The organism is Psychrobacter sp. Pi2-52 (assembly GCF_904846705.1).
Classification (GTDB): Bacteria; Pseudomonadota; Gammaproteobacteria; order Pseudomonadales; family Moraxellaceae; genus Psychrobacter.
The window spans coordinates 1-56,406 of the sequence record NZ_CAJHBS010000023.1; the positions used below are offsets into that span (position 1 = coordinate 1).

42 protein-coding genes and 4 tRNA genes are annotated in these 56,406 nt (G+C 44.0%); 22 read left to right on the forward strand and 24 right to left on the reverse strand.

The window, feature by feature from the left end; all coding sequences use genetic code 11:
- Window positions 1-146 precede the first annotated feature (146 nt).
- Both JMY00_RS11380 and purL read right to left on the reverse strand, forming a co-directional pair.
- Window positions 147-545, reverse strand: a complete 399-nt coding sequence (locus JMY00_RS11380) for an ACT domain-containing protein (RefSeq protein WP_201580229.1) — start codon at window positions 543-545, stop codon at window positions 147-149.
- Window positions 546-834: 289 nt separating this feature from the next.
- Window positions 835-4,845, reverse strand: coding sequence for a phosphoribosylformylglycinamidine synthase (purL, locus tag JMY00_RS11385; protein ID WP_201580230.1), 4,011 nt, complete (start codon window positions 4,843-4,845; stop codon window positions 835-837).
- A gap of 482 nt (window positions 4,846-5,327) precedes the next feature.
- Here purL and JMY00_RS11390 point away from each other — a divergent pair, with 482 nt between their 5' ends.
- Complete coding sequence (locus JMY00_RS11390; RefSeq protein WP_201580231.1) at window positions 5,328-5,822, forward strand: pyridoxamine 5'-phosphate oxidase family protein; 495 nt, start codon at window positions 5,328-5,330, stop codon at window positions 5,820-5,822.
- 101 nt (window positions 5,823-5,923) lie between these two features.
- Here JMY00_RS11390 and pgsA read toward each other — a convergent pair whose 3' ends face one another.
- From pgsA to acs, 3 genes are all read right to left on the reverse strand, one after another.
- A complete protein-coding gene (gene pgsA, locus JMY00_RS11395) occupies window positions 5,924-6,607 on the reverse strand; it encodes a CDP-diacylglycerol--glycerol-3-phosphate 3-phosphatidyltransferase (RefSeq protein ID WP_201580232.1) in 684 nt (227 codons plus the stop codon).
- Between the two features lie 610 nt (window positions 6,608-7,217).
- A complete protein-coding gene (locus JMY00_RS11400) occupies window positions 7,218-8,423 on the reverse strand; it encodes an NAD(P)-binding protein (RefSeq protein ID WP_201580233.1) in 1,206 nt (401 codons plus the stop codon).
- Window positions 8,424-8,704: 281 nt separating this feature from the next.
- Complete coding sequence (gene acs / locus JMY00_RS11405; RefSeq protein WP_102094649.1) at window positions 8,705-10,666, reverse strand: acetate--CoA ligase; 1,962 nt, start codon at window positions 10,664-10,666, stop codon at window positions 8,705-8,707.
- A gap of 451 nt (window positions 10,667-11,117) precedes the next feature.
- On the opposite strand from acs, the gene JMY00_RS11410 reads away from it, so the two are divergent.
- Together JMY00_RS11410 and JMY00_RS11415 are read left to right on the forward strand one after the other, a co-directional pair.
- Window positions 11,118-12,401 carry an NAD(P)/FAD-dependent oxidoreductase gene (locus tag JMY00_RS11410; protein ID WP_201580234.1) on the forward strand — a complete coding sequence of 428 codons (1,284 nt, stop codon included), beginning with the start codon at window positions 11,118-11,120 and terminating at the stop codon, window positions 12,399-12,401.
- Window positions 12,402-12,566: 165 nt separating this feature from the next.
- Entirely contained in the window at window positions 12,567-13,532 is a 966-nt protein-coding gene (locus tag JMY00_RS11415) for a pirin family protein (RefSeq protein ID WP_201580235.1), read from the forward strand.
- A 106-nt stretch (window positions 13,533-13,638) separates the two neighbouring features.
- Here JMY00_RS11415 and JMY00_RS11420 read toward each other — a convergent pair whose 3' ends face one another.
- Together JMY00_RS11420 and JMY00_RS11425 are read right to left on the reverse strand one after the other, a co-directional pair.
- Complete coding sequence (locus tag JMY00_RS11420) at window positions 13,639-14,742, reverse strand: alkene reductase (protein WP_058024390.1); 1,104 nt, start codon at window positions 14,740-14,742, stop codon at window positions 13,639-13,641.
- Between the two features lie 241 nt (window positions 14,743-14,983).
- A complete protein-coding gene (locus JMY00_RS11425) occupies window positions 14,984-15,913 on the reverse strand; it encodes a DMT family transporter (protein ID WP_101205127.1) in 930 nt (309 codons plus the stop codon).
- Window positions 15,914-16,518: 605 nt separating this feature from the next.
- On the opposite strand from JMY00_RS11425, the gene JMY00_RS11430 reads away from it, so the two are divergent.
- The 3 genes from JMY00_RS11430 to JMY00_RS11440 all read left to right on the forward strand — a co-directional run bounded on the left by JMY00_RS11430 (window position 16,519) and on the right by JMY00_RS11440 (window position 19,329).
- Window positions 16,519-16,932, forward strand: a complete 414-nt coding sequence (locus tag JMY00_RS11430) for a hypothetical protein (protein WP_102090860.1) — start codon at window positions 16,519-16,521, stop codon at window positions 16,930-16,932.
- A 288-nt stretch (window positions 16,933-17,220) separates the two neighbouring features.
- Window positions 17,221-18,225 (forward strand): lipoate--protein ligase, encoded by a 1,005-nt coding sequence (locus tag JMY00_RS11435; protein WP_201580236.1) that lies wholly within the window; start codon window positions 17,221-17,223, stop codon window positions 18,223-18,225.
- Window positions 18,226-18,309: 84 nt separating this feature from the next.
- Window positions 18,310-19,329, forward strand: a complete 1,020-nt coding sequence (locus JMY00_RS11440; protein WP_201580237.1) for a hypothetical protein — start codon at window positions 18,310-18,312, stop codon at window positions 19,327-19,329.
- Window positions 19,330-19,423: 94 nt separating this feature from the next.
- On the opposite strand, the gene JMY00_RS11445 is transcribed toward JMY00_RS11440, so the two are convergent.
- Complete coding sequence (locus JMY00_RS11445) at window positions 19,424-21,559, reverse strand: NADPH-dependent 2,4-dienoyl-CoA reductase (RefSeq protein ID WP_201580238.1); 2,136 nt, start codon at window positions 21,557-21,559, stop codon at window positions 19,424-19,426.
- A gap of 403 nt (window positions 21,560-21,962) precedes the next feature.
- Here JMY00_RS11445 and JMY00_RS11450 point away from each other — a divergent pair, with 403 nt between their 5' ends.
- Complete coding sequence (locus tag JMY00_RS11450; protein WP_201580239.1) at window positions 21,963-23,627, forward strand: AMP-binding protein; 1,665 nt, start codon at window positions 21,963-21,965, stop codon at window positions 23,625-23,627.
- Window positions 23,628-23,831: 204 nt separating this feature from the next.
- On the opposite strand, the gene JMY00_RS11455 is transcribed toward JMY00_RS11450, so the two are convergent.
- The 4 genes from JMY00_RS11455 to hemA all read right to left on the reverse strand — a co-directional run bounded on the left by JMY00_RS11455 (window position 23,832) and on the right by hemA (window position 27,926).
- Window positions 23,832-24,251, reverse strand: coding sequence for a DUF6691 family protein (locus tag JMY00_RS11455; protein WP_102078611.1), 420 nt, complete (start codon window positions 24,249-24,251; stop codon window positions 23,832-23,834).
- Between the two features lie 98 nt (window positions 24,252-24,349).
- Window positions 24,350-24,787 (reverse strand): YeeE/YedE family protein, encoded by a 438-nt coding sequence (locus JMY00_RS11460; protein WP_201580240.1) that lies wholly within the window; start codon window positions 24,785-24,787, stop codon window positions 24,350-24,352.
- 234 nt (window positions 24,788-25,021) lie between these two features.
- Window positions 25,022-26,158, reverse strand: coding sequence for an aminotransferase class V-fold PLP-dependent enzyme (locus JMY00_RS11465; RefSeq protein WP_201580241.1), 1,137 nt, complete (start codon window positions 26,156-26,158; stop codon window positions 25,022-25,024).
- Window positions 26,159-26,513: 355 nt separating this feature from the next.
- Window positions 26,514-27,926, reverse strand: a complete 1,413-nt coding sequence (hemA, locus tag JMY00_RS11470; RefSeq protein ID WP_201580242.1) for a glutamyl-tRNA reductase — start codon at window positions 27,924-27,926, stop codon at window positions 26,514-26,516.
- Window positions 27,927-28,615: 689 nt separating this feature from the next.
- Between hemA and JMY00_RS11475 the strand changes: the two genes are divergently transcribed.
- From JMY00_RS11475 to JMY00_RS11520, 10 genes are all read left to right on the forward strand, one after another.
- A complete protein-coding gene (locus JMY00_RS11475) occupies window positions 28,616-30,433 on the forward strand; it encodes a tetratricopeptide repeat protein (RefSeq protein ID WP_240990739.1) in 1,818 nt (605 codons plus the stop codon).
- A 190-nt stretch (window positions 30,434-30,623) separates the two neighbouring features.
- The gene (gene lolB / locus JMY00_RS11480; RefSeq protein WP_201580244.1) at window positions 30,624-31,256 is read left to right on the forward strand and encodes a lipoprotein insertase outer membrane protein LolB; all 633 of its coding nucleotides are present in this window, start codon (window positions 30,624-30,626) and stop codon (window positions 31,254-31,256) included.
- Window positions 31,257-31,346: 90 nt separating this feature from the next.
- Complete coding sequence (gene ispE / locus JMY00_RS11485) at window positions 31,347-32,312, forward strand: 4-(cytidine 5'-diphospho)-2-C-methyl-D-erythritol kinase (protein WP_201580245.1); 966 nt, start codon at window positions 31,347-31,349, stop codon at window positions 32,310-32,312.
- Window positions 32,313-32,479: 167 nt separating this feature from the next.
- Window positions 32,480-32,555 (forward strand) — tRNA-Gln (locus JMY00_RS11490).
- 240 nt (window positions 32,556-32,795) lie between these two features.
- Window positions 32,796-32,871 (forward strand) — tRNA-Gln (locus JMY00_RS11495).
- A 109-nt stretch (window positions 32,872-32,980) separates the two neighbouring features.
- Window positions 32,981-33,928, forward strand: coding sequence for a ribose-phosphate pyrophosphokinase (locus JMY00_RS11500; protein ID WP_057758042.1), 948 nt, complete (start codon window positions 32,981-32,983; stop codon window positions 33,926-33,928).
- A 421-nt stretch (window positions 33,929-34,349) separates the two neighbouring features.
- Complete coding sequence (locus tag JMY00_RS11505) at window positions 34,350-35,036, forward strand: 50S ribosomal protein L25/general stress protein Ctc (RefSeq protein ID WP_201580246.1); 687 nt, start codon at window positions 34,350-34,352, stop codon at window positions 35,034-35,036.
- Between the two features lie 182 nt (window positions 35,037-35,218).
- Complete coding sequence (gene pth, locus JMY00_RS11510) at window positions 35,219-35,800, forward strand: aminoacyl-tRNA hydrolase (protein WP_101205142.1); 582 nt, start codon at window positions 35,219-35,221, stop codon at window positions 35,798-35,800.
- Window positions 35,801-35,900: 100 nt separating this feature from the next.
- Window positions 35,901-36,281 (forward strand): aspartate 1-decarboxylase, encoded by a 381-nt coding sequence (gene panD / locus JMY00_RS11515; RefSeq protein ID WP_010196068.1) that lies wholly within the window; start codon window positions 35,901-35,903, stop codon window positions 36,279-36,281.
- 188 nt (window positions 36,282-36,469) lie between these two features.
- A complete protein-coding gene (locus JMY00_RS11520) occupies window positions 36,470-37,495 on the forward strand; it encodes a calcium/sodium antiporter (protein WP_201580247.1) in 1,026 nt (341 codons plus the stop codon).
- Window positions 37,496-37,763: 268 nt separating this feature from the next.
- On the opposite strand, the gene JMY00_RS11525 is transcribed toward JMY00_RS11520, so the two are convergent.
- The 3 genes from JMY00_RS11525 to JMY00_RS11535 all read right to left on the reverse strand — a co-directional run bounded on the left by JMY00_RS11525 (window position 37,764) and on the right by JMY00_RS11535 (window position 39,079).
- Complete coding sequence (locus JMY00_RS11525) at window positions 37,764-38,426, reverse strand: RDD family protein (RefSeq protein WP_165597760.1); 663 nt, start codon at window positions 38,424-38,426, stop codon at window positions 37,764-37,766.
- Between the two features lie 305 nt (window positions 38,427-38,731).
- Window positions 38,732-38,808 (reverse strand) — tRNA-Arg (locus tag JMY00_RS11530).
- Between the two features lie 181 nt (window positions 38,809-38,989).
- A tRNA-Ser gene (locus tag JMY00_RS11535) sits at window positions 38,990-39,079 on the reverse strand.
- 351 nt (window positions 39,080-39,430) lie between these two features.
- Between JMY00_RS11535 and JMY00_RS11540 the strand changes: the two genes are divergently transcribed.
- Window positions 39,431-40,225 (forward strand): hydroxymethylpyrimidine/phosphomethylpyrimidine kinase, encoded by a 795-nt coding sequence (locus JMY00_RS11540; RefSeq protein WP_201580248.1) that lies wholly within the window; start codon window positions 39,431-39,433, stop codon window positions 40,223-40,225.
- A gap of 103 nt (window positions 40,226-40,328) precedes the next feature.
- On the opposite strand, the gene JMY00_RS11545 is transcribed toward JMY00_RS11540, so the two are convergent.
- The 5 genes from JMY00_RS11545 to ppx form a co-directional block, all read right to left on the reverse strand.
- Complete coding sequence (locus JMY00_RS11545) at window positions 40,329-40,889, reverse strand: YggT family protein (protein ID WP_224737825.1); 561 nt, start codon at window positions 40,887-40,889, stop codon at window positions 40,329-40,331.
- 128 nt (window positions 40,890-41,017) lie between these two features.
- On the reverse strand, window positions 41,018-41,851 hold the full coding sequence (gene proC, locus JMY00_RS11550) for a pyrroline-5-carboxylate reductase (protein ID WP_201580249.1): 834 nt from the start codon (window positions 41,849-41,851) through the stop codon (window positions 41,018-41,020).
- A gap of 178 nt (window positions 41,852-42,029) precedes the next feature.
- The gene (gene tilS / locus JMY00_RS11555) at window positions 42,030-43,589 is read right to left on the reverse strand and encodes a tRNA lysidine(34) synthetase TilS (protein ID WP_201580250.1); all 1,560 of its coding nucleotides are present in this window, start codon (window positions 43,587-43,589) and stop codon (window positions 42,030-42,032) included.
- Window positions 43,590-43,755: 166 nt separating this feature from the next.
- Window positions 43,756-44,559 carry an acetyl-CoA carboxylase carboxyltransferase subunit alpha gene (locus JMY00_RS11560; RefSeq protein ID WP_201580251.1) on the reverse strand — a complete coding sequence of 268 codons (804 nt, stop codon included), beginning with the start codon at window positions 44,557-44,559 and terminating at the stop codon, window positions 43,756-43,758.
- Window positions 44,560-44,748: 189 nt separating this feature from the next.
- The gene (ppx, locus tag JMY00_RS11565; protein ID WP_201580252.1) at window positions 44,749-46,362 is read right to left on the reverse strand and encodes an exopolyphosphatase; all 1,614 of its coding nucleotides are present in this window, start codon (window positions 46,360-46,362) and stop codon (window positions 44,749-44,751) included.
- A 460-nt stretch (window positions 46,363-46,822) separates the two neighbouring features.
- Here ppx and JMY00_RS11570 point away from each other — a divergent pair, with 460 nt between their 5' ends.
- Complete coding sequence (locus JMY00_RS11570; protein ID WP_240990740.1) at window positions 46,823-47,158, forward strand: DUF962 domain-containing protein; 336 nt, start codon at window positions 46,823-46,825, stop codon at window positions 47,156-47,158.
- Window positions 47,159-47,409: 251 nt separating this feature from the next.
- Here the strand turns inward: JMY00_RS11570 and hemL are convergent, their stop codons facing one another.
- Window positions 47,410-48,711 carry a glutamate-1-semialdehyde 2,1-aminomutase gene (gene hemL / locus JMY00_RS11575; protein ID WP_201580254.1) on the reverse strand — a complete coding sequence of 434 codons (1,302 nt, stop codon included), beginning with the start codon at window positions 48,709-48,711 and terminating at the stop codon, window positions 47,410-47,412.
- A gap of 103 nt (window positions 48,712-48,814) precedes the next feature.
- Window positions 48,815-49,168 carry a zinc ribbon domain-containing protein YjdM gene (locus JMY00_RS11580; protein ID WP_277350421.1) on the reverse strand — a complete coding sequence of 118 codons (354 nt, stop codon included), beginning with the start codon at window positions 49,166-49,168 and terminating at the stop codon, window positions 48,815-48,817.
- 468 nt (window positions 49,169-49,636) lie between these two features.
- On the opposite strand from JMY00_RS11580, the gene JMY00_RS11585 reads away from it, so the two are divergent.
- A complete protein-coding gene (locus JMY00_RS11585; protein ID WP_201580255.1) occupies window positions 49,637-50,389 on the forward strand; it encodes a folate-binding Fe/S cluster repair protein in 753 nt (250 codons plus the stop codon).
- A gap of 91 nt (window positions 50,390-50,480) precedes the next feature.
- Window positions 50,481-51,806 (forward strand): D-amino acid dehydrogenase, encoded by a 1,326-nt coding sequence (locus JMY00_RS11590; RefSeq protein WP_201580256.1) that lies wholly within the window; start codon window positions 50,481-50,483, stop codon window positions 51,804-51,806.
- A gap of 92 nt (window positions 51,807-51,898) precedes the next feature.
- On the opposite strand, the gene JMY00_RS11595 is transcribed toward JMY00_RS11590, so the two are convergent.
- Window positions 51,899-54,097 carry a molybdopterin oxidoreductase family protein gene (locus JMY00_RS11595; protein ID WP_201580257.1) on the reverse strand — a complete coding sequence of 733 codons (2,199 nt, stop codon included), beginning with the start codon at window positions 54,095-54,097 and terminating at the stop codon, window positions 51,899-51,901.
- Between the two features lie 63 nt (window positions 54,098-54,160).
- Window positions 54,161-54,859 (reverse strand): TetR/AcrR family transcriptional regulator, encoded by a 699-nt coding sequence (locus JMY00_RS11600; RefSeq protein ID WP_201580258.1) that lies wholly within the window; start codon window positions 54,857-54,859, stop codon window positions 54,161-54,163.
- A 207-nt stretch (window positions 54,860-55,066) separates the two neighbouring features.
- On the opposite strand from JMY00_RS11600, the gene JMY00_RS11605 reads away from it, so the two are divergent.
- The gene (locus JMY00_RS11605; RefSeq protein ID WP_201580259.1) at window positions 55,067-56,308 is read left to right on the forward strand and encodes an NADH:flavin oxidoreductase/NADH oxidase family protein; all 1,242 of its coding nucleotides are present in this window, start codon (window positions 55,067-55,069) and stop codon (window positions 56,306-56,308) included.
- The last annotated feature ends 98 nt before the right edge of the window (window positions 56,309-56,406 follow it).

The following is a 56,406-nucleotide window of genomic DNA, read 5'->3' on the forward strand; positions in this document are numbered from 1 at the left end:
TTTTATGATTATGTTTGATGACCGTATCAGTAAGCATTTAATCTAAATGGCAGTTACACAGAATCTGGGATGGTCTCGTTATATAGAACAGTATTTCAAACTAGCTCAGTTAATCTTAACGAAGCAACTTGAGACGCCAAAACACCCTATATATCACTCAGCTCGTTTAACGCAGATAGCGCCTGCTCCGCCTTATCATCCGATACAAATATATGGTCATGATAATAGGCAGCGATCACATTGGCACTGATACCCTTTGAGGTCAGTTTGGTTGACACGGCTGCGGTTAGACCTACTGCTTCTAGACTTGAATGCACCGTCAAAGTGATTTGGCGAAACACACTTTCATAATGCAAACCTGCTTTATCAGCCTTGTCTTTTGTTAAAACCAGAGTCAGCCCCTCTGTCTCTACAAACGTCGCAATTGGCGCTAAGTTTACGTATTCTGCTAGTTGACCTTTTACGGTACAAAACACAAATAACTCATCAACCAGTGCTGGCTGCATCGAACTCAATAGCTCATTGATATCTGTAATTCCTGACATTTTATTCTTCCTTATTTGGCTTATCTTAATCTTTGTTGACCGCAATTTTAGCATGGGTGTCATTACCTATTCTCGTGAAAACACGGTATAAACGCTAGCCTTTATTTCCAAACACTCAACTCTTAAACACAAAAAAGGTGAGCCTAAGCCCACCTTTTTACTTCAAAAACAGCTATCTAAAACTATAAGCAATTGCTAGAGGTTTGAGTAGCGAGGAAAACATGCGCAAGCACTACATGTCGTAGGCTCAGCAAGTTTGACGACGCTAATCAAGCATCTAGGTTTGCGACTAGCGTAACCAAGCGCGAGCGTTACGGAACATACGCATCCACGCGCCGTCTTCGTCCCATTCTTCTGGTTTCCAGCTGTGGTTATAGGCTTTTAGGTTACGCTCAGGATGCGGCATCATGATAGTGACGCGACCATCAGTGCTACACAGACCCGTGACACCGCCGACCGAACCGTTTGGATTGAGCGGATACGTCTCGGTTGGATGACCTTGGCTATCGACATAACGCATCGCAAGCTGACCGTGTTTTGCCATACCGTCGATTTCGTTGTTGTCTAGTGTGGCATAACCTTCACCATGTGCCACAGCGATTGGCAAGATACTGTCTTGCATGCCTTTGAACAGGATAGACTTGGTACGCTCAATTTTCACATTGACCGTACGCGCTTCAAAACGAGCCGATTGGTTGGCGATGAAGCGTGGGAAGTTATCTGCACCTGGGATGAGGTCTTTTAACTGAGCCATCATCTGACAACCGTTACAGACACCTAATGAGAAGGTATCAGGACGGGCAAAGAAGCGGACAAACTGCATGCGTAGCTCGTCATGGAACAAGATAGAGTTCGCCCAGCCAGAGCCTGCGCCCAGTACATCACCATAACTAAAGCCACCACAAGCGACCAGACCGTCGAACTCACGTAGATTTATGCGGCCACTGAGTAGATCACTCATGTGTACATCGACTGCTTCAAAGCCAGCTTGGGTAAAGCCTGCTGCCATCTCTGTCTGACCATTGACGCCTTGCTCACGCAAGATAGCGACTCTTGGCTTATTCTCGCGACTGGCTAAATATGGTTCTTCAACTTTTTGATTGAGATCAAAGTTCGGCGCAGCGATCAGGCCTTGATGGCTCGCGTCGCTAATCAAGTCATACTCTTGCTGTACGCACGCTGGGTTATCACGGCGACGCGCGATTTGATAGCTGACCTGCGTCCATGCTTGCTGTAACTCAGAACGCTTAAAGCGTAAGGTGTCGTCACCCATAAGCGTTGGCGTTTGGATCAGTAGGCTGTCTTCTTCAGAGCTTTGACCGACGAGGCTGAGCATATCGCTGACGTTAAATTCTTCTGCCAATTGCATGAGCGCCGCAACGTTTTCTGGCAATACTTGGATAACTGCACCTAGCTCTTCACTGAACAGTTGACCGAGTAAATTATCGTCATTTAATGACAGCTTGATACCCTGACGGCTAGTGAACTGCATCTCAGCGATGGTCGCAAGCAGACCGCCATCACCGATATCGTGATAGGCGCTGATGACGCCTTGCTCATTGCCTGCTTGGATAAAGTTAAAGAAGTCGACCAAATCGCTTGGCTGCGCTAAATCTGGGCAATCGTTACCCAACTGGCTCAGCGTTTGCGCAAGGATTGAACCGCCTAGACGCAGCTTGCCTTTAGACAAATCAATACGGTAGAACGCGCTATCGCCATTGATTAGCTCAGGGGTTAACGTTTTTGCCACATCAACCACAGGGGCAAAGGCAGTAATCACCAAGCTCATTGGTGACACGACTGATTTGTCTTGATTGTCGCCATTGTCGTTATCAGTCCAATTGGCACGCATGGATAGCGAGTCTTTACCAACTGGAATAGCGATACCCAGTGCTGGGCATAGCTCTTCGCCAACGGCATGTACGGCGTCGAACAATGCAGCATCTTCTACGTCATCACCACACGCGGCCATCCAGTTCGCTGACATCGTAATGTCAGACAATTGAGCGATACGCGCACCAGCGATGTTAGTAATCGCTTCACCAACTGCTAGACGCGCAGAGGCTTTTGGACTAATCAGGGCAACAGGCGTACGCTCGCCGACACTCATTGCTTCGCCAGTCATTGGCTGACCATCTAGCGCCACTAAGCCAGAAGCAGTCACCGCACAATCTGATACAGGCACTTGATAGCGACCCACATACTGATCACGCACGACCATACCCGTGATAGAACGGTCACCAATGCTAATCAAGAATGACTTGCTCGCCACGGTTGGATGACGCAATACATCGGTGATTGACTCGGCTAAATTCACATCACCAAGCTCTAATGCTGGCAAAGTGCTCTCGGTACGCTCAAAGCTGCGTTGCATTTTTGGTGTACCGCCGAGCAATACTTGCATCGGCATATCGACTGGTTGCTCGTCCAATAGCTCATCATCAACGATTAGCTGGCGAATATCCGTCGCCTCGCCCAAGATGGCATATGGGCAGCGCTCACGGGCACAGATGGCATCGAACTGATCTTTGCTCTCTGGGCGAATCGCGAGGACATAACGCTCTTGCGCTTCGTTTGACCAGATGGCCATTGGCGACATGCCAGCTTCTAACGATGGAATCTTACGCAAGTTCAGATGCGCGCCCATTTCATGATCATTGACCAGTTCTGGCATCGCATTAGATAGACCACCTGCCCCTACATCATGTAGTGAGACAATTGGGTTGCCGTCTTTACTGTTATTACTCACATCGGCATCATCACCCGCTAGTGCCCAGCAGCGATCAAGGACTTCTTGGCAACGACGCTCCATCTCAGCATTATCGCGCTGAACTGAAGCAAAGTCTAAGCCTTCATCAAGGTCACCACTATCGACCGACGATGCTGCACCGCCGCCCAGACCGATTTGCATCGCAGGGCCACCAAGGACGATGAGCAAATCGCCTTTTTGGATGGCATTTTTTTCAATCAGGTTGCGTTTGATATTGCCGTAACCACCTGCCAGCATGATTGGCTTGTGATAGCCGCGCATCTCGCTACCGTCTTTTGCCGCAGAGGTATCTAGCTGAAAACTACGGAAGTAACCGCATAGATTTGGACGACCAAACTCGTTTGAAAAGTTGGCTGAGCCTAGTGGCGCTTCGGTCATGATCTCAAGGCTGGTTGCCATACGATCTGGCGTACCATAATCCTGTGTGCTCAATTGACCTGACTGCTCCCACTTTTCGCTAAGCTCTGGGATATGCAGATGTGATACGTGGAATCCTGTTAGACCTGCTTTTGGCTTACCGCCACGACCAGTCGCGCCTTCATCACGAATCTCACCGCCCGCACCTGTTGCCGCACCCGAATAAGGGGCAATCGCTGTTGGGTGATTGTGCGTTTCAACTTTCATTAAGATATCGATGTTCTCTTGATGAAAGTCATAAGGATGGACTGATTTGGCATCCATCGCGTCAGTTGGGATAGGATAAAAACGCATGCCATCAGACCCTGCCATCACCGCAGCGTTGTCTTTATACGCTGACAAGATACCTTGTGGGTTCGACTGGTACGTGTTTTTAATCATTTGGAACAGTGACTTTGGTTGTACTTCACCATCAACTGTCCACTGAGCATTGAAAATCTTATGACGGCAATGCTCTGAGTTGGCCTGTGCAAACATCATCAGCTCAACGTCAGTTGGGTTGCGTTTCAACTCATTGACATAGGCATTCATCAGATAGTCGATATCTTCACTTGATAACGCAAAGCCGAACTCGGTATTAGCTGATTCTAGCGCTGCCTGACCTTGTCCGATCACGTCGATATGATTCAATGATGCTGGCGCTTGATCGTCAAACAATTTGCTGACATCGCTCAAGTCATAAACCAAGCTCTGCGTCATACGGTCAAACAACAATTGCTCAGCGTCTACTGGTAGTTTTTCGCCTGCGTCACCGTCTATTTTTTCATCGAGGGTTAACGTATAAACAACGACACGCTCAACACGATTGATCTCGATTTCACAGTTATTAAAGATATCTGTCGCTTTACTTGCCCATGGCGATATCGTACCAAAACGTGGCCCAACGATGACTTGTAGTTGGTTGTCTTGCGGCGCATTTAGCGTTGCTGACTGGTCAACCGCTAGTAGATCTAGCGCTTTTTTATGTTCATCACCAGATAGCTCTCGTGATAGCACATACACTTGCTGTGTACTTATTTGACTGACATTTAGCTCGGTTTTTTGCTGAAACTGACTGATGAGTTGCTGCGTCTGAAAATCGGTAAGAAACGGTTGTCCGGCGATGGTCATCATAAAGGCATAATCCGTAAGATCAAGGCATCTCTGCCATGCTAAGTAAATGGTCTGGGTATTATAACAAGAAGACCTGTAATAAGCAGGTCTAAACCGAGATAAATTGCCGATAAGTTGCATTCTATCGCGACTTACTATTTGCGAATCGATAATTCAAAAAAGTATCTTTTTAAGTCGTTTTTGAATTATCCATCGAAAAATAGAACGCTCAAATCTACGCTGTCACAATTTTTACCTAACCTTCATATTCCTTACAAACACTCACATCGCATTACTGGGAACCTATATAAATGTAGAGTCACAACTCGGTATTCTAGTCTCAGTTGTTAAGGCAACAATGACGTTTAACTCTTGAATTTATTTAATGGTTAGACATATCTAGCCTAAAGAAAAATTACTATAAATAATCAACTGTTCAATTCGGCGAATTAAAACAACGCTATATAAGCTCAATTAAAACACTATAAAAAAGGAAACTTACTATGAGTAGACAAGACCATATCGATAAAGTACAAGAACTGGTAAAAGAAGTGAAATTTGCCATGATGACCACTCGTACTCATGAAGGCCATTTACATGCCTGCCCAATGACCACCAGCGAGACGAGCATTGGCGCAAAAGAAATTTGGTTCATTGGTGATAAGACTACCGAAACCATCAAAGATATTGAAAAAGACCCACAAGTGAACTTGGCCTATGTCAGTCAAGATTCAAAAGACTACGTCTCAATTAACGGTAAAGCAGAATTGGTCGAAGACCAAGAGAAGTTAGATGAGCTATGGTCGCCAATTTACAATGCGTTTTATGAGCAAGGTAAAGAAGATCCAAATGTGCAATTAATCAAAATCGTCCCACATGGTGCAGAATATTGGCTAAGCGGTAGCTCAGTAGTTAATATGTTTAAGATGACCACTGCTGCAGTAATGGACGGCAAGAAAGCAACCAATTTAGGTGAAAATAACTCTGTGACGTTATAAGTTATCTAATCCATAAATAGTAGAAAAAAAACGCCAGTGGCTAATGCGACTGGCGTTTTTTATTGTTTAAATTTTATGCTAACTATTTTTGTCTTATGGAGTTAACCGCTTTGTTTTAAATAAGGCCAAGCAGCTTTTAGATAGATCATCATCGACCATAAGGTAAGTATCACAGCGGCGACCATTAATACATAACCGATGGTTTCAAGCGACTGCCAATTAAGCAGTAGTACGGTAATTGCTACCATCTGAAACGTGGTTTTTAGTTTGCCTACATAAGATACGGCGACGCTAGTGCTCTTACCTAGCTCTGCCATCCACTCACGTAACGCTGATACTGCGATTTCACGCGAGATAATGACGATAGCCGCTATCGCCATAATGATATTGGGATGCCACTGTACAAGGACAATGAGCGCTACAGCTACCATCAACTTATCAGCGACAGGGTCCAAAAAGCGACCAAAGGCTGACATAACATTAAGTCTACGAGCAAAATACCCATCGAGCCAATCGGTAATCGCAGCAATAATAAAGACGCCAGTCAATAATAAATGGCGCAACAAGCTATCACTAAACTCGCTCATCCCAACGCGCGCAATGACATTGTCTGAAATCGCAGGCATACCAATACCCATGGCTGGCGGCCAATAAGCAATCGCGACAAATAGCGGAATCATCAAGATACGCGCAATCGTAAGGTTGTTAGGCAAGTTAAAAATACTCTTGGTATTTTGCGAACTTGGCGGTTCTTCCTGCGTATGCAAATGCGTGCTGTCAGTCATGGCAAACCCAGTTTAATATGAACATAATAATGGCAGATAGCTTAGCATTTTTCGGACAAGGCGTCATGCCATCTCTGCAGCGATTGAGTTATCAAAGATATAAAGAAAGGTATCAAGAGTGACTAAATGACCTTCTATCGACATAAGCTATTGAAATTATTGGCAGCCTTTATTAATGATTTCACCATAAAGCTGCTCTACTTACTCTAAATATCAGTGCTTCATACCAGTCTTGGCGTCTTTTGGAATTTTACAACGTAATATACTGTAACCAAAACCGCCAGACAGCACTCAATTGCGCTATCATAGCGACTGTACCAGAACACTTGTACACTTAAATCAGTAAATATAAATAGCTAAGTAAATATCTCCACCTATTGTATTGATAATTATTACCCTTATAAATAACAGTAGAGAGCACCAATAATTACAACAACTCTTGACCACGGCCTGTGTAGCTCATACATGACCCGTTTTCCTCAGCCCACAGTACCTCCTCTGTGGGCCTTTTTTTGCTTACGTTTTGCTAAACCCAAATATCACTTAAACACTAGCTTTGAAATAAGCCTCAGTTCTAAACAATGTAAAATAATGAGCATGGATATCACGCTTACTGCGTTTGCATAATTGCCTTAACAGTTTGCTGCGCCATTCGATAGCAGCTCTCAATATTACCTTTCGCACACCAGTCACCACTGACGATCCATTGCTTGGTTGCATCGATTAAGATGCCTAGCTCTTCAGCATCTGTGTTCACTACAGTTGCCGCATAACGCCAACGATGGCAGTCTGTTTGGCTAGGTGCGCTAGCTTCGTTCCAATTTAATGCTTGTTTTGCCGCCTGTAATAATTGTTCTTCGACTGACTCCATATCGTCATCGACGTGGGCTTCTGACCAGTCATTACGTGCATGGATGGTGACACTTGGTAGTAGCTCATCACGAGCAGGTTTTTGATGCTCAATAAATATCCTATCGAGAACAGCGCTATTTAAATAAGCGACATCCCATTGCGGTGCAAGTTGGCCATTTAATGTCTCAGGTAGCTTTTGGACATCATCCCAACCAAGCATCAACGTATAGCAGGCTTGCATTTGCGGTTTAGTAATTTTGTCTTGCTGACTAAACTTACTATCTGCCATCAACTCTACCGCCTGACCATTTGGCGCTGTGCAAATAACCCAATCAAACCAGCCCAGACTGGCGCCAGTTTCGTCAAATAGCTCAGTTTGCTTGCTGTCTTGATTATGAGTCTGGTTCTGGATCTGATGCTGAGACTGCTGCGTGTTTTGATGGTGCAAATACTGAGCGAGCGGTGCGACACGGGTCTTAAATACTATGGTCGTATACTTGAGCGCGGCGGCCAATTCACGGCCCCAACTGGTCATTTTCGGTGTGCTGATATAGCGAGCATGCACTGCATCCCATTGTTCTTTGCTTTGGATATTAGACGACTGCTCATTGTCATCTGCCGGGGTTAACTCAACCACTTCGGCACACCATGGTTGTAGCAACCCTGTATCTAACCAAGGCGCGATAAACTGTTGAAAGTCAGCAGTTTTCGCAGTAAAAAACTGCGCTCCGAATGACCATTGCCAATTTTTATCAGTTTTACTATCGCTGCGATAGCGGGTCGCTAAACGGCCTACACTGCGTGATTTTTCAAAGATAGTGATTTGCAGGGTGTTAGATGACGAGCTTGATTGGTTTGACGCTCTCTCTAATAGTGTTGCGGTAAGCAATCCCGTTAGGCCACCACCGATGATGGCAATTTTTGGGGCAGATAGAACAGTTGAGCACAAAGCATGATCAGTCATAATGACAGTAGACCTTATAAAGTATTTATGAGTCGCTACTATATTAATTAGCTAGCCTAGTAAGTACCGAGTGGCTCGTCAATTAATCCTCAATTAAAATGGTAACGATGTTGTCTTGTTAGCATTATTGAACCTTCAAAATGAGCCAATATCAATATCGTCTACGTAAAAAAGCCATGCTATTCTCGATAACATGGCTTTTATTTAACTTCGATATATGAATATTAATGGCTAGTACTGAATAACTATCCTTAACAATACAGGGTCGTTAGCAGACTGACTTACTCTCCACGACCCGCTTTTACTTCTTCAACCAAGTCATTAATTACCGAGCTATCGGCAAGCGTAGATAGATCGCCCAGTCCCACATATTGCCCTGCTGCAAGGTTACGCAAGATACGGCGCATGATTTTTCCTGAGCGCGTTTTTGGTAGTGCATCAACCATATAGATGGCATCTAAAGTCGCAATTGGTCCAATCTCGGCACGCACATGGCGTTTTAATTCTGCTTTTAGATCGTCGGTCTTTTCTTCACCTGACTTTAGAATGATAAATGCACAGATACCTGTACCGCGTATCTCATGCGGCATACCGACAATCGCAGCTTCAGCAGTTGCAGGGTGCGCAACCACGGCGCTCTCGATCTCTGCTGTGCCCAAGCGATGCCCTGCCACGTTGAGTACATCGTCGACACGACCAGTAATCCAGTAATGCCCATCTTCATCACGCTGAGCGCCATCACCCGTGAAATAATGACCCGGATAATCGCTAAAGTAAGTCTTCAAAAAGCGTGGATGGTCATTGTAGATAGTACGCATCTGCCCTGGCCAACCGCTACTGATCACCAAATTGCCTTCTGCAGGGCCTTCTAAAATCGCACCATCACTATCGACGACTTCTGGTTTGACACCATATAGCGGTGTCATTGCCGCGCCCGGTTTGAGATCGACCGTGCCTGGTATTGGCGCCATTAAGATACCACCAGTCTCGGTCTGCCACCATGTATCGACGATAGGACATTTACCATCACCGACGACATTGTAGTACCAGTCCCACGCTTCTGGGTTGATCGGCTCACCGACCGACCCTAGCAGACGCAAACTAGAACGATCCGACTCACGAACAAAAGCATCGCCCTCTTTCATCATCGCGCGAATAGCTGTTGGGGCGGTATATAGGATAGTCACGTCATGCTTATCAATAATATGACCGATACGTGCCCATGTTGGATGTTCTGGCACACCTTCGAACATTACCGTCGTCGTACCATTGGCCAGTGGTGCATAGGTTGAGTACGTGTGGCCAGTAATCCAGCCCACATCTGCCGTACACCAATAGACGTCATCTTCTTTGATATCAAACACATCACGGAACGTTGAGATAGCATAGGTAATATAGCCGCCTGTAGTATGCACTACACCTTTTGGCTTACCTGTCGAACCAGAGGTATATAATAAGAATAGCGGGTCTTCGGCATTCATGACTTCAGGCTCGCAGATCTCTGATTGACCATCGACCAAATTGTGGTACCACACATCACGGCGCCCACTCATCGGTATAGAGTTACCCGTACGATGAACGACGATGACTTTTTCGACACTCTCAGTACCATCCATGTCGAGTGCGTGATCGACATTGGCTTTGAGTGGTGTGTGCTTACCGCCGCGTAAACCTTCGTCAGCTGTGATAACAACTTTTGAGCGACTATCTATCAAGCGATTGCCCAGACTCTCGGCAGAAAAACCACCAAATACCACTGAATGCACCGCACCAATACGCGCACATGCCAGCATCGCTACCATGGCTTCCGGTATCATCGGCATATACAAGGTGACACGATCACCTTTTACAACGCCAAGTTTGCGTAATGAATTACCTAAGCGGCAGACAGCTTCGTGCAACTCTTTAAAAGAGATGATTTTGTGCAGTGAAGGGTGATCACCTTCCCAGATGATAGCAGGCTTGTATGGGTTTTCTTCGAGGTGACGATCAAGACAGTTGACTGAAATATTCAGCTCACCATCCTCAAACCATTTGATGCTAAAATCGTCTAAGTCATAATTGACATTACTGACTTTGGTCGGTTTCTTTATCCAATCGATTAGCTCAGCGCGCTTCGCCCAAAAAGCATCACTTGCTTCTGTTGATTCGATGGATTGTCCGTAGTCTTTGAGGTACTGTTCAGGTGTGGTATTGGCAGCAGCCATAAACTCGGCTGAGATAGGAAATGATTTCTGAGTCATAGTATTTGGTCCCTTTTAATTATTATGACCTACATGGGTGTTCGTCTATGACGCGCCCCATGTAAGCAATAAGAGTCATCTTCCATAATGTGTGACGCTCATCGTTAGTTTGACAAATAAGCGTGACCGTTGCAAGACATCAAAAGCCAAACATAACAATTTCACTGTACATCTGTATGTTTAGATAATTATATTAGTACTTATACTGGTACGTATAATGCTATTTATAGGGGCAGCTATCATAACGATAGTACTAAAATGACAGCTGGTTGTGATCACACGGTAACAGCGTATGGCTTAGGGCATTTAATCCTTGTAACCTTTAGTGAAATATGGAAAATAGCTACACTAAACATACTGCTTCATTTAACAAAATGTCAGCCGCGTTTTTAATAAAAACAATGCTTGGCCTGGTTATACTTTTTTCACCCCATCGTTTTACGAGACCGCAATGACTAATCAACGCAATGCACAAAACCATACTCACTATGACGTCATTATCATCGGCGCTGGCGCTTCAGGATTGTATTGTGCGCTCACTGCTGGTCGCCGCGGCCGCCGTGTCTTGGTGTTGGATCATGCCAATAAAGCTGGCAAGAAGATTTTGATGTCGGGTGGTGGGCGCTGCAACTTCACCAATTACTTTGTAGAGCCTGAACATTTTATTGGTGCCAATCCCCACTTCTGCAAATCAGCACTGAGTCGTTATCCAAGTTGGGAGTTTATCGGCATGGTAGAGTCGCATAAGATTGCCTATCATGAACGCGAACACGGTCAGCTGTTCTGTGATAACTCGGCACAAGACATCTTATCTATGCTCCTAGATGAATGCACGACTGTAGGCGTACAAGTAAAGCTTAATGCTCAGATTGATCACGTTAAAACTGCTGCTCATGATAACGGTGAGCGCTTTTATCTAACGACGAGCAAAAAGCTTGGTAAAAAAGACATTGCGAACGTCACTCAATCTTCGCAGACAGGCTATAGCTGCGAGTCTTTAGTCATCGCCACTGGTGGACTATCTATCCCGACCATGGGCGCAAGCGGCTTGGGTTATGAAGTGGCGCAGCAGTTCGGGCATACTCTTGTGCCTACTGACGCTAGCCTTGTACCCTTTACCTTCACTGACAAAACAGGCGAGCTTATCCGTGCTTTGGCTGGTATCAGTCTGCCAGTTATTGCCAGTAATGAGCGTATCTCTTTTAAATTGCCCGTCCTATTTACCCATCGTGGTCTCTCTGGCCCTGCCATGCTACAGCTCTCCAACTATTGGCAGACTGGGGAAACCATCAGTATCAATCTGTTGCCTGAAATAGACGTCACTGAGCTTTTACTTGCTCGCAAAAAGTCACATCCACGCCAGCTTATTCGTACCGTATTGGCAGAAAACACAGATAATGCATTACCCAAGAAGCTATTAGCAGCACTACAGACGCATCTGTGGGAAGACATCAAAGATACCGAGCTTGCCAATATAAAAGACGAGCGCCTTACTGAATTGGGCGCGACAATCAATGGCTGGCGACTCAAACCCTCTGGTACTGAAGGCTACCGTACCGCTGAGGTCACACGCGGCGGCGTCAAAACTGATGAGGTTTCTTCAAAAACGATGCAAAGCAATTTACAAGACGGCTTATACTTTATCGGTGAGGTGCTCGATGTGACTGGCTGGCTTGGCGGCTATAACTTTCAATGGGCTTGGGCGAGTGGTTTTGTGAGTGGTGAGACCGTCTAATCATGGACACTTATAAGTGTTTAACATTTGCTTAATCGCTGCTGACAGCACTAGGAATGAAATAGTAATAAAAACTCATACAATCTACTCTTATATTCATAGTAGTATTACTTAATAATAGCTTTTCTATTGATAGTAATTCTAATTAGACTAATGAGGTGACCCATGCGTTCAATTAAACACATTCACGGTGAAAAAGAGTCGCACTGGGTAGGTGACGGCTTTTTTGTAAAAACTCTGATCAGTCATTTAGATGACAATCCAGACCTTAATTATAGCCATACTGATCCTTTCTTATTATTAGATTATGCCAAGCCAACAACGTTTTCACCCAATCCCTCTTATAAAATGCAGCCACATGGCGTTGGTCAACACCCACATAAAGGTTTTGAAACTGTCACCATTGCTTATGCAGGTGAGATTAGTCATGTAGATTCGACAGGTGGGCGCGGTGATATTTTAGAAGGTGATGTACAGTGGATGACTGCTGGTCGCGGTATTCTGCACGAAGAGTTCCACTCTGAAGCCTTTGGGCAACGTGGTGGTATATTTAGTATGGTGCAGTTATGGGTCAACTTGCCAAGGGCCCATAAACTGACCGACCCAAAATACCAATCTATCAAACGTGCTGATATGCCTATCGTTGATCTGATAGACAATAGCGACGAGCAAACTGTCATTGGCCAAGCTGCCATTATTGCCGGTGACTGGCATGGGATAGCGGGAGCAGCAACGACCTTTACGCCAGTCAATATGTGGGATATTGAGCTACATACAGCAGGTACAACCACGCTACAAGTACCGAAAACGCACAATACCCTACTCCTGGTACAAGAAGGTCAAATATTGGTCAACGGTACAGCCGTCAGCGCAGGCAGCCTAATTGAATTTTCAGCGCCTATTCGAAATCATGTAGGCACTCAATCTGAACATTCATCATTACCTGCTACTGATACTATCGAATTGACCTACCCTGCAACTACCACTGAGGCTACTCCTATCAAATTGCTACTGCTAAGCGGCGAGCCAATCGGAGAACCAGTCGCAGGTCATGGTCCTTTTGTCATGAACACCCAAGAAGAACTGCGTCAAACGTTCCGTGATTATCAAACAGGCAATTTTGGATATTAATCAAAATAAATGCGTAAAAAAAAGCCCTCTAACTATCGATAGTCAAAGGGCTTTTTTATAACGCGTTTGTCTGCCTATTCAGTGATACTGACGGATGGATAATTGCTTACACTTCATTCATAAACGGATAATCAGTGTAGCCAACCGTGCTGCCACCATAGAAGCTCTCTGGATGCTGCTCGTTGAGCGGTGCGCCCTCTTGAATACGTTCAGCGAGATCAGGGTTGGCAATATAATCACGACCGAATGCTACCGCATCGATATAGCCTGCTTTGATGTTCTTCTCAGCTTTGTCCGCATCATAGCCACCCGCCGCGATGATGGTCTGATCGAACGCATCACGGACACGCTGACGGAACTCATCGCTATACGGCGTACCACCTGCCCAATCTGGCTCTGACAGATGCAAATACATTAGACCACGCTTATTGATTTGTTCAATCAGCCAAATGTTATCGTCTTCTTCGTAGCCTCCCTCAACATTGTTGAATGTGCCCAGTGGCGAGATACGAATACCAATATGATCTGCATCCCAAGCATCCACACATGCATCGATAACATCTAAGGTCAGACGCGCGCGGTTTTCGCGGCTGCCACCGTATTCATCGTCACGCTGATTGGTATGCTCGGCCCAAAACTGATGCAGCAAATAACCATGCGCGCCATGAATCTCAATACCATCAAACCCCGCTTCCTGCGCGCACTTGGTTGCATGCGCAAAGTCAGTAACCACTTGCTGAATCTCATCAAGACTGGCTGGGCGCGGCGGCGTGGCATCCGCGCGAATGGCTTGGTTGTCACTATCACGCAATGAGGTACGGATACCTACATCGACATCTGAGGCTGAAATTGGCGCACGGCGTTCAGGTTGTACGCTTTCATGTGAGACAAGTCCTGTGTGCCATAGCTGGACGACGATCTTACCACCTTTGGCATGGACATTGTCAACGATGGCTTTCCATGCAGTGACTTGATCTTGAGTATGTAGCCCTGGTGCGCCTGCATAGCCTTTTGCTTGAAACGATACTTGCGTTGCCTCAGTGATGACAAGGCCCGCCCCTGCACGCTGCGAGTAGTACTCTGCTGCCCATGTGATAGGGACATCGCCTGGCTCAACGGCACGCAGACGTGTCAGTGGGGCCATCATAATGCGGTTTTTTAGCGTTTGTGTGCCCATTTTTACAGGCTCAAATAAAATATCGTGTGCCATAATCTGTCCTATTGGTTATTGTCGCTATTTATGATCTTTAGTTATAGCAACCATCATTCATACTGATTATTATCGAATGCTGTTTAGAAAAACTTATAATATCATTAGTAAATCTACGTTTAGCGCCTACCTTTATAGGGAACAGATTTCATTATTCCAAGCAATATTTACAAACAGATACAACAATATTCACCTATACAAATCTTCGTATCTGTTTACTACGAAGACTGTTTACTAAGCCTTAAATACTGTTCGTCTGGGTCTTGTCTTTTGGCTTTAGCATTTTCTTAATTGATAGCTCTAATGACAGATATGTGCCGATCAATATCACAATCGAACCAATGATAGCTTGTATATTTAGCGCCTCGCCAAGCAATAGATACCCTAAAATAATAGCAAAAATTGGGATGACTAAAGTAATACTGGTGGCGCGCGTCGGGCCAATATTTTTAATCAGCTGATTCATAAAGATAAGGGCAATGGCGGTCGAAAATACACCGATACAGATCACGGATACCCACGCCTTTATGCTGATATCTTTACCATAAGGGAACTCATTAAAAGCCACAGGCAGCATAATAATACTACCGATAATGAGCGAGCCTGCAGTGATAGCGACTGGCGATACTTCGTACAGGTAGTTCTTGGTGATGTTGGCCCCAAGCGCATAACCCACACAGGCCAGTAGTGCGTAACCCATTGGTAGTAGCCCTTCGACCAACCCTTTGCCTGGCTCGCCGCCACCAAACAAGCTTTCGCTCATCAGTATGATTACCCCGATCACCCCGATCACCAAACCTAGTGCTTGTTTTTTTGATAGCCTATCTTTAAAAAAGACTCTGGCGATAAAACCACTCATCATCGGCACAGAGGCATTTAGTACGGCTAGCACGCCTGCGTTCACTGACTGCGCGGAAAACGAGAACAACACAAAAGGCAGCGCTGCTGAAAACAAGCCAACGAGCGCTAGCATTTTCCAATGCTCCTTGATGCCTACTCTGTTTTTCTTATTGAGCAATACAAAGACCAACATGACCAATCCGGCGAATATCACACGCAAGCTGGCGAATGCCAATGAGCCAAACTCAGGCACGCCAATACGATAAAAAACGAAAGAGAGTGACCACATAAAAGAGAGCGTCACAAAGATGATGAGGTCACGGTTGGTCATTGGGTAATCCTATTAAGCGCTTAGACTGCGTTTACCAACTCGTGTCGGTCATAAGCGTCTGATGCGTTGTAAAAATTATCATGTGATTAAAAACTCATGATGATAACTTTTTAATTGTTTGATGGGTAATTTTTTATAAAATTTATAGTGAGTTTTTATCCACTTATTGATTTTTTTAGCACAGTTTTAAGGTTTTCACCTTTTTGATAATCTGTAAATTTGGACAAATCCCTTTTATTGAGCACCATACAGTAAGCAGCGCCTATCCTATATTTCTTATACTTTAGCCTATTCCAGCACCTTTCTATTCACATACTAAAGAACTCCAAAGTCATCCTTAAGTAAGTCATCCGTTCAATATCTACAAAAACAGATTCACGGTCATAGTAAATCCTACTTATAGCACTACTCTATAACAGCTACTCTTAATAATACTGTTGTTAAAAGTAGCTCTGATAAATCAATTCAAGTTTTACTTAAAATATATTAGTTGATATTTGTTTACTAATTTTCTAATATCTACAAGGTATTGGTTAGTATTTGGCAATACAAAAAATAGATGGCAAACATCATTAGTAGGATTTATAAATTATTGAGGAATGATTATGAAAAGGATAGCGTTATTTATCGGTATGATGTCAGTTGCAACGGCAGGTTTTTGCGGGGTTGGTCAGTTCTCAGATGAGACCACTTGCTATATTTATAAACAAGATAAACTGCAAAAAAAGCTGAACTGTCAGTATGAGGGCGCTGAGGGTGCAGCGATGAGTTATAGTTTTAGACAGGTCTCCTACAACCTGCCAGGATTTGGCAAAATGGCAACCTCTACCAGCGCAAACTATAACGACCGTAATGAAGTGACTGGATGGACGACCACCGTCAATGACGAGCCCGCGATCATCAGATATCGTCTGCCAACCAATCAGCGTATCGTCAGTGATGCTTATGCGCAGTCTGGTAAAGCAGTTATGCAATGTTATCTTAGTACAAAATCGCAGTGGGAGATTTGTGCTAAATAGAACAAAGTATTCTCAAAATTTATTGTTTTAAACTGTAATAAAGCTGAGCGTTTTGCTTGGCTTTTATTACCGCCCGCTAAAAACTGAAGCATCAACCTTAGCGCCCTTTTCTATGAAATTTTTTCACCGTTGTTTCTATATGCTCAACGTCTTCACCACTGTCAAAGCCACTGATAAAATCAACCTCCCTGTTAGACAGCCATTGAATTATAAGCTTGCATCAGTAAGAATGATGCTACCTACTCATAAAACCTGTTCACCAACCCAGTTTATTAAAGAGTCAAATACATGAAACTGCGCATTCTAAAATCTGCTGTGACCAATCCTTGGTTTAATCTTGCCACCGAGGATTGGATATTTAATACGCTCAATCCCGACTCGCATACCCTATTTTTATGGCGTAACTCTGAGACCGTGGTTATTGGACGCTCACAAAATCCATGGGTAGAGTGCAAAACCGACAAAATGGAAGCAGACGATGTGTTTTTAGCACGGCGTCAGAGCGGCGGCGGCGCAGTATTCCATGACTTGGGTAATACCAATTTTACTTTTTTATCGCCCAGTGATGCTTACGATCAAGAAGCAAACTTCACCGTCATCATCAATGCGCTTAAGAAACTCGGCATAGACGCCACGCTGTCTGGTCGTAACGATATGCAGGTCGGCGACCGCAAAATATCGGGTAGCGCATTTAGACATGCAGCCGATCGCAGCTTTCATCATGGCACATTGCTGGTCAATGCCAATATGCAAAAGCTTGGCGACTATCTGAACCCGCATCCGCTAAAGCTGAAAGCAAAAGGCATCAAATCTGTGCGCGCTCGCGTGGCAAACTTGGTAGATTTTAATGAGGCTATCAATCACGAGACCTTGTCTGATGCGATTATCGAAGCGTTCTGTGAATATCATGGAGAGACTGCACAGGTCGAGCAATTAGATGAAGCTAGCCTTGCTAAGCAGCCCACTCTAAACGCTTACTATCAGCAGATGGCAGACTGGGATTGGCGCTTTGGTAAAACGCCTGAGTTCACCCATCATATTGAGACGCGCTTTGATTGGGGCATGATGGATGTGCATATGGATGTGAAGCAAGCGATGATTACCGAAGTTGTCATCTTCTCTGATGCGCTAAATGTTGAGCTTATCGACCTGCTTAAGAATACATTGACTGGTGTTAAATATAATAAGCCTGAGATTAAAAACAAGCTCGATGACCTAACAAAAGCACAACCTGAGTTGGCAGCGCAAGTTAGTGATTTTGAGCAGTGGTTGGTTGGTGAGATGGAAGGTTAACTTTTAGTGTGTTGAGAAAATGAGATTTTCTGTAGGATGGCTGTCCTAGCCCAATTTGACAAACTTGATAGTTAAAGGAAAAACATGACAGCAATTTATTTTCCAAATAAGTGCGATGAAGCAGCAGTTTTTAGTTTTTGTAATGAAATAAATGCCTGCTCGGGGCAAGAGAAGATAGTAATAGATTTTTCAAGAATGGGCAGAGTGGAGCCTTTCACTATGATATATATAGTCAAATTCATTGGAGAATTTAATCGAGAAAATGAAAAAACAGTAATCCAGTGTTTTGGATATGAAAGCAAAGAATACGCAGCTAATATGGGGTTTTTTAAAGCATTTGGCTTAAACCATGGAAAAGCGCCAAGCTCTACTCAAGGTAATAGTAGGTTCATACCATTCACCATCATGTCGGTTCACACCATCAATGATGAAGCAGGCAAAAATTGGATGTCTGGACAAGACGTTATTGAAAAGCGCTCCAAGCAGTTAGCTGAAATTCTTTCTCAAGAAGAAGGTACAACCTTAGTTGATACACTAACTTATTCAATCCGAGAAATTATGCGTAATGTGTATGAACATAGTCACTCAGAGAAAATAGCATACTGTGCGCAATATTGGCCTACATATCATAAAGTAGAAATATCCATTGCTGACAAAGGAATAGGTTTAAGAAAGTCTTTGAAAAATAACCCTTTCATTGATATTGAAAGTGACTCAGATGCTATTCAACAAGCGTTAATGCCAGCAATTTCTAGCAAAAATTATGAGGGTAACAGTATAGATAAAGATGACCCTTGGCATAATTCTGGTTTTGGATTATATATGAGTAGTCGAATTTGTCGTTTAGGTGGCTCATTTCTAATATGTAGCGGTAGTCATGGAATCAAACTTACTACAGCAGAAAAAGAACATATGGAGTTGAATCATTTTTGCTCAGGAACCGTTGTTAGAATGGTTTTAGACACAAGCAAATTGACTGAGCTAACCTCTATGCTGACCATGTTTAGAGAAGATGGGTATGAAATAGCAAAAAATATAAAAGGCGTAGGTATGTACACTGCTTCCGCAGCCTCACAGATGCTATCTAGAGACTTCAAAAAGTAAACTTAATACAAAGCATATATAAATAACACCAACACCGCGAACAAAAAAACGGCGAGATAATCAATCTCGCCGCTTTGATATTTAACTTAAAACCTTAGATCGCTGCTGCAACCTCAGCCCCATCACGAATCGCACGTTTGGCATCTAGTTCAGCTGCTAGCTTAGCACCGCCAATTAGATGGTATTGCGCGTCTGGCGCATCACCAACGTTTGGCATCAACTCAACGACTGACTCTTGACCGGCACAGACAACGACGCTATCGACACGTAATAACTGGCTTTGACCTTGTGGGTTAGTCACCCAGATACCTTCGTTGGTGATTTTGTCATATTGCACGCCTGCGACTTGGATCACGCCGTGAGATTTGATATGTGCGCGATGTACCCAGCCTGAGGTTTTGTTCAGACCACTGCCTAGACGGCCTTTGCTACGCTGCATTAAATACACTTGGCGAATTGGTTTAATCGCTGCTGGTCTGACCAGACCACCATCACTTTGATAATCGGTATCATTGGTCACGCCCCATTCTTCGCGCCATTCGCTGATTGACTGCGGTTCAGGGCGATAGCTTGGGTCTTTTAGTCCATCAGGGCCGATCTCATCAAGTGACTGACCATGATTAGCGGTCAGATATTCACTGACATCAAATCCGATACCGCCCGCACCGATGACCGCGACTGTGTTACCCACTGCTTTTTCGCCAGACAGCAGCTCAGCATAGCTCATGACTTGTGGCAGCTCAGCACCTTCGAGCTTACCTTCTAGACTCCTCGGTACGACACCCGTTGCTACGATGACATGATGGAACTTGGCTTTTTCAAGCATCTCCTTATCGACTTTGGTATTCAGTTTAATCTCAACACCTAGATGCTCAAGCTCATTGATGTAGTAGCGAATAGTCTCAAAGAACTCTTCTTTACCAGGGATGACTTTGGCGTAGTTAAACTGCCCGCCAAGCACGTCTTTTGCTTCAAACAGAGTCACGTCATGACCACGTAAAGCGGCCACATGAGCCGCTGACATACCAGCGACACCGCCGCCAATGACGGCGACTTTTTTCGGTTTTTTGGTTTTCTTATAGACCAATTCAGTCTCATAACAAGCTTGTGGATTGACTAAGCAAGTCGAGCGTTTGTTTTCAAACGTATGGTCGAGGCAAGCTTGGTTACAAGCGATACAGGTGTTAATACGATCTGTCTGTCCGTTTTTGGCTTTATTGACCCAATGTGCATCAGCCAAGAATGGACGCGCCATCTGAATCATGTCAGCTTGACCAGTCGCGACGATTTCTTCAGCCGTTTCTGGCATATTGATACGGTTCGCTGCCATCATAGGAATGTTGATGTGCTTTTTAATTTCAGCAGTAAAATCAACAAAGGCGGCACGTGGTACGCTAGTGACGATAGTCGGCACACGCGCTTCATGCCAGCCGATACCAGTGTTCATGATAGTCACACCCGCTTCTTCTAGCGCTTTGGCCACGGTAATGACTTCATCCATGACGTTACCGTCTTTGACCAAGTCAATCACTGATAAACGGAATAGAATAATAAAGTCTTCGCCAGTCGCCTCGCGTACCGCTTTGACCACGTCGACAGCGAACTTCATACGTCCATAAATATCACCACCATAGATGTCTTTACGCTTATTCACATGGCTTGATAAAAACTGGTTGAGCAAATAGCCCTCAGAACCCATGATTTCGACGCCATCATAGCCTGCTTGCTTGGCAAGTTTGGCTGAGCGAGCGTAGTCTTTTACCGTCTGCTCGATATTTTTGATGCTCATCTTACGCGGCTTAAACGGTGAGATTGGAGATTTAATCGGGCTAGATGATACGGCAAATGGATGATAGCCATAGCGACCACTGTGCAATATCTGCATAATGATTTTGCTATCGTGCTTGTGCACAGCACGGGTTACACGCTGGTGGTTGATAACGTCAGCTTTAGTATTCATCGTTCCGCCAGCAGGCAACAACCAACCTTCGCGATTAGGCGAGATACCGCCAGTGATCATCATTGCCACGCCGCCCTTGGCACGTTCTGCAAAATACGCCGCCAGCTTGCCATAATTATAAAAACGGTCTTCAAGCCCAGTATGCATCGAGCCCATAACCAGACGGTTTTTTAGCGTAGTAAAGCCCAAATCTAGCGGCTCAAATAAATGCGGATAGTGTTCATTGGTGCTAGCGGTTTGGATCGTATTGGCACTATGGCTGGCAGACATATCATTTTCCTTATGAATAGTTTATGAGGCTACTTCTTAAAAACGGCTTTTTAGAATTGGTGGGTCTAAGGGGTTTAGCATCTTCGATATCGTAACACACCGCGATTGTTGTCAGCTATGCAGACAAGCGACTGATGAGTGAGCACTATATTAATTGCTATAACGAGCGGGACGGTGTATCAGGCGGTACTGTGGCATATGGTTAAGCAAACACCACAAAACCTAGCCAACTTTTGAGGTAGATTATATACCGTTAGCTTAATATCATTGAGAGATTAGACTAAGATATAAATCGATAAATATCGACTTATACCTATAACTTCTATGCTAGATTACTGTACTAAATAATATACTGACGTTAATGTACTGACGCATTATAGAAATACGATAAAGGACTATCATCATGACAGATTTCCATACAGGTCTTGGCAAGAACGCCGCCAACCATCAACCACTTACCCCTATTGATTTTATCATTCGCAGCGCTCAAGTTTATCCTAATAAGACTGCCATCATCTATGACGACCTAGAACACAATAACCTTACTCAGACATGGCAACAGACCTATACTCGCTGTCGTCAACTGGCTGATGGCCTGCGCAAGTTGGGTATCGATAAAAATGATACCGTAGCCGTGATGCTGCCAAACACGCCTGCGATGGTCGAATGCGCCTTTGGTGTGCCGATGTCAGGCGGTGTCCTCTGTACCCTCAACACCCGACTCGATATTAATGCGCTTACCTTTTGTTTGCAGCATTCCGAAGCAAAGGTTTTAATCTTAGATAGCGAATTTGCTGAGCATGCTGAGATTATCGATGAGACCTTCCCAAACCTCATTGTCATTCACGCGACCGATCATGCTATCGATGTCGAGCCGTTTGGACAGATGAGCTATGTAGCATTAGTTGCCAGTTCAGACAGCTTGGATAATTGGGAGATGCCGAAAGATGAATGGGATGCCATTGCGCTAAATTATACCTCTGGGACGACAGGCAAGCCTAAAGGCGTGGTCTATCATCATCGTGGTGCAACTCTCAATGCTATCTCTAATATTTTAGATTGGGACATGCCCAAGCACCCGATGTATCTGTGGACGCTGCCGCTGTTTCACTGTAACGGCTGGTGCTTTCCGTGGACCATCGCTGAACGTGCTGGGGTCAATGTATGCTTGAGAAAAATTGATGCTGATTTGATATTGCAGCTGATTGCCAAGCATCAAGTTAGCCATTATTGCTCTGCGCCAGTCGTGCACAATATGATTGCTGGCGGCAAACCAGAGTATAAAGAAGCTATCACCCATATGGTCAAAGGCTGGGTCGCTGGTGCACCGCCGTCCGAAACCATGCTGGCCGCAATGGAAGCAATGGGCTTTCATATCTCGCATGTCTACGGTCTCACTGAAGTATATGGGCCAGTGACGGTTTGTGCTGAGCAGGAAGAATGGAATGAGATTGATGTGGCTACCCGTGCCCAAAAGAAATCACGTCAAGGCGTAACGTCACACTTGATGGCAGGGTTTGAAGTATTTAAGCAAGGTACTACCGAGCCAGTCGCCGCTGACGGGGAAGAGATGGGCGAGCTGGCGCTACGTGGCAATATGGTAATGAAAGGCTATCTAAAAAGCCGCAAGGCTACCGAAGAAGCATTCGCTGATGGCTGGTTCCGCACGGGTGATTTGGGTGTTAAGTACCCTGATGGTTATATCAAAATCATGGACAGACTAAAAGATATCATCATTTCAGGCGGTGAGAACATCTCTAGTATCGAGGTAGAAAACGTCTTGTATAAACTACCTGCGATTGAGAGCTGTGCCGTCGTCGCCGCGCCACATGATAAATGGGGCGAAGTCCCCGTTGCCTTTATCGAGATTCACGCCGGTAGTACTCTGCAACGTGATACGGTGATGGAACATTGTAGTCAGCACCTAGCAGGTTTTAAAGTGCCAAAATATATTGTTTTTGCAGAAATACCTAAGACCAGTACCGGTAAAGTGCAAAAATTTGAGCTACGCCAAGCAGCAAAATCATTGGCACACGAAACGCCAAAAGTAACCGCTAGTGTGAAATAAAACGGCAACTTATTAAGTCATATCATCAATCAACACCCATTAAAAATGGTCAGCGATATATAGCTGACCTTTTTTCGAGTGCTAGCCTATTTATACTATAGTTGGTTCAATATAATTTGGAGACAAGGAAGCCAAGTGAAAGTACTACAAATAGTAGAGTAAACGAGGCTGACACCGTATCCAATTTATAGAGAACTAACTATATTAGCCAAGCTTAGGCTCAAGCCATTGATAAACTAGCATTCCTATAATCATGGCAGGAATAAACACATAGGCTTGCCATTGGCCAGTACCGAGCAATACAATTCCTGGTCCTGGACAGATACCAACCAGCCCCCAGCCGATACCGAACAACATCGCACCGATAAGCAATTTTTTATTAATGACAGTTTTGCTCGGCATATCAATTGGTGTGCCAATCCAACTGCTCTGTTGACGCTTTGCCAATCGTACACCGAAAAACGCCACTATCAGGCCACCGCCCATCACAAGAGCAAGGGAGATATCCCATGCGCCAAATACGTCCAAAAACCCTTGTACCTTTATAGGATCGGTCATACCTGACACCAGTAGTCCGAGTCCAAACAGCAGTCCTGCTAGCAATCCGATTATATTTTTTAGCATCGTCGTATCTCACTATTATTATCTTTTATTAACCATCGTATGTCGTTCGCATATGAGTCCGACCATCAGTCTTCATCTGGCAATATGCCATGAGTTCGCTATATCAAGCCTAATACATGACGACCGATATAAACGGTCACAATCCCAAACAGCATAAAGGTGACGGTCGCTGCCAATGACCGTGGAGACAGCCGTGCATTACCGCAGATGCCATGTCCACTCGTGCATCCAGAACCTAAACGCGTGCCAAAGCCGACCAGTAACCCTGCACCAATCAATAATGGCAAAGAGCTACTGATAGCTACCTCAGGTAGTGGTCTTGCCAACTGATATAGTAGTGGTGAGATGACTAAGCCCAGTATAAATAGCACCTGCCACATCTCTACACGCTTGGGTTTTAGTAAGCTTGAAAAAATACCACTGATACCTGCTATACGGCCAATACCTAGCAGTAAGATAACCGTCGCTATGCCTAGCATTAGACCTCCTACCAAGGAGATCGGCGTAAATGCTTGCCAGTCTATTTGTATGCTCATAACGGACTACCTAATTAAGTTTATTAAATGCGTGCTTAAATATTAATTTATAAAAATACATTATATTATAAAACATAATAAAAAGGTAAAAAAATACTGAACCTAGCATGACACTAATGGTTCAGTATTTTTTATAACTGTAAAGACTCTACTGTAAAGGCTTTAAAAAAGGCGGTGAAAAAACTTAATAAGCTATCATATTACTGTCTTTATCAGCCCTCTTAATTGGTATTTTTACTGACCCAGCACTTTATCAAGTGCCGTTTCAAAACGCGCTACTGTGCCATCGATATCAGTCAATTTATCCAAGCCAAACAGACCTAAACGGAAAGTCTTAAAGTTATCAGGCTCGCCCACTTTCAATGGTACGCCAGCCGCGATTTGCACTCCGATTTCAGCAAACGCACTACCTTTATGCATGTCATCACGATCAGTATAAGAGACGACAACGCCAGGTGCTTTAAAACCTTCAGCAGCGACGCTCTCAACGCCCTTGGCTTCTAATACTTCACGGATACGTTTGCCAAGTGTCCACTGCGCATCACACAATTTATCAAAACCGATTGCTTTGGCTTCATTCACGGCATCACGGAACTGACGTAAGCTGTCTGTCGGCATAGTCGCATGGTACGCATGACCGCCATTTTCGTAAGCACGCATGATGTTTAGCCATTGCTTTAGGTCGATACTAAAGCTATCAGATTCAGTACTGTCCACTTTTTTGACAGCAGCGTCGCTTAGCATGACCAAGCCAGCGCCCGGCGTACTGCTCCAGCCTTTTTGCGGTGCGCTAATCAGTACATCGATGCCCAATGCCTTCATATCTAGCCATACGCAGCCCGAAGCAATACAGTCAATGACTAACAATCCGCCGACGCTATGCACAGCTTCGCTCAACGCTTTGATATAGTCATCTGACAAGATGATACCCGATGAGGTTTCGACATGCGGGGCAAATACCACTGCTGGCTTTTCTTCTTTGATTTTGGCTACGGCAACGTCGATATCGACTGGAGCAAACGGCTTTGGCGACTCACTATCATCGCTACGATTGGCGGTGAGGACTGTAGATGATTTGGCGATTTTGCCTTTTTCTAAGATTTGCGTCCAACGATAGCTGAACCAGCCATTACGAATGATTAGGCAGTCTTCATCGTTTGCCAACTGACGAGCGACTGCTTCCATACCATAAGTACCAGAACCAGGAACGATCACCACGGCGTCCGCGTTATACACAGATTTTAGGTCACTAGATAGGTCGTTCATCACTTGCTGAAAGGCTTTTGACATATGGTTCAGCGCACGATCGGTGTAAACCACTGAATACTCTAATAAGCCGTTTGGATCGATATCTTGACGTAATGCAGGCATTGAACACTCCTAGTGTATGGTTAGATAATATGCGACATGGATTAGATAGCACTATAATCAAGTACTATTATTTGATGGTGAGGTCTTGCGCTGTCTAGAGATGCATTATTTTTAAACAAATAAAAAATAACGAACACTGATGAGGTCTACTAACGTGAAGCTAATATATTTATAGTCATATTACGAGCAAACACCAGCACATATCTTGACCTAAGCCATCCATGAGAGCTTGATATTAGCACTGATACTGAAGGTTGACAACGATACGCTCAGGCAACGATATGACTTGCGCTATCGAGCATTTATTGGTAGGTATTGGTTGATAAGTTTTGATTTAAAAGCCACGATAAAAACATCAATGCCCTCGATGAGCATCTTGTAGTCCTGACACCACGAAGTCTAGCAACTCACTATCGCCTTCACGTGCGGCTTTGCGCATCAGTTTCGATGGTGCATGGGTCAATGTTTGGGTCAAACGTCGTGACAGCTCAGTGATGATATCTTCTGGACTGACATCGTCCTGTTGCAGCTTAGCAATAGACTCATGCAGCAGCTTATCCACCTGACCTTGAGTACACGCGCGGTACTGCTGAATATCTTTACCAACTTGGCGAACCTGAAAGCGACGGTCTATCTCGACCACCAATTGACTGACTAACAGTTCAGCATCCACTGCGGCTTGGCGACGCTGCTCGATATTACCTGCAATCACATGCTGCAAATCATCGACAGAGTACAGATAAACATCATCAATGCGGCTAATAGTCGAATCGATATCGCGCGGTACGGCCAGATCTATCATAAGCATCGGCTGATAACGGCGACGTTTTAGCGCTTGTATGGTCATTGTCTTATCAATCAACAAATCCATACTGCCACTACAACTGCTAACGATATCGGCTTCCGCCAATACTTGCGGTAATTCTTGTAAGGGTCTAACGTCTACGCGGCGATTAGGGCCACGTAGCTCAGCCGCCAAGGCTTCGGCACGTTCGGAATTACGGTTACAGATAATGACTCGTCCGACCCCTAGCCCTGCGATATGTGTAGCAACTAAGCGATTCATCTCACCTGCGGCAACGACCAAAAGCGTGCGACTGGGTAAATCATCAAATATTTGTGTGACCAATTTGGCGGCGGCAAAGCTAAGCGATACAGCCTGCGCGCCAACCTGCGTCTCGTTACGCACTCGTTTGGCAGCAGCGAACACTTGATCGATGATCCAGCCGAGCTGATTACTGAGTACTTTTTGGTCTTGAGCCAGATGCACAGAGTTTTTGATTTGGCCGAGAATCTGCGGCTCGCCCAGTATCATAGAGTCCAGACCAGCAGCTACTCTTAACCAATGAGTCAGTGCATGAGTATCACGATGTACATAGAGATAAGGATCAATATCAACGAGTGGCAATTGCTTGAAGTCAGCCAGCCACGTTTTGATTTTGGTAATATGTGCACTAATCGCAGCAGATGAGATATTCATGCTACTACTAAAAGTATTGTTGGATGATGATTGGCCAGTAGCTTTGACATCTTGCACATTGGATGATTGTGAGTCAGATATTTGGCCGTTAGCATGATGCGACGTTGAAGTGTGCGGCACTAGCGCATAGATTTCGGTGCGGTTACAAGTAGAGACGATCACGCTACCATCAGTAAATGCTTCTATTTGTTTGAGTGCGACATTTACATCGTCACCCACAAGCGCCAAGCGCTCTCGCAGAGCGACTGGTGCAGTTTTGTGATTGACCCCAATGACCACTAATCTCATTATCGATAGACCATAAACATGACGCTCAGTTGCCCCTTACGCTATCTTATTATTTTTAAAAGACAGTTTTTGACGACAGCGCTAAAAAGGAAGACCCTAAAAACCGCCTATTATATCATTATTGCAGGCTTTAATTAACACTCACCCATCTATGATAACCATATCTCTGTATCTGGTCGCAAATGTAACAAATCAACTACTCATACGATTTATAAAATCAATAGCTGGGTTTTGACTTCTGGTCAATAATATAATTTTAAATCATTCGCTTACTCTATCTTAACTTGTTATATTTCTATAATATTCAGTTCGACAGACCTATCTATATTTAATTATCTTCAGTATCGTTCTTTGGTAACGTACTCGCTACTAGTAGCATATTCATACGGTCAGACATGCCACTATCTGAGTAACACGGATGCTATTGTTTATCTCATCGGTCTACTCTTATAATGTTTGTCATGGGTACATATTGCCAATATCTAACTTGAAATGATTAAAACAAACTTGCCTTATCTGTGTAGGTAAACCATGGGCGAATACGGCTATCTATGATTTTTTTTGGGTCATTACTTCGGTCACCACATCCCTATAGCGAATACTCTAGCTTCCGTGCTTTATTGCATGTCGCTATTGAGCGCCTGTGTCAACGGTATAAGCTAGCGTTGTCTCTAGCTGTGTGCCTATGTTTGGCAGCCCCTGTTCATGCTAGCCATCCCGATGTATTGCTAGAAGCAAAAATTTCTAAAGTATCCGTTGCTACCGATAATAAGGCAGCTGCCAATAAGCCAAATGGCAATAAAGTAAATGATAGTAGTGCTCCGATTGATACACCTTATAATGAAGATACGCTCACCATAGAAAACGTAAAAAACATTAATGGCCTAGCGCCAGCCAGCTTATGGCAGCCTGAGCTTAGTGAACCAAGCTTGTACGCTCTACTGGATGCCGAGTTTGCTGCTGATCGCGACGACAAACGACGTGCAGTCTCTATTTATAAGCAACAGTCTTTTAAAGAAGATGCAACAGCCGTGTTTGAGAGAGCGCTTAGCCTTTCTTTGCGTAACGAAAGGGTTGAAGACTCATTACAATTTGCCAAGACATGGCAAGACCAAAACCCTGACCACGTGCCTGCATGGTTTTATGTCGCGCATTTGGCCTTACGTGCCCACGACTACATATTAGCGGGTGAAACTTTAAACCGCATCTTGCGCTATGATCCACGCGCAGACTTAAGTGAAATTCTCATAGGTATTTACCCAAATAATGATGATGACAAACGTGAACTGCTTGCCGCGTTGCAGCCACTAGATAGCGAGCAAAATGCCTCATTGTCAGTATTAAAAGCGGGTTTACTCTATCAGTTTAACGAACCTGAAGTCGCTATTGTTCATATTAATCGAGCGCTAGAGCGTCAGCCAGACTACGTGCCTTTTATCACGTTAAAAGCGGATATATTGCGTAAAATTGTGACCGCAGAAACCGTCATCAATTATGTCAGTCAAGCTCGTCTACGCAACCCTGATAGCAAAAGCTTATATTTATATGAGATTCGCTATCTATTAGATTTAAAGCAAAGCGAACAAGCTTGGAAGTTACTACTTGAAGCGCATAGCCGTTTCAATGATGATTCTGAGATTACGCTGCTCGCAGCTTTAGTAAGCCTAGATATTGAAGAGTACGCTAGTGCCGATGAGCTACTCAATATGCTTGCTAAGAGTCCAGCTTATCTTGATCAAGCCTACTATTATCTAGGTATCAGTGCTGAGCGTCAGCAGTTGTTCGATCAAGCCAAATACTATCTCAATGGCGTCATGCAAGAGGATTTGGTATTAGAAGCACGTAGAAAGGTAGTGGCGTTTGAGTTACTCGATAATGACATCGATGGGGCAATCGCGACGTTAGAGAAGCTGCGCAAAGACTTCACAGTATTCGCGCCTGACACTTTTGTCATGCAAGCCGATATCTTATGGCAACAAAACGAGTCGGATGAAGCACTGCGCTTACTAACCCGCGCCGCTCGTAAATATCCTGATAATGAAATGCTACTCTTTGCACGGGCTCAGCTGTTAGATGATAAAGAAGACTATGTCGTTAAGCGTACTTTGCTGAATCACTTGCAGGCATTAGATCCTAGCAATTTATCCTATCAATTGAGCTATGCACAATTGTTATTAGCAAATGAGCGCAGCTCAGAGCAAGGCTTGGAACTGGCCACAGCTATTATCCAAATTCGTTATGATGACCCACGTTATGATAACGACCTACATCTGCAAGCCCTAAATGTATTGGCAGGCAATGCATTGGCCAAAGAGAACTATCAGCAGGTTATCGACTATCTACAGACACCTTATGATGTGCTACCAACTCTGCGCTCAGGCACGCTGTTATTGCGCGCCTATCAAGGCTTAGGTAACAATGACAAAGTTGAGGCATTACTCGCAGATTTGCAGCAGCGCTTCTCATTTGGACAGCACAATATCAATGACCGCATACAGCTGTATTAATAGCGCTGATTTTGGATATGCTTTTTGGGTTTTGCGATTACAGAGATATGATAATTGATAAGGTTTTTATAAAACCGAAGCATTTATAAATTACAAGGTCGTTATAAGAAGCTAACAGCCGTGCATAACCGAGCAACAAATAACGCTTAAGCTAATATCTTTGTTCATCTTTCCATTTTGAGAAACTATTATGTCAGCATTAATCACTTCTTATAAACCAAATAAATTGGCTCTGTTTACTGCTATGACTGCAGCAATGGTCATTACCTCTGGTTGTCAGTCATTAAAAACAGCCAACGCGACCAACCAACCGACAACGACGGTACAAGGTCAAAACGCTGAGCAACCAAAAAAGCTAGAGAGCTTTAATATCACCGGTAAAATTGGGGTGACGACGCCTGCGAATGATTCGACAGGTACTCAAGGTGGTAGTGCATTTTATGCATGGGGTCAGCAAAACGACCGATTTGCCATTGAGCTGATTGGCGCACTTGGTATTGGTAAAACCAACATTGAATACAATGGTCAGACCGCTACTCTAGTTAGCGAAAAGACAGGTACCTTGACCGCTGACGATCCTGAAACCTTGCTAAAGAAAGCCACTGGTTGGCAAGCACCAATTTCACAAATGCCTTATTGGATTTCTGGTCGCCCAGCACCTTCAGATAGTGCGCCACAAATGGATGAGCAGAATCGTTTAGTTAGCTCAGTCAATGGTGAGTGGACAGCCAGCTTTACTTATAAAGGTACGGATAAGCTACCTAGTAAAATTAGCGCAGTACAACCACAAGGCAACAAAGTTGTAATGACGATTAATCATTAATCCATCATTGATTAATGATATGAACTACGCTAAAAATCATTATTGCTAATTAAAATAGCTGTTTATAACTGCACCTTATGATAAAAAAATATGACTGAAAATATAGCTTCATCATTCGCTTCTAAAATTACTCGTTTATCACCTGCAAAACTCAATTTGTTTTTGCACATCACGGGTAAACGTGCCGACGGCTATCATAATTTGCAAACGGTATTTCGCCTGCTTGACTGGGGCGATTACTTGCATTTTTCGGTCAGCAACGATGCTGTTATTTCTACTATAGCTAGTGAATTAAGTGCTAATCAATTCTGTCATCAGCTACTGATACTAGATGGTGCAGAGGCTATCACTACCAGTATAGAAGACAATTTAATTTTCAAAGCGGCACGCGCATTGCTAGCATCTGCCATACAGTCAAACACTTTACCTGAGCAATTAGCAAAAGTGCATATCACTTTAGATAAGCATTTGCCAATGGGCGCAGGGTTGGGTGGTGGCTCATCTAATGCAGCAACGACTATGCTGGTGCTCAATGAGATTTGGCAGCTTAATTTTATCTGTGATGAGCTTATAAAGATTGGCGCAACTGTAGGTGCGGATGTACCTATATTTATCTTTGGCCAAGACGCTATTGCCATGGGTATTGGTGAAGAACTGACTACGATTGAGTTGCCTAACCAGCAGTATTTAGTACTGACGCCTAACGCTCATGTAAATACTGCTAAACTATTTGCACATCCCAAACTGCAGCGAGATATCGCTCCCCTATCGGTTGCAACTATCCAAACCCAATACGCTAATTATGTACAAACGCTCACTACGCCTTATCATAATGTCTTTACCCCAGTGGTCACAAGCCTTGCTCCTGCTGTTGCAGATGCCTTAAGTTATCTACAGGGGTTAAAAGCGCAAGCATTGAGCACAGCACGAATGACTGGCTCTGGTAGTGCCGTGTTTTTGCCTTTAGATGCGAGTATGGCTACTAATAAAAAACTTATGGCGAAGTGGATTGCAGATGCGCCTTGTACGGCATATATCGCTGGAAACTTAAAATAGCACATACAACCTTTAGATTTCTTATCATCTAAACAATGACAACGGTAGGATTGCCTATTTTAATTTGCTAAAATAGCGCCAGCAGTAACCTATGATGAATAAATACCAGAAAAAGCCGCAAATGACTTGCAAAATCTGAAAATTTACTTATAATAGGTCGCCACAATAGGGGTATAGCCAAGTTGGTAAGGCATCAGGTTTTGATCCTGACATCCGTTGGTTCGAGTCCAGCTACCCCTGCCATTTTTTAGTACGAAGCGTTAGAGATACATCGAGTATAAGCGGTTTATAGACAGCCACTTATCTTATTGTCATTGACAACGTTATCCCAGTTTCGGTATAGTTCGCAATGGACACCGCTAGGGAAAAGTTATGTTTTAAACGGTTTATCCGTTTTTTAGATAACTGACAGGTCATGACACTATATTGAGAACGACTACTTAGTCGCTATTATATATCAGTTGTTCATAGCCTAGACATTACAGGGGTATAGCCAAGTTGGTAAGGCATCAGGTTTTGATCCTGACATCCGTTGGTTCGAGTCCAGCTACCCCTGCCATTTTTACTGTAATAGTAGTCATCAACCCTTTTCACTATTCTTTTCTTAATTTGAGCAGTTTGTCACTGCTTAGCGGTCGCTGCTTGAGTCAATCAATAGGACTTCTGTCATGCCTTATTTGGCGATTTTTACGGGTAATGCCCACCCAGAATTAGCAAAAACCGTAGCCGATCATCTTCACATACCTCTTGGTAAAGCTGACATCACGCGTTTTTCTGATGGCGAAATTGCCGTGGAAATCAAAGAACACGTACGTGGTAAAGATGTGTTTATCATGCAGCCTACTTGTGCACCGACCAACGACAACTTGATGGAAATCATGATGATGGCTGACGCTTTGCGTCGCTCTAGTGCTGGCCGTATCACAGCTGTCATGCCGTATTTTGGTTATGCTCGTCAGGATCGTCGTCCACGCTCAGCTCGTGTACCTATCTCGGCTAAAGTGGTCGCTGACATGCTGAACATCGTCAGTATCGATCGCGTAATGACTGTTGATTTGCACTCAGATCAGATTCAGGGTTTCTTTGATATCCCTGTAGACAACATCTACGGCACACCTGTATTGCTAAACGACCTACAAAAGCAAGACTATGACAATATCATGGTTGTTTCACCTGACGTAGGCGGCGTGGTTCGTGCACGTGCGATGGCTAAGCAGTTAGGCGATACCGACATGGCAATTATTGATAAGCGCCGTGCTCGTGCCAATGAGTCACAAGTAATGCATATCATTGGTGATGTTCGTGACCGTGATTGCGTTATCGTTGATGATATGGTCGATACTGCAGGTACATTGTGTAAAGCAGCCGAAGCATTGAAAGAAAATGGTGCTCGTCGCGTTTTAGCTTACATCACGCATCCTGTCCTATCAGGTAACGCACTGAAAAACATCAGCGAATCTGCATTAGATGAAGTGGTTGTGACCGATACGATTCCACTATCTGCTGAAGCCAAAGCCTGTAGCAAAATCCGTCAGGTAAGTATTGCACCAATGCTGGCTGAAAGCTTACGCCGTATCAATAACGAAGAGTCTATTAGCGCGATGTTTGACGCTTAACCTGATACAGTTATTTTTAAAACAGCTATTGCGGTAATTTTTAGTAGCAATGACTGTAGTAAGACATCTTAAATAGTTAAAAAACAGAGCGTCAAGTAACATTACTTGGCGCTTTGTTTTGTGTAGGCGTTTTGCGTAGGTCTTTATTATTGCTACAGAATCACGTATAATGCGCGCCTGTGCTGACCTTTTCGTTGTTTTTATTAGGCTAGCACTATCAAAAGTGCTGATCATGCTTAACAGCAACCATCGTTATGGTAATTATCATAGCGAGCGCTGCTATAAGCAAATGGCTAAGCTTAGACATTATGAGGTTTATTCGTAATGATAATATTAGCTATCATCACGTATTAGTGGATTGGTCGCAAATCCACTTTTTTATGACCAGACACTTCATCATTTTTTTTATAGGATTATATCCATGAGCATTAATCATTTTGAACTAAACGCCGTTGATCGTGCTGCTGAACTACAAGGTAAAGGTGCGAGCCGCCGCCTACGTAAGCAGAACCTAGTTCCTGCTATCATCTATGGTGGTAACGAAGAGCCAACAGCTATCTCTATCAAGCTTAACGAACTAGTAAAATCACTAGAATTCGAAGCGTTTTTCTCACACATCTTGACTATCAACGTTGACGGTGAAGAGCATCAAGCAGTTATCAAAGACTTGCAGCGCCATCCAGCTAAAGGCTTCCCAATGCATGCTGATTTCCAGCGCATTGTAAAAGGTCAGAAAATCCACATGAACGTTCCTGTTCATTTCACTGGTCGTGAAGATGCGCCTGGTACTGCTGCTGCTGGTGTACTATCTACTCTAGTATCTGATATCGAAGTTATCTGCTTACCATCACAACTTCCTGAATATCTAGAAGTAGATGTGTCTGGCATGGAAATCGGTGATTTGTTCCGTCTATCAGACATCAAACTTCCTGAAGGCGTTGTAATTCATGAGCTTGAGCTAGAAGACGGTCATGACCGTACTATCGTTAACATGCAGCCACCAACAGTAGAAGAAGTTGATGCTGATGCTGATGCTGACGTTGATGCTGATGAAGTACCAGCAACTGAGCAAAACGACGGTACTGACGAAAACAAAGACAGCGAGTAATATACTATTTCTAACTAGTGCATTATTTTGTGCTGGTTATGGTTAGTGATACATTCGTTTAGTCAATAAGACAGCAGGTGATTAAAATCTCCTGCTGTTTTTGTAAGTAAGGTTTGAAAATAAACTGTCTATCAGTACCTCAAACCTTACCCCTATTTATCAAATTCAAGCAGGGTGTTTTTATGGCCATAAAGCTTATTGTCGGTCTTGGTAATCCTGGTCAGCAGTATATGTTTACGCGTCATAATGCAGGATTTTGGTTTGTCCATCATTTGGCTCAGCAGTTTAATATCACGCTCTCCCCTGATAAGAAATTTCATGGAGTGACAGGGCGTGGGCAGATTCATGGGTCGGATGTGCGTTTACTTATGCCGCTGACGTTTATGAATAAATCTGGTCAGTCAGTGGTGCCTATGGTAAATTTCTATGGCATCAAAAATGATGAATTGTTGATTGCTCATGATGAGCTCGATATTCCAGCTGGTAGTATCAAACTCAAAACAGACGGTGGACATGGTGGTCACAACGGCCTACGTGATATCACGCCGCATATTGGCAATGATTTTCATCGCCTGCGTGTGGGTATCGGCCATCCTGGTCACAAGTCTAAAGTTAGTGGACACGTTCTCTCTAAAGCATCTCCCGATGAGCAGATTGCGATTGATAGCGCGCTGACAGCTGCTTTTGAAGCGCTCCCATTGTTGTTAGATGGTGATGTCGAAAAAGCACGTTCACAAATTAATGGCTTTAAATTACCAGAATAATATAGTCGTTCAATGATAATGACCTTTTATTTTGGCAGTTTTATCCCCATTAACCTTTTGATTTAGTTAATTAATATCAGTTACGCCAAGGAACCAACCTATGCTACTTAATATGCTTAAATGCAAATTACACCGTGCCCGTGTTACCCACGCTGAACTTCACTATGAAGGCTCTTGCGGTATCGACGGCGATCTATTAGATCTTGCTGGTCTACGCGAAAATGAATCTATTGATATCTACAACGTGACCAACGGTAAGCGCTTTCGCACCTATGCTATCCGTGCTGAAGCAGGCTCTGGTATTATCTCATTAAATGGTGCTGCTGCACATATGGCAGATTTAGGCGATATCGTTATCATTTGTGCGTATGCACACTTTGATGAAGTTGAAGCGTCAACGTATCAGCCAAAACTTGTCTATTGCAACGAAGACAACACAGTTAAAGACACAGCAAATATCATTCCTGTACAAGTTGCTTAATATGACAGGATGGTGAGGTTTTGGTAAATTTAAGATAAACACAAAGTTACATCTTTGAATTAGCTGCTATTATTACTAAAAATCTCGATGCTAAAGGGAAAGCTGAATCTAAATCAAGATTCGGCTTTTTTTATGCCACTTTTATTTATCAAATTCACATTTTTCATCATATACAAGGAAACATACTGATGTGGTTAGCCGCGCTTGCAATACTGATTGGGTTAGCAATTTTAGTTTGGAGTGCCGATGTCTTTATTGATGGGGCGACAGCACTAGCAAAGAAATTTAGTGTTCCTAGCTTCTTAATTGGTGTCTTAATATTGGGTATAGGCACGTCAGCGCCTGAGATGGTGGTATCAGTACTAGCAGCGATAGAAGGCAGCCCTGAGCTGGCTCTAGGTAACGCTTATGGCTCAAATATCATCAACATCGCATTGGTACTCGGTGCAACCGTATTGATTAGCCCTATTATCATCCGTAGAGGCATCGTAAAGCGCGACTTGCCCTTGCTGCTACTGATTACTGTCATCGCCGCTTGGCAGCTACGTGATGGGACATTGAGCCAAGCTGATGGTATCGTATTGTTGATTTTGTTGGTCGCGGTTTTAGGACTACAGATCATAATGAGTATACGCGAAGGCTATCATGAGCACGAAGACGATGTGGTCGTGGCTAATGCTGACTCAGCGCACTCAAATAACTTAGAGCACTTAAATAACTCAGAGAGCTTAGAAAAGCTAGAACCAAGCGTAACGCGTGGTCTTGTCAGTTTAATTATCGGTATGCTGATGCTCGTAGCCAGCTCACGCGCTATTGTTTGGGGTGCTGTCGAGTTGGCAACGCTATGGGGGCTTAGTGAGCTTATCATTGGTCTAACGATTGTCGCCGTTGGGACCTCATTACCTGAACTGGTATCGAGCCTGTCAGCCGCCCGTAAAGGCGAACATGATATGGCGCTCGGCAATATCATCGGCTCTAATATCTTCAATACTTTGGCAGTTGTCGGCTTGGCAACGGTCATTGCTCCTATCGCAGCCAACCCAGTGATTCTATCGCGTGATGTGATGGCAATGGGAGTCTTGACGATATTGCTAGTGACACTATGCGTATTTGCCTTTAAAACAAAACGCCAATTCGGTCGTACGTCAGGTGCCACATTGGTACTGTTCTTTATGGGCTACACCGCATGGCTGATTCAAAGCGTTAGTATGTAACTGTTTAGGCTAAACCAGCTGAGCAGTGCTACAACTAAATTATCACGTCGATAAGAGTTACTAGGGCGTGTCTTCAATTCACCCGATGGCCATCTAAATGGGCTAAAAATGGCTAAATTTTGCCAAACATCGTCAAATAGCTATTTAATATCCTGATATTATCTACGCTATTTTTCTTGTTTGACGGCAATTTATCTCATTTTTATCTCCATTTTTGAAATGAAGACACGCCCTAGGTTAATAAAATTGTTACGTCAATAAAATCAGATTAAGATTTTTTCTTACGATTTTTAAAACCGCGCCATAGCCCTTCATGTGCCACTTTTGGCATTTTTAGGGTAATGGTGTTGGACAGCATATCTTGTACTGCCAGACCGCGAGGGTTGAACAGACAGAACACATAGTTGAATACCAAACCAAGAAACGCGCTGGCCAATAAGGCGGCGCGTGATCCATCAATAAGACTGCCAATGATGCCAAAAATCAGCGGCATCAAACAAGCGGCCAAAATACGCTTAAACGACTGTCCCCACGTTAGCCATTGACCTGCATCATTAATCGTTTTTAACCGCCACGTCTGCATACCCAATGTCTGACCACCACGGCGCCAAAATATCCCATAGAATGCCACGAGTGTCAGTACAAATGACGGCGTCATAATGGCGTTCTGATACCAGAGCGGTAGCGACTGAGCTTGTGAGGATTCAGTACCCGTCTCCATAGTCAATAGCGTACCAACCACGGTTAATATCGTCCCTACCAAAAATAACAGCGCCAAAATCAGCATACCGTCATAGAGAATCGCCACGACACGAATCATGGGCTTAGCGATGGTTGGCTCTTCGTTAGGATCTTGCTGTACAGGCGCACTCGATTGAGGCTTTGATTTACGAGTCGTTTTTGACGGACGTTTAGATGGACTTTTTGACATGGTACAAGCTCATAGCAAGCAGTGAATAGTAACGCTATTGTACCGTAAATGGTGGGGCTATCGTACATTATCCTAGATGACTATCCAATATCCTAAATGACTATCTAACATCATAGATGGCTCTCCAATATCGTAGATTGCTCTTTAATGTTATTAGTTGGCTATCCAATCATGTTATACACAGGAGATGGTCGTAGAATAAATAGGTTGAAGGTAAAAGCTATAGACATAAAAAAACCGCCAATTGTCATAAGACAGGCGATTATTTTAATGTTTTATCAGCTTAAATTAAGCTATTATGCAAATGGTGCGCCTGGAGAGATTCGAACTCCCGACCCCTTAGTTCGTAGCCAAGTGCTCTATCCAACTGAGCTACAGGCGCGTATTTTGCACTTTACTCACTGCGCAGATAATATCTTTTGCAGTAAATTAGGTTGGTCATTATATAGATAATATCGCTTGTGTCAACATCTTTTTTAATTAAAACAAATTATTTTTTGAATTAATTATTAAAATGTTTAACGCAGTATATTGCGTTATTACTCTAATAACAACTGAATAAATGGCGGTGAAGGAGGGATTCGAACCCTCGATACGCTTACACGTATGGTTCCTTAGCAGGGAACTGGTTTCAGCCACTCACCCACTTCACCTAACGATTCAAGACATTTATAAAATTTCTATAAACATAGTATTGATGCTAACAATACGTCTCATGTCGTGGGCGAGTATTATAACAAAGCCGAAACGAATTGCAAGCGTTGTCTACAGATTTAATGCGGCTTTTATCAAAATTATAGATATAAGTACTTATATTGCATTTTTATACGGAAAATTGCGGCATATTATTGCTAAATATAACAACTAAACTGCTTATTAATATTAGGCCTACTCACTCTATTGTCTTATACCTAATCCGCAAGCATAAGACTATGATAGATTTTTTAGTAGTAGGTGGCTATAGTATTTGTCACTTACTTTAAAATATCTCAAAAGGAGCTGTTATGCGACCTGTCGTACTGTGTTTTTCAGGATTAGACCCTTCAGGCGGTGCTGGATTACAAGCGGATATCGAGGCCATCGGACAGTCAGGGGCACATGCAGCCATCGCTTGTACGGCGGTCACTATCCAAAGCTCACAGCAAGTATTTGGCTTTGAGGCTTGTGCGGCATCATTGGTAAAAGCTCAAGCTACTGCGGTGCTTGATGACTTACCTGTTAGTGCTATCAAATCAGGTATGCTCGGCACCACTGATAACATTGCAATGTTGACCGAACTATTTGCTGATCAAGTTATCGATAATGATACGCCATTTGTCTTAGACCCTGTACTAGTCGCAAATAGCGGGGGCAGTTTGGGTGATGAAAAAACACTGGTTAGCGCCTTTAGACAACTGCTGCCCTACGCCACTTTAATCACTCCAAATACTCATGAACTACGAGCGCTTAGCGGTGAGCAAGACTTGCATATTGGTGCGAAAAAGCTATGTGCTCAAGGCGCTCATGCGGTATTAGTAAAGACCTCACATGATTTTGATAGTGGTGATATAGAGCAGTACTTATATATACAGGGCGAAATGGTCCATAAAAGCACCTTGCCGCGCTTAGACGGTGAGTTCCATGGCTCAGGATGTTCACTTGCCAGCTTTATCGCTGGACGCTTGGCAATGGGCGATGCTCTTATCGATGCGGTAAAAGCGGCTGACAGTTGGATTACCCAAACATTGCGGGCAGCTGATGCACCGCATCCTGATGATACTCAAGCTCAGCTCATACCAAATCGCTTTGTTCGTTTTTAGCATATCTAACAAGCCATAGCTTACCCAAGTAGCAGACGCAAAAAAGGCGCTCTATATTTTTATAGAACGCCTTTTTTATGACAGTTTTTACATTTAATTAGGTTTAACCCAAGGTTGGCAACACACTCGCGGCCAAACCACCGATGAATATCTCCAGCAAATAAAATGCTAAGAAAGCAACCATTGGCGATAAGTCGAGCATACCTAAATTCGGAGTAATACGACGAAACGGGGCCAAAATAGGCTCAGCCAAATTAATGATAATGCCAATAATCGGATGCTCAGATCTGGTAAACACCACAATCCAGCTAACGATGATAGAACCAATCACCAAGTAGCGGCACATGCGTAAAAAGTCTAATAATAAGCTAGTCGTACCCGTAAAGAATAGCGGTACAGGGGCAATACCTTTATGCGTTAATGCGGCCTTTCCAGAGATGTCGATTAGACGAATCAAAAACATCAGCACGATAGCGGCAATGCTAATACGTCCTTGTGCAACAGTCGGAAAAATACGCCCGAATACATCGACGATATGCGTCGCTTTATAAGCAGGTGCAATCATCGGATTGCTCGCATCCATCCCTGCAAACTGCAACATAAAACGAATAAACACCAGCATCATAGCGAATGTGGTGACCAAATCAAAAATTTGAAATAACATGTTGTTCATGAAGTGCTACTCAATGTGACATTATTAACAGATTCTAGGATGACAAATGTCATTATCAGATGCTGATGATTACATAAGGGGTGTCGTCAGTGGTGACTTACAGCACACCTTGTCAGTGTTTACTTACTCATCTCTTCACTTAACGCTTGGCTACGATCATAGCAAGCTTGCATGGCCTCGCTGATTTGGCGACCAATCTCATTGGCTTGCATTGACTCGACCGCTGCCTGAGTAGTACCGTTCGGTGAAGTAACTTTACGGCGTAACTCAGCTGGTGCATCATCACTGTCCATCGCCATTTTTGCAGCACCTAACATGGTCTGCATTGCAAGCGCTGAGGCTTGTTCTTTATCCAGCCCTAATGCAACTGCCCCATCGACCATCGATTCGATGAAGTAAAACATATACGCTGGCGCTGAACCTGATACGGCTGTAACGGCATGCATATGCTCTTCGTCATCGACCCACATGACCAAACCTGATGCTTCCATAACGGCTGTTGCTAGCTGCTTCTGTTCTGCTGAGATATTGTCTGTACCATAAAGGCCAGTCGCACCCATTTGAATCATAGAAGGCGTGTTTGGCATTGCACGCACGATATTGCCATAGCCGCCTAGCATATTTGATAAAAGATCAGTCGATAAGCCTGCCGCCACTGAAATGACCAATTGAGTGTCTAGTACATCAGCAAAAGCACTTACCACTACTTTCATCATTTGTGGTTTGACTGCTAGCACTACGATATCCGCACCGATCACAGCAGATTTAGGATCAGCCATTGGATCAACAGTATTTAGACCTTTGGCGGCTAATTGCTCACGTGCATCGCTGCTAGGATCGGCGACCGTGATTAGATTTGGTTTGATGCCGCAACCCACAAGCCCGCTAATGAGCGCTTGTGCCATGTTTCCGCCACCAATAAAACTGATTTTTTTATTATCTAATACCGACATACTTGTCTCCTAGTCACAAAATTCAAAAGGTATTCAACTTAACATACTGATATGTAAAACGACACTCAGTTTATCATACTGCCACTATCGCCGTTTGATAAATTCAAAATGTCGCGCCTGACATCAACCTGATAAAAATCAACGAGTCAGCCAACAGATATTAAACTTTTGACACTTTTTATTTTAGACTAAGCTCACTTCTGATGTACTCAGCCAATTGATTGCTTTTAGCATCGCTATCCGTCTGCTCAGAACTCAAAAGCCAACTCTCAAATGGTGATGCTAGTAACAGAGGAATATCAGTTTGTATGTCGATTCCATCTTCAGATTTTTTTGTAAGGGTAATGCTGACTACCATTAAGCTGTCTCGTAGCCATAGTGGAATCCCAAGCGTTTGATACAGTTTTTTGCCTGCTTGTGGGCGCGCAGCCATCTCGGTCTTTAACCGTTGCTCACGGTTTAATGGCACTATTTTTAACACTATCTGTTGTGCTATACCGTCCGCACTATTTTCTAACAATCGTACCAGCGCATCTACCTTTACTTGCAACTGCCAAGTATAACGATCACTGCTACGTATGGTGAGCGATGTTAAATTATTAGCTGAATGACTAAATAAATTACTAGATAAAGTCAGTACCTGCTCGGTCAGTGGTAGCTTCAGCCAAGACATCCATTCGCTGCTCATACGATAGAGCTGCTGACGATAGCGGCGAATGGTATAAGATGCCTTACGACCTTGCCAAAACAGTTCTGTCTGGTGGTCTTGGTCATCACGTTGGCTGAGAGTTAGTACATCATCGACGAGTTGCTTAACAGGTGGTAACGGCTCATCTTGACCCAGCCAATAGTGCAGTAGTTGCCGCTGACGATACATGGGTAGCTGTTGCAACGCATCAATATTTAATACACGCTGTGCGGGTAAAAGTTGCAGGTCTGTACTCTCCGTCTGCTGCATGTCCTGTATAGCTTGAGCATTGACTGTTTTCTGTGCATCATTTAACAGCTGCGCACTACGAGCAATATTATCAATGACGTTGGGGTTGTACGTAGCCAGTGCTGGCATGATATCGCGGCGTAACCCACTACGCACATTATCTCCAGTTTTATTGGTAGGGTCATCGATGTAAGGCAGCGCTAAGCGTTTGGCATAGGCGCTGATAGTTGCGCGTCTTATGGTAAGCCAAGGTCGCCACAGTATATTGCGCTGCGAGCCCTGCGTTTGCACTCGCCATGGCTGCATGCCTGAGAGGCCATTGACTCCAGCGCCTTGAATGAGTCGCATCAATACGGTTTCAGCTTGGTCGTCAGCATGATGGCCCAATAGCAAAACATCACCTTGATTGATATGTGCGCGCATTACCTCATAGCGAGCTTGCCGTGCCGCCTGCTCATCATGACCGTTTACTTGCGCACGTAATATATAACACGGTATTTTTTGAGCCTCTGCCCAATCAGCGACATGGGCTGCCCAAGCGCTACTGTCTGCTTGTAATCCATGATCGACATGTAACAGCTGCGGCAGACATGGCAATCTACCTTGTCGATAGAGCTGCACACACAGCGCCGCAAGTGCCAATGAATCACGTCCACCACTACATGCTAACCAAAGACGGCGACCATGCAACTGATCACTATACTCAGACATACTGCTCAATAATGCGGTTGCTAGTGTCTCATCAACTGGCAAATCAGCGATTGATTTAATAGGATGTGAGATGATTGCGCTGCTGGTCATATTCAGCCTTATTTTTCGTTATTTTAGATGCTTCATATAGTAACAGCCATAAAAAAACGCGCCATTAAATGACACGTTTTTATTTTAGCACTAAGATTTAGACTCTAATATGAAAAGCCAGCTATTAAATCATAGCGGCTTAATAACAGAAAATCCTATTCACCAATTAAGCAGGTAACATCACTTCTGAGTTGAAAGTCTTTAGCTTTTCATAGCGTAACTCACAACGCTCTTGAGGATCTAAATCTTTAATCTCATCAAGCTGTTCAGTAATCAATGCTTTTAGCGCATTCATTACCGGCTGCGGCTGAATATGTGCGCCTTCACCTTCTTCGATGACTGCATCAATCAGACCCATCTGGTATAGATTGATAGCATTCAGCTTAAGTGCTTCACTAGCGTCTTGTGCTTTTTCAGCCGTTTTCCATAGGATAGAAGCACAGCCTTCAGGAGAGATGACCGAATAGATGCTGTTTTGTAGCATATTTACTTTATCACCAACACCAATCGCCAATGCGCCACCTGAGCCGCCTTCACCAATGATAGTCACAATCACAGGCACTTTAAGGCTAGAAAATACAGCGATGCTCTCTGCAATCGCTTGCGCCTGTCCGCGCTCTTCTGCACCAATACCAGGGTAAGCACCTTGGGTATCCACAAAGGTCATCACAGGAATATTAAAGCGCTCAGCCATTTTCACCAAACGAATCACTTTGCGATAGCCTTCAGGATTGGCCATACCAAAGTTATGAGCAATACGCTCACGGGTACTGCGGCCACGATGCTGACCAATTACCATCACAGGCTGGCCATCAAAACGCGCAAGACCACCTAAAATGGCTTTGTCATCGGCAAAAGCACGGTCGCCATGCAATTCGTCAAATTCGGTAAAAAGCTGATTAACATAGTCCATAAATAATGGACGCTTGGCATGTCGTGCAAGCTGCACACTATCCCAGACAGTGCTCATAGACGCTTCCCTTTAATAATTATACTTAATGTATTTATGTTCAAGAATAATATCGTTATCCGTGTTCAGATAATGAAAGTACAGTTGTAAACTCAATAGGAGCTATAGTAGCACATCTTAAATGGCATGACATTATCGACAACGCCGCTTTTGTTACGTTAACCTTTAACTCGGTAATTACAATGGTAACTACTCAATCTCTTGTGTCTCAGCGCTCATTGCTGCTGACTTTTGCATATCAATGTCTTGAGTCTCAATCCCTTGAGCATCAACCGCTGGCGTCTCAACCACACTAAGCTGTATACCCCACTTAGCGAATTGGTCAATCTCAGTACGCAAATCTGCGAGCAAGAAAGCATAATGTTCACTGCTATCCGCCAAGGTAATTTGCCAACTGTTTTCAGCGACTACCTTTAGTTCTAGCTCTGGTAGCGCATAATCACTGCGGCTATGATGTGCCAGTACGGCGAGGCGTAACAGTAAACAGAGATAAACCAGCTGATCGCCACCAATCTGACAAGTCTGCTCTAGCATATCGGCTTTGAGCTTGCGGCGATGGTTAAGCATCAGCTGCGCCATGCGTTTCTGATCGACTTGCGAAAATCCTGGAATATCAGAATATTCAAGCAAATACGCGCTGTGCTTGTGATAGCTACTATGACTAATTGCCAGCCCTATCTCATGCAAGAATGCAGCACGTCTGAGCAAATCGCAATCATCATTGGACAGCGCAAGCTTATCTTTTACTTGTTCAAATAAATGACGACTGGTTTTCACCACTTGCTTGGCTTGCTTTTTGTCCCCTGAATAACGCTTGATTAATGCCAATACACTGCGATCACGCACATCTTCACTAGCAAAACGACCAAGCATATCGTACATAACGCCTTCGCGTAATGCACCATCTGAGTAGGTAATGGTCTCAACACCCAGCACTTTCATCACCGCGCGCAATACTGCCACGCCAGCAGGAAATACAGCTTTACGATGTTCTTTGACGCCTTCTAACTCGATATCATCGATATTGCCAATCTTAATCAGCAATTTCTCTAATTTTTTGACACCTTTATAGGTAATGCGTTCTTGCTCATCGGCCCAACCTTTTGATACTAGAACATTACGCACCGCTTTAATCGTACCGCTTGAGCCGACCACACTGCTCCAGCCCGTCTTTTGATAACGACCGTTAATCGCTAAGACTTCTTTGCGTGCACCTGAAATCGCACTATTAAAAGCTTCTTTGGTAATCAGTCCGTCAGCAAAGAATTTTTGGGTAAAAGAAACACAGCCCATTTGTAAACTTTCAGTCAATAATGGATCGAAATTTTGACCAATAATAAACTCTGTCGAACCGCCGCCAATATCCATAACCAAGCGTTTATCACTACTCTCATTGGTATGAGAGACGCCCAAATAAATCAATCGAGCCTCTTCGCGGCCCGCGATAATTTCAATAGGTTTTGGCAGGATTTTATTGGCACGGGAAATAAAGTCGTTGGCGTTTTTGGCTTGACGCAATGCATTGGTCGCGACCACACGAATCCGCTCTGGCGGTACTGAATCCAAGCGCGCCACAAAGCGGCTTAAACAATCAAGACCGCGCTGCTCAGCGGCTGCGCTTAGAATATTATTTTCGTCCAGACCGGCGGCGAGCTGTACCTTTTCAGACATCGAGACTACTTTTCGCACTTCCCCATGGTCAAGACGAGCAATAGCTAAATGGAAACTGTTGGAACCAATATCGATGGCTGCCATCATTTCATCATCGCCAATTGGCGGATTCGTAAGGTAGTCAATAGGCATAGGACAAGTCGTCACCGTGTTAGAGAGAGTGGATAGTTTACCAAAATCACGTGCTATATAGTTATAAAATCACATGTATAGAAAAAAGTCATAACCACAAAAATCAGGGCAATTTTATCATTAAAGCATTTATGCCAAACACTCGCAAGCGATGCAAAAATGTAGTGGGAACATCGGAGACCACCCTATCAGCTGACAGGTATCGGCTCAGCATCTAGCGCTTGTGTTACGCATATCGGTTTGCTACATTGAAAGCTATCAATATCATGATAAAAAACCGTTATTTACAGAATTTTTATCCGTATCACTTACTTCAAAAGCCACCAGCTAATCGGTTAAAAACCATCTGCAATTAATAGTTATCAAACCCACCAGCAAGGAAGCTAGTCACATGAATCAGACCACGACAAAAGACGCTACCCAAAATACTGAGCCCCCTATCAGTAGCGCTAAAACAGACATGGTAAAAACTGAAACTTCGCCTAAACAAGCATTTTATGATTTTTACTTAGATGAGCATCAAAACATGGCCTGTCGCCGTCTACATTTTGCAGGTAGTAGCTTTGGCTTATTAGGACTCGCAAAGTCTGTCAAAACTGGCTCAGCCAAACCTTTGGTAAAGGGCATCGCTGCTGGATATGCCTGTGCATGGGTTGGACACTTTTTCTTTGAAAAGAACAAACCCGCTTCTTTTAAGTTTCCATTGAAAAGCTTTGTCAGCGATTTTCGTATGTATAGCGATGTGCTACGAGGCAATCTGAGCTTGAGAGATCGCAAGTTTGATAAAGCACGATAAAGTTTAGTCATTATATAAGTTAAATGACAAAAAAACTGGGCTACTATTTTTAGCAGCCCAGTTTTTAATTATATTGATAGCTTCGTTGATGTCATCTTGTTTTTATAAGCGAAATGACACACTTATTATTATTCCTAACATGATTATAAATAAGATATCGATAAACAAAAAAACCAGCAAAGATCACGGGATGACCTTGCTGGTTTTTTAAGCTTTAACTTTTTAGTTAGCTAATAACTTACATGGCTAAACTATGCTTTTGCCATTTCTGCAAATATTTCATCAGCCGCCTTGATTGACGCATCAATGTCTTCATCGCTATGTTTGATAGACATAAATCCTGCTTCATAAGCTGACGGTGCCAAGTAAATACCGCGATCTAGCATACCGTGGAAGAAAGTATTGAATACGTCCATATCGCACTCTGTCACGTCATCGAAATTCTTTGGTGTTTCAGTTGCGCTATCTTTAACAAAGAACATGCCAAACATGCCGCCAAGCTTATTGGTACGTAGATGAATACCATGTTTGTCAGCTGCTGCTTGGAAACCGTCTACTAGGTGATCAACTTTCGCTGCTAACTTGTCGTAGAAACCTTCTGCCGTTAAGTCTTCAAACATAGCGATACCAGCGCGCATCGCTAGTGGATTGCCTGATAACGTGCCAGCTTGATAGACGCCGCCAAGTGGCGCGATGCAAGACATGACTTCTTTTTTACCACCGAAAGCACCAACGGGTAAGCCAGCACCGATGATTTTACCGAAACAAGTCAAGTCTGGGTCAATACCGAAATGTGCTTGTGCACCGCCAAGACCAACGCGGAAGCCAGTCATGACTTCATCAAAAATCAATACTGCGCCATTAGCCGTACATTCTGCGCGCAACGTATCATGAAACTCTTGTGTCGGGATAACCATGTTCATGTTGCCAGCGATAGGCTCTAAGATAACGCAGGCGACTTCTTCACCCCATTTTTCAAAGCAGTCCTTAATCGCTTGCGGATCATTATAAGGAATCGTAATGGTATGCTTAGCAAAGTCTGCAGGCACGCCTTTAGACGTTGGCTCACCAATATCAAGCATGCCCGACCCTGCTTTTACTAGCAGGCTGTCTGAATGCCCATGATAACAGCCTTCAAATTTAACGATTTTGTCACGTTGGGTATAACCACGTGCTAGACGAATCGCACTCATGGTCGCTTCTGTACCAGAGCTGGTCATACGAATCATTTCAACACTAGGTACGATGTCACAAATCTTGTCAGCAACGGTGGTTTCAAACGGGGTTGGCGTACCAAAGCTTAGACCATCATCAGCCGCTTTTTTTACCGCATCGATGACTTTTGGATGCGCATGACCCAAAATCATTGGGCCCCACGAGCCAACATAATCGATATAGGCGTTGTCTTCGGTATCATAAATTTTGCTGCCATTGGCACGATGCATAAAGATTGGCGTACCACCAACTCCTGCAAAGGCGCGAACTGGCGAGTTAACACCACCTGGGATGTGTTTACGTGCTTGTGCAAAGAGCTGTTCGTTTTTAGTATTCATAATTATTCTCTACTTATAGCGACATTTGTAACGACAATGTTTTGTGATTAAACGTCTGCTTTATATTTGTTTATTATCGAATCTTTCAAGAAGTTTTTACAATTTAAGCTTTTTTGACCACAGAAGACTTAAGCTTCATTGGGCCATAGCCGTCAAGTTTGCAGTCGATATCATGACCGTCAGTAGCATCTGGCAACAGACGAATGCTTTTTGCTTTCGTCCCTACTTTAATCACGAGTGAAGAGCCTTTGACTTTTAGGTCTTTAATGACCGTCACCGCATCGCCGTCCTGTAGCTCATTGCCAACAGCATCACGAATAACTGCGTCTTGATTTTCAGCTTGCGCTGCATCAGTCTCAGCCGCCGTCCATTCATGAGCACACATAGGACATACCAGTAACGCACCATCTTCATACGTATATTCAGCATCACATTTAGGGCAATTTGGTAAGCTCATTATTTCCTCGGCAGCCATCGTACATTAGGTTAATTGTAGAGCTGATATTGTACCGTAACTCGCCATCTTTAACCAATTTGTACGCTTGAAAATCAAACGCTATGCCCAATTTAACACTTAACTCATCGCTTATTGATGACGTTTTTTATGACAGGGTTTTTTGTGGTACTCTTCTTAGCCACATTTAGATTTATATGCACAGATGCTGTCAATAACAAAAGCGCCCATATAATTTTTTATCGATTCGATTTACCCTCTATATTAGGGCATGTCCCTATTTTAAAAATGGCGATAAAAATGAGATAAATCGCAGGCAAACAAGGAAAATAGCGCAGGTAATATCGAGCTATTGGCCAGCTATTTGACGCCGTTTGCTAAAGATATATCCATTTTTAGCCCATTTAGTCATAAACATTTGAATTAGGGACATGCCCTAATAAGTAAGCTCTCATCAGAAGGATAATAACAATGACTCAGTCTTCAAATCTAGCAGCTGTACCGCAGTTTTCGCAATTAACTATCCAAGGCGAAGACGCCGAAAAGTTCTTGCAAGGGCAATTAACTTGTGACGTTACCAAGCTCGGGCTTAGCTATCAGGCAGCCGCCATCGGTAACCTAAAAGGTCGTATTGAGTTTGGTATCTGGATCAAAAAACAAGCAGAGAAACATTATGATGTGGTCATCAGTAGCGATTGTGCTGAGTCTTTGCAGGCGCATCTTAATAAGTACGGGGCATTTTCTAAATTTGAGACCAGTGCACCAGCAGCGGTTTATCCTTGCGTGCTATCAAATGAGCCTACTTTTAGCCATAAAGACGACCATAATAATGCTGAGGATACGCAGGCTTGGATGGCATGCAGCCTAGCTACTGGTAATTATTGGATTGTGGCCGCGACTCAAGGTGAGTTTCAACCGCAAGAGCTGCGTCTACATCAGCGCGGCGGCATGGACTATGATAAAGGCTGCTACTTAGGCCAAGAAGTCATCGCTCGTATCTACTTTAAATCTGCACCCAAAGCATTTTTGCATTATGTACAAGGCACTGGTGAGACACCAAACGCAGGTGACAAGCTCGATAAAATCCAAGTGGTAAATGCGATGAAAAATGACGATGGCTTTACCGCTTTGGTCGTGGCACGCCCTGAACAATTGGCAGAAAGCGATTTGAGCATATTGGACTTGCCAGCTGCACTACAAGTAGATGTTGCTCGTCCAAAATAAGAGTGCATCGAATCAGGCAAGCGACGCAGCTAAGGTGACGGTAGTTTAATACAGCGCGACCGTCATGACTAACATGAGCATAGAGAATCCTATGACACATATTGCGGTACTCGGAGCAGGCGTGGTGGGCGTGACCACCGCATGGTATCTACGTCAAGCTGGCTATGATGTGACCGTGATTGAACGCGAATCGGCGGCAGGTATGCAGACGTCATTTGCTAATGGCGGTCAAATATCTGTCTCACATGCCACGCCTTGGGCCAATCCTGCGACCCCGATGAAAGCGCTCAAGTGGTTGTTTAAAGAGGATGCTCCGCTACTGTATCGTTTGCGAGCTGACAAAGCTCAGCTCAAATGGGCCATGCAGTTTCTGCAAGAGTGCCGCGCCGATAGAGCCGATGCCAATCTCGTGCAAATGGTGCGCTTAGGTCTATATTCAAGAGATACTTTACAACAGCTGCGTGCAGATATCGGTATTAATTACGAGCAACAGACGCGCGGTATTATGCATTTTTATACCAATCAGGCAGAGTTTGATGCTGCCATCGAGCCAACCGAACGTATGCAAGCGCTCGGTTGTGAGCGCTACGTGATTGATATTAATAATGCTGTCAATTTAGAACCAGCCCTTTATCCAATTGCGCATAAGCTCACTGGAGCAACCTATACCAGTCGTGATGAGTCTGGCAATGCCCATCTATTTACTCAACGGTTAGCGCAGCGCTGCATCGATGCTGGCGTACAGTTTTTATATGATACTGAAATTTTGGCACTAAATACCGATACAGACTCTTCGCGCCCGCACGTGCACAGTGTCACCATTCGCCCAGCAGGTGAAAATGCCCAAACCTTTACGGCTGATACCTATGTATTAGCACTTGGCAGCTATAGCGTACCTCTGCTAAATCCTTTGGGAATACACGCGCCAATATTTCCAGCAAAAGGTTATTCGGCTACTTATACTGTTAACCCACGAGCGCCGCATTTAGCGCCTTTTGTGAGCTTGATTGATGATGAGTTTAAGCTAGTCACCTCACGACTGGGTGACAAATTGCGAGTCGCTGGTACGGCTGAATTCAATGGCTATAACCTAGACCTAAATGCTACGCGCTGTGAAGCCATCACTCGGCGTGTGCAGCAATTATTTCCAAAAGGTATCATCGCAAACTCGGTGCAATATTGGACAGGACTGCGCCCGATGACCCCATCGAACGTACCTTTAATTGGTCGCGCGCACTGCGGTCAAGTCAAACATGGCAGTCATAACGCTTCAGCCACTTTTGATAATTTATGGCTTAACACTGGGCATGGCACATTGGGATGGACACACTCTTGCGGTTCTGCAAAGGCCCTTAGTTTATTAATCCAAGGCGAAACCCCGAATGTCGATTTTGATTTTATCGGTATGAGCGTTTAATCAGATCAGTGATATATGCAGATTACAAACAATAAAAGGCGCTCACTTTACGTGAACGCCTTTTTTGTATTTCTACAAACTTATCATTAATTTTATGCTAGTGCGCCTTCTGCTACATTGTCTGTAGCAGCAGATAAACCATCAACACCCATATCCAATGCTTCTAATTGCACAGGCACACCGTTAACGGCGGCATTACCACTCAACTGATCAATCAACGTCTCATCGGTCAAATCATTAACACTGACACCTGCATGCGCTTGCGCAATCTTTTGCTTAACCCCTTTACGACCGTGACCAAAGCCATGCGGAATGCTGACCACTCCTGGCATCAGCTCATCCGTCACTTCTGCTACAATGACCACGCTACTCACTCGAGAAGTTACTCTGACATCTTGACCGTCTACAATGCCATGTTGCGCTGCCGTTTGCGGATGCAACATCAATGTACAGCGAGACTTACCTTTTACCAATCGATGGCTATTGTGCAACCATGAGTTGTTACTACGTACATGACGACGACCGATTAGCAAAATCTCATTACTGTTGTACTGTTGCACCATTTCTTTAACACGTGCCAAATCTGACTGATAAAAATCAACATGAAGATGAATTTGTTTATCGGCGTGTTTAATGGCCTCTGGCAACATACGATGTAGTGGACCCAAATCGATACCATGTGGATTTTCGACTAAGGCTTCAAATGTCACCTCCTTATGAGGTCCATACTTTAGGCCTTGCTCTAACAAGAACTTAGGACCAAATGCTTTTGTCGCGGCACGTTCTTTTTGCGTTGCTTCTGGCGCATCTTTATCTAAGCGCTCTGCCAGTCCTAAATAAATCTCCCAGTCATGCTTGGTGTCGTCGGTTTTATCAAACAAAGCAGGCGAGTATTTGGCGACATTGTGCACGGCAAAACCATTAAAAGTAATGTCATAATGGTCGCGCTCTAATGGCGATACAGGCGGCAAAATGATATTGGCATGGCGACTGGTCTCAGTCACAAAGTAGTCAAGCGACACCATAAACTCTAACTGAGATAATGCTTCATCCAACTTTTCGCCATTTGGGGTACTCAGAACCGGATTGCCAGCGACCGTAACGAATCCCTTTAACTGGCCTTCCCCTTCTACCAACATCTCATCTGCCATCGCAACCACTGGATACTCACCATTAAAATCTGGCAAGTTGCTGACGCGACTATGACGTTTACCTAAATAGCCCGGGCCTGAGCTATTCACAACATCTACGGCAGGATTTGGGAACATGAGTCCGCCCACTTCATCTAAACGACCCGTGATGATATTGATGACCATAGATAGATATTGGCTGAGCAAACCAAACTCTTGCACTGAGATGCCCATGCGACCATAACAAACTGAGCTTTCCGCTTCACAAAACTCTTTGACGATACGTTTGATTTCGGCTGCGGTAATACCCATGATGTCTGCAACTGACTCAGGCGCATATTGTTCAGCAAATAAAGCAAGTCGATCGATCTCTGGTGCCAAGGCTGCCACTCTAGTATCGAGCTTGGCATAACCCTGCGTATAGATTTCATTGAGCATAGCTAATAGCAGCAATACGTCCGTCGCTGGACGAATAAAGTGGTGTTCGCTGGCGATGTCGGCAGTTTCGGTACGTCTTGGATCAACCACTACTACCTTGCCATCGCGCGCTTTGATATCTTTTAGCTTTTGACGCATATTGGGCGCAGTCATGATACTGCCGTTAGAAGCCAACGGATTGCCACCGATGATAAGCATGTATTGCGTGTTATTGACGTCAGGAACTGGGATACGCAGCATGTGACCAAACAGATGCATACTAATAATATGATGTGGCAGCTGGTCGATAGAAGTGGCAGAAAAACGACTGCGCGTCTTTAAGCTGGTAAGCAGTTGCTTGATGGTCAACATACCACCCATGTTATGTACGTTAGGGTTACCTAGATAAACACCCAACGCATTTTGACCATACTTTTGTTGTATGGATTGAATACCTGCGGCAACTTTATCCAACGCTTCTGGCCAACTAATAGATTTCCAACCGTCTGCCGTTCTCTCTACCGGCTGACGTAAACGGTCAGGATCTTCGTGTAAATCTTGTAAAGCAGTGGCTTTCGGACAAATATAGCCTTGCGAAAAGGGATCGTTTTTATCCCCTTTAATCGACAAGACTTTTTCGCCATCATGTTTTATTTCGACACCGCACATCGCCTCGCACAATGTACAAGTTCTAAAGTGCGTTTGCGCTTCGCCTAACGTTGGTTCAGCCGTGGTTGTGGCCATAGTCACTCTCCCTGTTGTGTTTTTTGTTCTAGATTTCATGACAATAATTTTTGCTTATTATCACTACTGACTAGTATTGCTTCCGTGCAAAAAATTGGCGAACAGTGCGTCAAAACTGATACTCAACGTGGCAATCGCTTGTTGTCTTGAGTAACGCTGCTGATGACAGCCCAATATCAACTCATGTACCTGTGCCGCCGCCATATCGACGCATAGATTGACAGCACTACGCTCGCAAGTACGATTGGATAATTGCAATCCTTGAATAAATATCTCTGTCCATTCTTCTTGTATTTCGGTAATCAGATTGCCCAGTCCATTATTTAATGATGACTGGTTTTCTATACTGTCACTAAATCTAGGACGGTCTTCGAGTAAGTGTTGAAACAATGCGATATTCTCAAATGCAGAATCAAAAATCATAATCAGGCATTGTCGACATTGCTGATTAAACTGATCTTTACTCAACACATCATAATCTTTGAGCATATTGACCCATGCCAGTCGCATCGGGGATAGATAATTGTCTTTTAGTTGGGTGCTCAGCTCGTTTTGCAGCGCCTCTAGGCTCTCAAAATGATTGTAAAAACTGGGCTGTGCAATCCCTGCACCTTTGGCAACTTTATTCATGCTCATGCCCTGAGCACCTTCCGAACTATACAACCGCAAGGCACTTTTTAATAACGCACGCCGAGTCTTGGCTTTTGCCAGCTCACGTTTAGATTCTACTGGGACTGTCAAATCTTGTGTTAATACATTCAATGCAGAGGTATTCCTATTCAATAGATAATTATATCGACACACCAGTAATTTACCTTAGGTGCTATTGTGCCAAAAAAATGTGATGATAATGGTCAATTACCGACAGCGAATATCTTAGCTATAAGGTTATAGTCATTTAAACCATATGTCTATAGCCAAACCCATAGTAGAACTCATGCTTCACAAAACCACTTTTAGGCCACTATCATGACATCACCTGTATTCTCTCCTTTAGTGCTGCCTTGTGGCGCTACATTACCCAACCGCTTAGCGAAAGCTGCCATGGAAGAAAACATGGCTGATGTCGGTCAAGTCCCTGGCCCTACTCTGCTCCGTCTATACAAAAACTGGGCAGAAGGCGGGACAGGCCTGTTAATCACGGGAAACGTGATGGTCGATGGCCGCGCTATGACAGGGCCTGGTGGGGTCGTATTAGACAAACACAGTGAGATAGCGCCTTTTAGAGCGTGGGCAAATGCTGCTAAGCACAACGATACGCAGATTTGGATGCAGCTCAATCATCCTGGTCGTCAAGTATATGCTGCTATGGGCGGTGATGTGCTATCACCTTCTGACGTGGCAATTGACTTGGGCAAGCACTCTCATCTATTTGGCAAACCTCGTGCGATGACGCAGCAAGATATCGAGCAACTGATACAGCGGTTTGCCGATAGTGCCTTAAAAGCAGAACAAGCTGGCTTCGATGGTGTGCAAATTCATGCCGCCCATGGCTATCTAATTTCTCAATTTTTATCACCGCTTACCAATAAACGTAAAGATGAATACGGCGGCTCGGTTGAGAATCGTATGCGACTATTGATCGAAGTAATCAAAGCCGTTCGTGCTCAAGTTGCGCCTACCTTTGCAGTCGCTGTGAAGATAAACTCAGCCGATTTCCAGCGCGGAGGATTTGATGCAGATGATGCCAAAGTGGTTATTTCAGCGATGAATGAATTGGCCGTAGATTTGGTTGAACTATCAGGTGGCAGCTACGAAAGCCCAGCCATGCAAGGCAGCACAGCAGATGGTCGCACGTTGCAACGAGAAGCTTACTTTTTAGATTTCGCAAAAGAGATTGCTCAAGTCGCTACCATGCCTATCATGACGACAGGTGGCGTTAGACGATTGACTGTCGCAGAAGATGTACTGGCGCAAGGGATTGAAGTGGTTGGTATGGGAACCGCATTAGCCATGAACCCGTCTCTACCAAATGACTGGAAAAATGACAGTATGCTTAGTGCCCATAATCCTGTGGTACGCTGGAAAGATAAAACCTTAAGTGCGGTTGCTACAATGGCCGTCATCAAGCGACAATTACAACGCATGGGACAAGGAAAATATCCCAAACCAAATGCGTCGCCAATTTTCTCATTGATTTCTGATCGTATACGAATAAAAAAACTCACCAAACGCTATCATCATTATTTGAATAAATATCTAACGAGATAGTTTTCAATCAGTTTTAAAGATAATAAAAAAAAGCAGCTACTCTATTTTTGAGTCTCTGCTTTCTTATTTACATAAGTATTTTTGGATAAATAATATAT

Excerpts from the sequence above, each read along its gene's own strand:
- JMY00_RS11380 (WP_201580229.1), bottom strand. The coding sequence starts at position 545 with ATGTCAGGAATTACAGATATCAATGAGCTATTGAGTTCGATGCAGCCA.
- purL (WP_201580230.1), bottom strand. The coding sequence starts at position 4,845 with ATGATGACCATCGCCGGACAACCGTTTCTTACCGATTTTCAGACGCAG.
- JMY00_RS11390 (WP_201580231.1), top strand. The coding sequence starts at position 5,328 with ATGAGTAGACAAGACCATATCGATAAAGTACAAGAACTGGTAAAAGAA.
- pgsA (WP_201580232.1), bottom strand. The coding sequence starts at position 6,607 with ATGACTGACAGCACGCATTTGCATACGCAGGAAGAACCGCCAAGTTCG.
- JMY00_RS11400 (WP_201580233.1), bottom strand. The coding sequence starts at position 8,423 with ATGACTGATCATGCTTTGTGCTCAACTGTTCTATCTGCCCCAAAAATT.
- acs (WP_102094649.1), bottom strand. The coding sequence starts at position 10,666 with ATGACTCAGAAATCATTTCCTATCTCAGCCGAGTTTATGGCTGCTGCC.
- JMY00_RS11410 (WP_201580234.1), top strand. The coding sequence starts at position 11,118 with ATGACTAATCAACGCAATGCACAAAACCATACTCACTATGACGTCATT.
- JMY00_RS11415 (WP_201580235.1), top strand. The coding sequence starts at position 12,567 with ATGCGTTCAATTAAACACATTCACGGTGAAAAAGAGTCGCACTGGGTA.
- JMY00_RS11420 (WP_058024390.1), bottom strand. The coding sequence starts at position 14,742 with ATGGCACACGATATTTTATTTGAGCCTGTAAAAATGGGCACACAAACG.
- JMY00_RS11425 (WP_101205127.1), bottom strand. The coding sequence starts at position 15,913 with ATGACCAACCGTGACCTCATCATCTTTGTGACGCTCTCTTTTATGTGG.
- JMY00_RS11430 (WP_102090860.1), top strand. The coding sequence starts at position 16,519 with ATGAAAAGGATAGCGTTATTTATCGGTATGATGTCAGTTGCAACGGCA.
- JMY00_RS11435 (WP_201580236.1), top strand. The coding sequence starts at position 17,221 with ATGAAACTGCGCATTCTAAAATCTGCTGTGACCAATCCTTGGTTTAAT.
- JMY00_RS11440 (WP_201580237.1), top strand. The coding sequence starts at position 18,310 with ATGACAGCAATTTATTTTCCAAATAAGTGCGATGAAGCAGCAGTTTTT.
- JMY00_RS11445 (WP_201580238.1), bottom strand. The coding sequence starts at position 21,559 with ATGTCTGCCAGCCATAGTGCCAATACGATCCAAACCGCTAGCACCAAT.
- JMY00_RS11450 (WP_201580239.1), top strand. The coding sequence starts at position 21,963 with ATGACAGATTTCCATACAGGTCTTGGCAAGAACGCCGCCAACCATCAA.
- JMY00_RS11455 (WP_102078611.1), bottom strand. The coding sequence starts at position 24,251 with ATGCTAAAAAATATAATCGGATTGCTAGCAGGACTGCTGTTTGGACTC.
- JMY00_RS11460 (WP_201580240.1), bottom strand. The coding sequence starts at position 24,787 with ATGAGCATACAAATAGACTGGCAAGCATTTACGCCGATCTCCTTGGTA.
- JMY00_RS11465 (WP_201580241.1), bottom strand. The coding sequence starts at position 26,158 with ATGCCTGCATTACGTCAAGATATCGATCCAAACGGCTTATTAGAGTAT.
- hemA (WP_201580242.1), bottom strand. The coding sequence starts at position 27,926 with ATGAGATTAGTGGTCATTGGGGTCAATCACAAAACTGCACCAGTCGCT.
- lolB (WP_201580244.1), top strand. The coding sequence starts at position 30,624 with ATGTCAGCATTAATCACTTCTTATAAACCAAATAAATTGGCTCTGTTT.
- ispE (WP_201580245.1), top strand. The coding sequence starts at position 31,347 with ATGACTGAAAATATAGCTTCATCATTCGCTTCTAAAATTACTCGTTTA.
- JMY00_RS11500 (WP_057758042.1), top strand. The coding sequence starts at position 32,981 with ATGCCTTATTTGGCGATTTTTACGGGTAATGCCCACCCAGAATTAGCA.
- JMY00_RS11505 (WP_201580246.1), top strand. The coding sequence starts at position 34,350 with ATGAGCATTAATCATTTTGAACTAAACGCCGTTGATCGTGCTGCTGAA.
- pth (WP_101205142.1), top strand. The coding sequence starts at position 35,219 with ATGGCCATAAAGCTTATTGTCGGTCTTGGTAATCCTGGTCAGCAGTAT.
- panD (WP_010196068.1), top strand. The coding sequence starts at position 35,901 with ATGCTACTTAATATGCTTAAATGCAAATTACACCGTGCCCGTGTTACC.
- JMY00_RS11520 (WP_201580247.1), top strand. The coding sequence starts at position 36,470 with ATGTGGTTAGCCGCGCTTGCAATACTGATTGGGTTAGCAATTTTAGTT.
- JMY00_RS11525 (WP_165597760.1), bottom strand. The coding sequence starts at position 38,426 with ATGTCAAAAAGTCCATCTAAACGTCCGTCAAAAACGACTCGTAAATCA.
- JMY00_RS11540 (WP_201580248.1), top strand. The coding sequence starts at position 39,431 with ATGCGACCTGTCGTACTGTGTTTTTCAGGATTAGACCCTTCAGGCGGT.
- JMY00_RS11545 (WP_224737825.1), bottom strand. The coding sequence starts at position 40,889 with ATGTTATTTCAAATTTTTGATTTGGTCACCACATTCGCTATGATGCTG.
- proC (WP_201580249.1), bottom strand. The coding sequence starts at position 41,851 with ATGTCGGTATTAGATAATAAAAAAATCAGTTTTATTGGTGGCGGAAAC.
- tilS (WP_201580250.1), bottom strand. The coding sequence starts at position 43,589 with ATGACCAGCAGCGCAATCATCTCACATCCTATTAAATCAATCGCTGAT.
- JMY00_RS11560 (WP_201580251.1), bottom strand. The coding sequence starts at position 44,559 with ATGAGCACTGTCTGGGATAGTGTGCAGCTTGCACGACATGCCAAGCGT.
- ppx (WP_201580252.1), bottom strand. The coding sequence starts at position 46,362 with ATGCCTATTGACTACCTTACGAATCCGCCAATTGGCGATGATGAAATG.
- JMY00_RS11570 (WP_240990740.1), top strand. The coding sequence starts at position 46,823 with ATGGTAAAAACTGAAACTTCGCCTAAACAAGCATTTTATGATTTTTAC.
- hemL (WP_201580254.1), bottom strand. The coding sequence starts at position 48,711 with ATGAATACTAAAAACGAACAGCTCTTTGCACAAGCACGTAAACACATC.
- JMY00_RS11580 (WP_277350421.1), bottom strand. The coding sequence starts at position 49,168 with ATGAGCTTACCAAATTGCCCTAAATGTGATGCTGAATATACGTATGAA.
- JMY00_RS11585 (WP_201580255.1), top strand. The coding sequence starts at position 49,637 with ATGACTCAGTCTTCAAATCTAGCAGCTGTACCGCAGTTTTCGCAATTA.
- JMY00_RS11590 (WP_201580256.1), top strand. The coding sequence starts at position 50,481 with ATGACACATATTGCGGTACTCGGAGCAGGCGTGGTGGGCGTGACCACC.
- JMY00_RS11595 (WP_201580257.1), bottom strand. The coding sequence starts at position 54,097 with ATGGCCACAACCACGGCTGAACCAACGTTAGGCGAAGCGCAAACGCAC.
- JMY00_RS11605 (WP_201580259.1), top strand. The coding sequence starts at position 55,067 with ATGACATCACCTGTATTCTCTCCTTTAGTGCTGCCTTGTGGCGCTACA.